Annotated in this window: 47 protein-coding genes and 2 tRNA genes; 33 read left to right on the top strand and 16 right to left on the bottom strand. The window is 67.2% G+C overall.

What is annotated here, in order from left to right; translation table 11 throughout:
* The first annotated feature begins 186 nt into the window (after positions 1–186).
* Positions 187–271, top strand: a tRNA-Leu gene (locus tag R5H29_RS17085).
* A gap of 56 nt (positions 272–327) precedes the next feature.
* Here R5H29_RS17085 and R5H29_RS17080 read toward each other — a convergent pair.
* Entirely contained in the window at positions 328–1,074 is a 747-nt protein-coding gene (locus tag R5H29_RS17080; RefSeq protein WP_087803314.1) for a sulfite exporter TauE/SafE family protein, read from the bottom strand.
* A 99-nt stretch (positions 1,075–1,173) separates the two neighbouring features.
* Here R5H29_RS17080 and R5H29_RS17075 point away from each other — a divergent pair, with 99 nt between their 5' ends.
* On the top strand, positions 1,174–2,073 hold the full coding sequence (locus R5H29_RS17075) for a LysR family transcriptional regulator (RefSeq protein WP_332329526.1): 900 nt from the start codon (positions 1,174–1,176) through the stop codon (positions 2,071–2,073).
* A 50-nt stretch (positions 2,074–2,123) separates the two neighbouring features.
* Positions 2,124–2,208 (top strand) — tRNA-Leu (locus tag R5H29_RS17070).
* Between the two features lie 135 nt (positions 2,209–2,343).
* On the opposite strand, the gene emrB is transcribed toward R5H29_RS17070, so the two are convergent.
* From emrB to emrR, 4 genes are read right to left on the bottom strand one after another with little or no spacing between them, the layout of a single operon-like run.
* Positions 2,344–3,933: a multidrug efflux MFS transporter permease subunit EmrB gene (gene emrB, locus R5H29_RS17065; RefSeq protein WP_332329525.1), complete on the bottom strand. Its 1,590-nt coding sequence runs from the start codon at positions 3,931–3,933 to the stop codon at positions 2,344–2,346.
* 7 nt (positions 3,934–3,940) lie between these two features.
* A complete protein-coding gene (gene emrA / locus R5H29_RS17060) occupies positions 3,941–5,122 on the bottom strand; it encodes a multidrug efflux MFS transporter periplasmic adaptor subunit EmrA (protein ID WP_021204129.1) in 1,182 nt (393 codons plus the stop codon).
* 11 nt (positions 5,123–5,133) lie between these two features.
* A complete protein-coding gene (gene emrC / locus R5H29_RS17055; protein ID WP_019659099.1) occupies positions 5,134–6,627 on the bottom strand; it encodes a multidrug efflux transporter outer membrane subunit EmrC in 1,494 nt (497 codons plus the stop codon).
* Positions 6,624–7,067, bottom strand: coding sequence for a multidrug efflux system transcriptional regulator EmrR (gene emrR / locus R5H29_RS17050; RefSeq protein ID WP_019659100.1), 444 nt, complete (start codon positions 7,065–7,067; stop codon positions 6,624–6,626). Before emrR ends, emrC begins: the two co-directional genes overlap by 4 nt.
* A 172-nt stretch (positions 7,068–7,239) precedes the next feature.
* Here emrR and R5H29_RS17045 point away from each other — a divergent pair, with 172 nt between their 5' ends.
* On the top strand, positions 7,240–8,121 hold the full coding sequence (locus tag R5H29_RS17045) for an AraC family transcriptional regulator (RefSeq protein WP_026346921.1): 882 nt from the start codon (positions 7,240–7,242) through the stop codon (positions 8,119–8,121).
* 59 nt (positions 8,122–8,180) lie between these two features.
* A complete protein-coding gene (gene parC / locus R5H29_RS17040; protein WP_021204132.1) occupies positions 8,181–10,424 on the top strand; it encodes a DNA topoisomerase IV subunit A in 2,244 nt (747 codons plus the stop codon).
* A 330-nt stretch (positions 10,425–10,754) separates the two neighbouring features.
* On the opposite strand, the gene bfr is transcribed toward parC, so the two are convergent.
* Entirely contained in the window at positions 10,755–11,243 is a 489-nt protein-coding gene (gene bfr / locus R5H29_RS17035) for a bacterioferritin (protein ID WP_005408763.1), read from the bottom strand.
* 122 nt (positions 11,244–11,365) lie between these two features.
* On the opposite strand from bfr, the gene R5H29_RS17030 reads away from it, so the two are divergent.
* Positions 11,366–13,693, top strand: coding sequence for a penicillin acylase family protein (locus tag R5H29_RS17030; RefSeq protein ID WP_332329524.1), 2,328 nt, complete (start codon positions 11,366–11,368; stop codon positions 13,691–13,693).
* 123 nt (positions 13,694–13,816) lie between these two features.
* Here the strand turns inward: R5H29_RS17030 and R5H29_RS17025 are convergent, their stop codons facing one another.
* The 7 genes from R5H29_RS17025 to map form a co-directional block, all read right to left on the bottom strand.
* A complete protein-coding gene (locus tag R5H29_RS17025) occupies positions 13,817–15,205 on the bottom strand; it encodes a cation:proton antiporter (RefSeq protein ID WP_407073549.1) in 1,389 nt (462 codons plus the stop codon).
* Between the two features lie 123 nt (positions 15,206–15,328).
* Positions 15,329–17,020, bottom strand: coding sequence for an asparagine synthase B (asnB, locus tag R5H29_RS17020; RefSeq protein ID WP_111097789.1), 1,692 nt, complete (start codon positions 17,018–17,020; stop codon positions 15,329–15,331).
* Between the two features lie 381 nt (positions 17,021–17,401).
* On the bottom strand, positions 17,402–18,529 hold the full coding sequence (gene dapE, locus R5H29_RS17015) for a succinyl-diaminopimelate desuccinylase (protein WP_332329522.1): 1,128 nt from the start codon (positions 18,527–18,529) through the stop codon (positions 17,402–17,404).
* Entirely contained in the window at positions 18,526–18,897 is a 372-nt protein-coding gene (locus R5H29_RS17010) for an arsenate reductase (protein ID WP_021204138.1), read from the bottom strand. Before R5H29_RS17010 ends, dapE begins: the two co-directional genes overlap by 4 nt.
* Before the next feature lie 191 nt (positions 18,898–19,088).
* Complete coding sequence (gene dapD, locus R5H29_RS17005) at positions 19,089–20,150, bottom strand: 2,3,4,5-tetrahydropyridine-2,6-dicarboxylate N-succinyltransferase (RefSeq protein WP_332329521.1); 1,062 nt, start codon at positions 20,148–20,150, stop codon at positions 19,089–19,091.
* The gene (locus tag R5H29_RS17000) at positions 20,150–22,777 is read right to left on the bottom strand and encodes a [protein-PII] uridylyltransferase (RefSeq protein WP_332329520.1); all 2,628 of its coding nucleotides are present in this window, start codon (positions 22,775–22,777) and stop codon (positions 20,150–20,152) included. The genes dapD and R5H29_RS17000 overlap by 1 nt, the downstream gene beginning before the upstream one ends.
* Positions 22,778–22,779: 2 nt before the next feature.
* The gene (gene map / locus R5H29_RS16995; RefSeq protein WP_032955117.1) at positions 22,780–23,565 is read right to left on the bottom strand and encodes a type I methionyl aminopeptidase; all 786 of its coding nucleotides are present in this window, start codon (positions 23,563–23,565) and stop codon (positions 22,780–22,782) included.
* Between the two features lie 242 nt (positions 23,566–23,807).
* Between map and R5H29_RS16990 the strand changes: the two genes are divergently transcribed.
* The 24 genes from R5H29_RS16990 (at position 23,808) to R5H29_RS16875 (ending at position 51,981) form a co-directional block, all read left to right on the top strand.
* Positions 23,808–24,338, top strand: a complete 531-nt coding sequence (locus R5H29_RS16990; RefSeq protein ID WP_019659113.1) for a spore coat U domain-containing protein — start codon at positions 23,808–23,810, stop codon at positions 24,336–24,338.
* Positions 24,338–25,087, top strand: coding sequence for a molecular chaperone (locus tag R5H29_RS16985; protein ID WP_019659114.1), 750 nt, complete (start codon positions 24,338–24,340; stop codon positions 25,085–25,087). The genes R5H29_RS16990 and R5H29_RS16985 overlap by 1 nt, the downstream gene beginning before the upstream one ends.
* Before the next feature lie 7 nt (positions 25,088–25,094).
* Complete coding sequence (locus R5H29_RS16980) at positions 25,095–27,461, top strand: fimbria/pilus outer membrane usher protein (protein ID WP_021204140.1); 2,367 nt, start codon at positions 25,095–25,097, stop codon at positions 27,459–27,461.
* On the top strand, positions 27,458–28,495 hold the full coding sequence (locus tag R5H29_RS16975; RefSeq protein WP_332329519.1) for a spore coat U domain-containing protein: 1,038 nt from the start codon (positions 27,458–27,460) through the stop codon (positions 28,493–28,495). The genes R5H29_RS16980 and R5H29_RS16975 overlap by 4 nt, the downstream gene beginning before the upstream one ends.
* A gap of 125 nt (positions 28,496–28,620) precedes the next feature.
* Positions 28,621–28,863 carry a hypothetical protein gene (locus R5H29_RS16970; protein ID WP_407073548.1) on the top strand — a complete coding sequence of 81 codons (243 nt, stop codon included), beginning with the start codon at positions 28,621–28,623 and terminating at the stop codon, positions 28,861–28,863.
* Positions 28,863–29,558: a molecular chaperone gene (locus R5H29_RS16965; RefSeq protein WP_332329518.1), complete on the top strand. Its 696-nt coding sequence runs from the start codon at positions 28,863–28,865 to the stop codon at positions 29,556–29,558. The genes R5H29_RS16970 and R5H29_RS16965 overlap by 1 nt, the downstream gene beginning before the upstream one ends.
* Positions 29,559–29,778: 220 nt before the next feature.
* On the top strand, positions 29,779–30,585 hold the full coding sequence (rpsB, locus tag R5H29_RS16960) for a 30S ribosomal protein S2 (protein WP_005408748.1): 807 nt from the start codon (positions 29,779–29,781) through the stop codon (positions 30,583–30,585).
* 125 nt (positions 30,586–30,710) lie between these two features.
* Positions 30,711–31,586, top strand: a complete 876-nt coding sequence (gene tsf, locus R5H29_RS16955) for a translation elongation factor Ts (protein WP_019659120.1) — start codon at positions 30,711–30,713, stop codon at positions 31,584–31,586.
* A gap of 261 nt (positions 31,587–31,847) precedes the next feature.
* Complete coding sequence (locus tag R5H29_RS16950; protein ID WP_332329517.1) at positions 31,848–33,386, top strand: GGDEF domain-containing protein; 1,539 nt, start codon at positions 31,848–31,850, stop codon at positions 33,384–33,386.
* Between the two features lie 121 nt (positions 33,387–33,507).
* The gene (pyrH, locus tag R5H29_RS16945) at positions 33,508–34,236 is read left to right on the top strand and encodes a UMP kinase (RefSeq protein ID WP_019659122.1); all 729 of its coding nucleotides are present in this window, start codon (positions 33,508–33,510) and stop codon (positions 34,234–34,236) included.
* A gap of 96 nt (positions 34,237–34,332) precedes the next feature.
* A complete protein-coding gene (gene frr, locus R5H29_RS16940) occupies positions 34,333–34,887 on the top strand; it encodes a ribosome recycling factor (protein WP_019659123.1) in 555 nt (184 codons plus the stop codon).
* Positions 34,888–34,892: 5 nt separating this feature from the next.
* Complete coding sequence (gene uppS, locus R5H29_RS16935; protein ID WP_019659124.1) at positions 34,893–35,660, top strand: polyprenyl diphosphate synthase; 768 nt, start codon at positions 34,893–34,895, stop codon at positions 35,658–35,660.
* A complete protein-coding gene (locus R5H29_RS16930) occupies positions 35,657–36,493 on the top strand; it encodes a phosphatidate cytidylyltransferase (protein ID WP_171952262.1) in 837 nt (278 codons plus the stop codon). The genes uppS and R5H29_RS16930 overlap by 4 nt, the downstream gene beginning before the upstream one ends.
* 2 nt (positions 36,494–36,495) lie before the next feature.
* The gene (locus tag R5H29_RS16925; RefSeq protein WP_332329516.1) at positions 36,496–37,686 is read left to right on the top strand and encodes a 1-deoxy-D-xylulose-5-phosphate reductoisomerase; all 1,191 of its coding nucleotides are present in this window, start codon (positions 36,496–36,498) and stop codon (positions 37,684–37,686) included.
* Between the two features lie 55 nt (positions 37,687–37,741).
* Complete coding sequence (rseP, locus tag R5H29_RS16920) at positions 37,742–39,100, top strand: RIP metalloprotease RseP (RefSeq protein WP_021204146.1); 1,359 nt, start codon at positions 37,742–37,744, stop codon at positions 39,098–39,100.
* Between the two features lie 74 nt (positions 39,101–39,174).
* Positions 39,175–41,538, top strand: a complete 2,364-nt coding sequence (bamA, locus tag R5H29_RS16915; protein ID WP_021204147.1) for an outer membrane protein assembly factor BamA — start codon at positions 39,175–39,177, stop codon at positions 41,536–41,538.
* Between the two features lie 420 nt (positions 41,539–41,958).
* The gene (gene lpxD / locus R5H29_RS16910) at positions 41,959–42,981 is read left to right on the top strand and encodes a UDP-3-O-(3-hydroxymyristoyl)glucosamine N-acyltransferase (RefSeq protein WP_021203673.1); all 1,023 of its coding nucleotides are present in this window, start codon (positions 41,959–41,961) and stop codon (positions 42,979–42,981) included.
* The gene (fabZ, locus tag R5H29_RS16905) at positions 42,978–43,436 is read left to right on the top strand and encodes a 3-hydroxyacyl-ACP dehydratase FabZ (protein ID WP_005415845.1); all 459 of its coding nucleotides are present in this window, start codon (positions 42,978–42,980) and stop codon (positions 43,434–43,436) included. Before lpxD ends, fabZ begins: the two co-directional genes overlap by 4 nt.
* 16 nt (positions 43,437–43,452) lie before the next feature.
* Positions 43,453–44,244, top strand: coding sequence for an acyl-ACP--UDP-N-acetylglucosamine O-acyltransferase (lpxA, locus tag R5H29_RS16900; RefSeq protein ID WP_005415844.1), 792 nt, complete (start codon positions 43,453–43,455; stop codon positions 44,242–44,244).
* Between the two features lie 53 nt (positions 44,245–44,297).
* Entirely contained in the window at positions 44,298–45,500 is a 1,203-nt protein-coding gene (lpxB, locus tag R5H29_RS16895; RefSeq protein WP_227844006.1) for a lipid-A-disaccharide synthase, read from the top strand.
* Positions 45,497–46,156 carry a ribonuclease HII gene (locus R5H29_RS16890; protein ID WP_021203671.1) on the top strand — a complete coding sequence of 220 codons (660 nt, stop codon included), beginning with the start codon at positions 45,497–45,499 and terminating at the stop codon, positions 46,154–46,156. Before lpxB ends, R5H29_RS16890 begins: the two co-directional genes overlap by 4 nt.
* Before the next feature lie 236 nt (positions 46,157–46,392).
* Positions 46,393–49,983: a DNA polymerase III subunit alpha gene (dnaE, locus tag R5H29_RS16885; RefSeq protein ID WP_164145401.1), complete on the top strand. Its 3,591-nt coding sequence runs from the start codon at positions 46,393–46,395 to the stop codon at positions 49,981–49,983.
* A 55-nt stretch (positions 49,984–50,038) separates the two neighbouring features.
* Positions 50,039–50,908, top strand: a complete 870-nt coding sequence (locus R5H29_RS16880) for a hypothetical protein (RefSeq protein ID WP_155029200.1) — start codon at positions 50,039–50,041, stop codon at positions 50,906–50,908.
* A 113-nt stretch (positions 50,909–51,021) separates the two neighbouring features.
* Entirely contained in the window at positions 51,022–51,981 is a 960-nt protein-coding gene (locus R5H29_RS16875; RefSeq protein WP_019659134.1) for an acetyl-CoA carboxylase carboxyltransferase subunit alpha, read from the top strand.
* A gap of 284 nt (positions 51,982–52,265) precedes the next feature.
* On the opposite strand, the gene R5H29_RS16870 is transcribed toward R5H29_RS16875, so the two are convergent.
* Positions 52,266–52,721: a CopD family protein gene (locus R5H29_RS16870; protein ID WP_329841558.1), complete on the bottom strand. Its 456-nt coding sequence runs from the start codon at positions 52,719–52,721 to the stop codon at positions 52,266–52,268.
* 146 nt (positions 52,722–52,867) lie between these two features.
* On the opposite strand from R5H29_RS16870, the gene R5H29_RS16865 reads away from it, so the two are divergent.
* Both R5H29_RS16865 and R5H29_RS16860 read left to right on the top strand, forming a co-directional pair.
* Positions 52,868–53,458 carry a class I SAM-dependent methyltransferase gene (locus tag R5H29_RS16865; RefSeq protein WP_332329515.1) on the top strand — a complete coding sequence of 197 codons (591 nt, stop codon included), beginning with the start codon at positions 52,868–52,870 and terminating at the stop codon, positions 53,456–53,458.
* A 93-nt stretch (positions 53,459–53,551) separates the two neighbouring features.
* Positions 53,552–54,859, top strand: a complete 1,308-nt coding sequence (locus tag R5H29_RS16860; protein WP_155029199.1) for a polyhydroxyalkanoate depolymerase — start codon at positions 53,552–53,554, stop codon at positions 54,857–54,859.
* A gap of 106 nt (positions 54,860–54,965) precedes the next feature.
* Here R5H29_RS16860 and R5H29_RS16855 read toward each other — a convergent pair whose 3' ends face one another.
* Together R5H29_RS16855 and R5H29_RS16850 are read right to left on the bottom strand one after the other, a co-directional pair.
* A complete protein-coding gene (locus tag R5H29_RS16855; protein ID WP_332329514.1) occupies positions 54,966–55,955 on the bottom strand; it encodes a sensor domain-containing protein in 990 nt (329 codons plus the stop codon).
* Positions 55,952–56,317: a PadR family transcriptional regulator gene (locus R5H29_RS16850; RefSeq protein ID WP_004150914.1), complete on the bottom strand. Its 366-nt coding sequence runs from the start codon at positions 56,315–56,317 to the stop codon at positions 55,952–55,954. Before R5H29_RS16850 ends, R5H29_RS16855 begins: the two co-directional genes overlap by 4 nt.
* A gap of 136 nt (positions 56,318–56,453) precedes the next feature.
* On the opposite strand from R5H29_RS16850, the gene R5H29_RS16845 reads away from it, so the two are divergent.
* Complete coding sequence (locus R5H29_RS16845) at positions 56,454–57,356, top strand: peptidylprolyl isomerase (protein ID WP_332329513.1); 903 nt, start codon at positions 56,454–56,456, stop codon at positions 57,354–57,356.
* Positions 57,357–57,671: the final 315 nt, after the last annotated feature.

The raw sequence follows: 57,671 nt of genomic DNA, 5'->3' as shown, positions 1-57,671 counted from the left end.
TTCGGCGGGGATTTTTTTTGCCTGCAATCCAGCAGCGGGGTCGAATTCCTTTCCGAAGAAAGGGCTCCGACCCAAGCGATTGAGATGGGGTCAGAGCCCGCTCCGCACGCGAAACGGGGTCCGACACCGGATCGAGAAAAAGTGTTGACACCCCCATAACAACGCCCCATAATCTCGCTCCTCGACGCCCAGGTGGCGGAATTGGTAGACGCACTAGTTTCAGGTACTAGCGGGTAAAACCGTGGAGGTTCGAGTCCTCTCCTGGGCACCACGTCGAGAATGAGAAAAACCCGCGAGAGCGGGTTTTTTCATGCCCGGAATCCGGCATCAGAGCAGCGGCCGCAACACCAGCTCCAGCCCGAGCAACAGCAGGAAACCCAGGAAGCAGCCCCGGAACACCCGCGCACTGATGCGCTGCCGGATCACCTGCCCCAGCCACATGCCCAGCAATGCCGGCAGCACCGCCAGCGCACTCAGCCCCAGCTGCTGGATGCCGAATGCGCCGTGCAGCACCAGGCCGGCGGTCAGCGAAATCGTTGACACCGTGAACGCCAGCCCCAGCGCCTGCACCAGCTCCTCGCGCTGCAACCCCAGCGACTGCAGGTATGGCACCGCCGGCATCACGAACACGCCGGTGGCGCCGGTCACCACGCCCGACAACGCCCCCACCAGCGGCCCCAGCCAACGCTCGCGCCGCTGCTGCACGCGGAACACCGGCGCAAGCAACGCATAGGCGGCATAGACCACCAATGCCACGCCCAGCGCAACGCGCGACCAAGTGCGATCGACCCGCACCAGCAGCGCCGCCGAGCCCAGCGTCACCACCACCACGGCCAGCATCATCGGCCACAGGCGCCGCACGATGCGGTCCAGTGATGGCCCGGACAACAGCTGCCACGCATTGGTGACGAAGGTGGGAATGAACAGCATCGACGCCGCCGACACCGGCGACAGCGTGCTGCCCAGCAGCCCCATCGCCACCGTCGGCAACCCCATCCCAGTCACACCCTTGACCACACCGGCCAGCACGAACACCACCACCAGCAGCACGTAGAAGTACATCGATTCATTCATGCCTTCATTGGATCGGCCGGCCGCTCGGCGCACAATGCGGTGTTTCCGGCCTTGCCTTCGGCTGATCCGAAGGCGCAGCCGTTGCGATGAGGGCATCACATGCGGATGGATATCGCCGACCTGCGCCTGTTCCTGGCGATTGCCGAGGCGGGCAGCATCACGGCCGGCGCAGCGCAGGCAAACCTGGCACTGGCGTCGGCCAGCGAACGCCTGCGCACGATCGAAGCCGATGCCGGCACCGCGTTGTTGAACCGGCACCCCCGCGGCGTCAGCCTGACCGAAGCCGGCGCCGCCCTGGCCCACCATGCACGATTGATCCTGCAGCAGCAGGCGCAGCTACGCGGTGAACTGCAGGCGTTCGCGCACGGCGCGCGCGGCACACTGCATCTGTATGCCAACACCGCAGCACTGACCAACTACCTGCCTTCGCGGCTGGCACCGTGGCTGGCCGAACGCCCGCGCCTGCACGTGGAACTGCTGGAGCGCACCAGCCCCGAAGTCGTGCGTGCGATCAACGCTGGCCAGGCCGAGGCCGGCATCATCAGTGATGCGGTCGACGCTGCCGGCCTGCAGCAGCACGTGGTCGCCGAAGATCCACTGGTGATGCTGCTGCCCGCAGACCATCGCCTCGCATCGCGGCGCAGCCTGGCCTTCGCCGATGTTGCCGGCGAGACCTTCGTCGCGCTGGCCGACGGCAATGCACTGCAGGCCTACATCGAAGACCAGGCGCGCGACATCGGGCGGCGCCTGGACGTGCGCATCCGCATGAAGACCTTCGAAGGGGTGTGCATCATGGTCGGCCACGACATTGGTATCGGCATCGTGCCGCGGACCATCGCCCGCCAGCACCGGCGCAGCACGCATACCGTTGCCGTACCGCTTGCAGATGCGTGGGCACAGCGCCGCCTGTGCGCCTGTTTCGCCGAGTGGGCGCAGCTGTCACCGGCGATGCGCAGCCTGCTGCACCACCTGGGCGTGCAAGCGCAGAAAATAGTGTGAAATGTTGTTGACACACTCTCTGCCGTGCCGCACAATTCATTTCCTGAGTCGCCCAGGTGGCGGAATTGGTAGACGCACTAGTTTCAGGTACTAGCGGGTAAAACCGTGGAGGTTCGAGTCCTCTCCTGGGCACCACGACTCAAGATGATCAAACCCGCGAAAGCGGGTTTTTTCGTTTCCGGAGGCTGGGTGGCACGCGATGACGTGGATCCACCAGACAGAAACCCCGCCTTACGGCGGGGTTTTGTGCGTTTCAACGCCAATGGTCGATCAATGCCCACCGCCCGCGGACGCCGCACCTGCGCCTGCGCCGAATGGCGGCTTGGCCAGCCACAGGAACGTAATGATCGCCAGGAAGATCCAGCCCAGCAGGAAGAAGATGTCGTTGAAGCCCATCTGCGATGCCTGGTGGTTGATCATGTTGTTCAGTACCGCTGCGCCGTGCTGCAGGTCGCCCTGCCCCATCGCCGTGACCTGGTCCTGCATGCCCGGCTGATAGGCCGAGATATGCTCGGTCAGGTCGGCATGGTGCACCTGGGTGCGCCGCGCCCACAGCCACGTCGTCAGCGACGCCGCGAAGCTGCCGCCCAGCGTACGCAGGAACGTGGCCAGGCCGGAGCCCGCCGCGATCTCGCGCCCATCCAGGTCCGACAGCAGGATCTGCAGCACCGGCATGAAGAACAGCGCGACGCCGATGCCCATGATCAGCTGTACGCCGGCCACATGCATGTAGTCCACCTGCAGGTTGAAGTTCGAGCGCAGGAAACTGGTCATCGACAGCACGATGAAGGCGATCGTGGCCAGCATGCGCATGTCGAAGCGCGATGCATACTTGCCCACGAACGGGGTCATGATCACCGGCAGGATGCCGATTGGCGCCGTTGCCAGGCCCGCCCAGATCGCGGTGTAGCCCATGTCACGCTGCAACCACTGCGGGATCAGCAGCGCCACGCTGAAGAACGCCGCGTAGGCCACCACCATCGCCAGCGTGCCGGCGCGGAAGTTGCGGTGCCGGAACAGCTTCAGGTCGACAATCGGATCCTTGTCGGTCAGCTCCCAGATCAGGAACACCGTCAGCGTCACCACGGCCACGCAGGCCAGCACCACGATCTTCATCGACGCGAACCAGTCCTCGTCGTTGCCCAGGTCGAGCACCAGCTGCAGCGCACCGACGCCGATCACGAGGGTAATCAGGCCGACGTAGTCCATCTTCGGCTTCTCGATCTGCTCCGGCCGCCCCTTCAGCTGGTTGCCCACCACCAAGGCAGCGAAGATGCCCAGCGGCACGTTGATCAGGAAGATCCACTCCCAGCTGTAGTTGTCGGTGATCCAGCCACCGAGGATCGGCCCGCAGATCGGCGCGACCACCGTGATCATCGCCAGCAGCGCCAATGCCTGCCCACGTTTCTCGCGCGGGTAGATCGAAACCAGCAGCGACTGCGTGATCGGGTACATCGGGCCGGCCACGAAGCCCTGCAGTGCACGCGACACGACCAACATGCCCATGCTCTGCGCCAGGCCGCACAGCAGCGAGGTGATGACGAAGGCCAGCGTGGCCCAGACGAACAGCTTGCGTTCGCCGAAGCGGCGGCTGAGCCAGCCGGTCAGCGGCAGCGCGATGGCCGTGCTGACCGCGAACGAGGTGATGACCCAGGTCGCCTGCTGCGAACTGGCGCCGAGATTGCCCGCGATGGTCGGCAGCGAGACGTTGGCGATGGTGGTGTCGAGCACCTGCATGAACGAGGCCATCGCCAGGCCGACAGTGCACAGTGCGACGCTGGGCGGCAGGAACCCGGAGGCCGCACCTGGCGCCGCCGGTGCGCCCGGAGCGCCGGGCGCGGCTGGAGCTTGTGCGGACATGGCGACCTCAGCCCACCTTCGCCTGCTGCTGCGGCAGGTTGCCCTGGATGATCGTGTGGATCACCTCGTCGGCATCATGCAGCTGCTTGGCATACACGTCGGTGTCGAACACCGTGCCCTTGGCCGGAGTGCTCGGCAGCACTTCGCCCTTCTGGTCGCGCAGGCTCACTTCAGCCTTCATCGACAGGCCGATGCGCAGCGGGTGTTCGGCCAGCTGCTTGGCATCGATGGCGATGCGCACCGGCACGCGCTGCACGATCTTGATCCAGTTGCCACTGGCGTTCTGCGCCGGCAGCAGCGAGAACGCCGAGCCGGTGCCCAGGCCCAGGCTCTGGATGCGGCCCTTGTACTTCACGTCGCCGGCGTACAGGTCCGACTTCAGCTCCACTTCCTGGCCCAGGCGCATGTGGCGCAGCTGGGTTTCCTTGAAGTTGGCCTCGACCCACATCTGTTCGGTCGGCACCACGGCCATCAGGGCATTGCCCGGCTGCACGCGCTGGCCGACCTGCACCGAACGACGGGCGACGTAGCCGGAGACCGGCGCGACAATGCCGGCGCGGGCGTTGTTGAGGAAGGCCTGGCGCAGCTGTGCGGCGGCGGCCTGCACGTCCGGCTGGGTGGCGATCACGGTGTCGTCGACCAGCGCGCGGTTGCGCTCGACGGTCTCGCGCGAACCGGCCACGGCCGCTTCGGCCGCGGCCAGCTCGTCGCGGGCGTGGGCCAGTTCTTCGTTGGAGATGGCGCCGGTGGCGGCCAGGTCCTTGCGGCGGGCGTAGTCTTCGCGCACGCGCTTCAGGGTCACCTGGCGGGCGTTCAGGTCCGCCTGCGCGCCTTCCACGCTGCGGTACAGGCCGCGGGTCTGGCGCACGGTCTTGGCCAGGTTGGCTTCGGCCTGCTGCAGCGCCACTGCGGTGTCGGACGGGTCCAGCTGCACCAGCAGCTGGCCGCGCTCCACGCGCATGCCGTCATCGGCATTGATGGCGACCACGGTGCCGGCCACCAGCGGGGTGATCTGCACCTGGTTGCCCTGCACGTAGGCATCGTCGGTCTCTTCGAACCAACGGCCGAACATGAAGTACCACAGCGCCAGAGCGGCAAGCAGCAGCACGACGATCACGAACAGGCCGCGCAGCAGGTTGCCGCGGCGGTTGGGGGCGGCCGGGGCCGCGGTGTCTTGGGTCTGGCTCATGTCGGAGATCTTCAGGAATGCGAGGAATCGGAATGGGAGGCGATCGGTGCGCGGTCGGCGTCAGTGGGCTGGAAACCACCGCCCAGCGCCTTGCTCAGGCGCACCGAGGACTGCACCTGCTGCGACTGCAGGCCGGCCAGCTGCTGCTGCGACTGCAGCAGGGTGGACTGCGCGGTCAGCACGTCCAGGTAGCTGCCGATGCCGGCGCGGTAGCGCTGCTGGGCCAGGTCGAAGGCAGCGCGTGCGGTGTCCACCGCCTGCTGCTGCGACTGCGCCTGCTGTGCCAGCGAGCGCACCGCGTTGACCTGGTCGGCCACATCACGCAGCGCATCGAGCACGGTCTGGTTGTAGTTGGCCACCGCCAGGTCGTACTGCGCATCGGTATTGGCCAGGTTGGCGCGCAGCTTGCCGCCTTCGAAGATCGGCAGGCTCAGCGCAGGGCCGATGTAGGCGAAGGTGGAACTGCTCTTCAGCAGGTCGCTCACATTCGGGGCGACCACGCCGGCCAGCGCGGTCAGGTTGAAGCTCGGGTAGAACTTCGTCTTCGCGACCTTGATCTGCTTGTCGGCCGCTTCAACGCGCCAGCGTGCGGCCACGATGTCGGGGCGACGGCCCAGCAGCTCGCTGGGCAGCACCCCAGGCAGCTGCAGCGCCACCGGGTTCAACGGCTGCGGGCGCTGGATCGACAGGCCACGGTCCGGGCCCTTGCCGACCAGCGCGGCCAGTGCGGTGCGGGCGGCGTCGATACGCTGCTGGGCGGCCTGCACCTGCTGCTGCGCGGCCGGCACGCGGGCCTCGGCCTGGCGCACCTGCAGATCACTGTCGATGCCGGCGCGGCGGCGCTGGCGGGTCAGCTCAAGTGACTTCTGCGAACGGCTCAGCTCTTCCTCGGCCACGTCGTTGAGCTGCCACGCGTAGGCCAGGTCGGCATAGGCCTGGGTGATGCCAGTGGACAGGTTCAGGCGGGCGGCCTGCGCTTCAACGGTGGCGGCGTGCGCACCGTCCACGGCGGCTTCCCAGGCGGCGCGCTTGCCGCCCCACAGGTCCACGCCGTAGCTGAAGTCGAAGGCGACCTGGCTGCTGCCGGCGTAATGGCCACCGATCTCGCTGCCTGCCATCGACTCAGGCAGGCGCAGGCCGGTGTAGCCACCAGACACCGACAGGCTCGGCAGTTCGTCGGCACGCGCAGTGCCGACCTGGGCCTGGGCCTGGCGCAGGCGCGCGTCGGCGGCGTCCAGGCTCGGGTGGCCAGCCAGGCCCTCGGCGACCAGCGCGTCCAGCTGCGCATCGCCCAGCGCCTTCCACCAGTCCTGCGCCGGGAAGCCGGTGGCGCTCAGGTCGGTGTCGGCCAGGGTGCGTTCGCTGTGCAGGCTGTCCACATCCAGCACGTGGCCCTGCGGATTGAGGCCACGACTGCTGGCACAGGCGGCCAGGGCCAGGGCCAGCGCTGACACCAGCAGCGTGCGCCCGGACCGGCGGAAAGTGAAATGCGGGATCGGGTTCATGGGGTCGTCAAGGAATCGCGGATTCGGGTAAGGAGGGACAGCAGCAGCGTGCGCTCGTCGGTTGAGAGATCACGCAGGGCGTAATCCATCACCGCGTCGCCGCGCAGCTTCAGCCGCGCCCACAACGCGCGGCCTTCATCGGTCAGCACGATCTGCAGCGCACGACGGTCCTGGGCATGCGGTTGGCGACGGACGCAGCCCAGTGCCTCCAGCTTGTCCAGCAGCCGGGTCACGGCGCTGGGCACCTGGTCGATGGCCTGGGCCAGTTCGTTGGCGGTGCACGGCGCCATGTTGGAAAGCACCTTCAGCCCGATGTAGTGGGTGAAGCCGATGCCCAGGTCTTCTTCCGCCATGGACGCGTCGAGTTGGCGGACCAGCCCGTCGCGCACCTGGCGCAGCAGCAGGCCGAAGCTGGGGGGAGTGGTTGCAGGACAGATCATGGGGGAGCATTCTCTTCCAAAAAAAATATTTCTCAATGGAAATATTCGATCTGGCATCGAATGCTGTGTTGCAGCAATGGGCTGGATCGGTGAAGGCGCCTACCTTAATGACCTGGTCAGCTGGCCCGGTAGTACAATTCAGCCAATGGATGACACATTTCAGCCAGCGGATATGATGAACAAGGCAGAAATCCCCCCTCCCAAGCGCCTGCTGCGCGACGACGCGCTGGACTGGTTCGAGCGCAACGACGGCCCATCGGTGGTCGCCTACCGCTTCGACAGCCCGCAGGGACTGGTCCGTGAGGTGGACTGGCACCATCACCAGCGCGCGCAACTGATCTACGTGGAGCGTGGCCTGCTGACCACCCGCACCTCGCACGGCACCTGGTCGCTGGCGCCGGGTTCGGCCGGCTGGATGCCGCCGCTGGAGCCGCACACGGTCACCCTCGACGGGCCGCTGCGTGGCTGGGGCATGGCGCTGGCCGCACCCGCCTGTGCCACCCTGCCCGCCGACCCCTGCGTGCTGGGCCTGTCCAAGCTGGCGCAGGCGCTGGCCGAGCGCATCTGCGAATGGCCGCTGGGCTATGACACCACGCCCGAGCGCCAGCACATCATCGAGGTGCTGCTGGACGAGATCCGCACCGCGCCGCGTCAGCGCATGCATCTGCCGATGCCCCACGACCGGCGCCTGCTGAAGATCGCCTCGCAGCTGCTGGCCGACCCGTCCGACGAGCGCAGCCTGGCCGAATGGGCCCACTGGGCCGGCCTGTCGCCGCGCAGCCTGACCCGTCACTTCCGCGACGAGACCACGCTCAGCTTCGCCCAGTGGCGGCAACAGGCCCGCCTGTCCGAGGCGTTGCGCCAGTTGACCGAGGGCCGCAGCGTGGCCGACATCGCCCACGCACTGGGCTTCAGCAGCGCCAGCGCGTTCGTCACCGTGTTCCGCCGTCACTTCGGGTTGCCGCCTGGGCGCTACCTGGCGCGGGCCGGGCATGGCCTGGAAACCGGGCTGGACCCTGCACGCGGCTTGGCATCCCCCGCCGCATCCGGATAATCACAGGATTGCGAGCGGCGACCGCCGTCGCCGCCTCCCGACATAGGTAACAACGCCGCATGACCGAACTTGCCCGTCCCGTGTTCCACGGATTCGAACAACTGCCGCTGCGCGAGTACGCCGAACGCGCCTACCTCGACTACTCGATGTACGTGGTCCTGGACCGCGCCCTGCCGTTCATCGGCGACGGCCTGAAGCCGGTGCAGCGCCGCATCATCTATTCGATGAGCGAGCTGGGCCTGAATGCCGCGTCCAAGCCGAAGAAGTCCGCGCGCACCGTCGGCGACGTCATCGGTAAGTACCACCCGCACGGCGACAGCGCGTGCTACGAAGCGCTGGTGCTGATGGCACAGCCGTTCTCGTACCGCTACCCGCTGATCGAGGGCCAGGGCAACTTCGGCTCCAGCGACGACCCCAAGTCGTTCGCGGCGATGCGTTACACCGAATCCAAGCTGACCCCGATCGCCGAAGTGCTGCTGGGCGAACTGGGCCAGGGCACCACCGACTGGGCACCGAACTTCGACGGCACCCTGCAGGAACCGACCTGGATGCCGGCGCGGCTCCCGCACCTGCTGCTCAACGGCACCACCGGCATCGCCGTGGGCATGGCCACCGACGTGCCGCCGCACAATCTCAACGAGATCGTCAGTGCGCTGCTGCACCTGCTGGACAACCCCGACGCCACCGTGCGCGACCTGTGCGAACACGTGCAGGGCCCGGACTACCCGTCCAGCGCCGAGATCATCACCGCGGCCAATGACCTGCGCAACATCTACGAGACTGGCAACGGCAGCGTGCGTGCACGCGCGACCTTCACCAAGGAAGCCAGCAACATCGTGATCACGGCGCTGCCGTTCCAGGTGTCGCCGTCGAAGGTGATCGAGCAGATCGCCGCGCAGATGCGCGCCAAGAAGCTGCCGTGGCTGGAGGACATCCGTGATGAATCCGACCACGCCAATCCGGTGCGCGTGGTGCTGGTGCCGCGTTCCAACCGCGTCGACGCCGACCAGTTGATGGGCCACCTGTTCGCCACCACGGACCTGGAGCGCAGCTACCGCGTCAACCTCAACGTGATCGGGCTGGACGGCCGTCCGCAGGTGAAGAACCTGAAGATGCTGCTCAGCGAATGGCTGACCTTCCGCAGCAACACCGTCACCCGCCGCCTGCAGCACCGCCTGCAGAAGGTCGAGCGTCGCCTGCACCTGCTGGAAGGCCTGCTGGTCGCCTTCCTCAACCTGGACGAGGTGATCCACATCATCCGTACCGAAGACGAGCCGAAGGCCGCGCTGATCGCGCGCTTCGGCCTGTCCGAGGAACAGGCCGAGTACATCCTGGAAACCAAGCTGAAGCAGCTGGCCCGCCTGGAGGAAATGAAGATCCGCGGCGAGCAGGATGAACTGGCCAAGGAGCGCGAGAAGATCCTCGGCATCCTGGACAGCAAGGCCAAGCTGAAGAAGCTGATCCGCGATGAACTGACCGCCGATGCCAGGAAGTTCGGCGACGCACGCCGTTCGCCGCTGGTGCAGCGCCAGGCGGCGCAGGCCATCGACGAGACCGAGCTGGTGCCGAGCGAACCGATGACCGTGGTGCTGTCGGAGAAGGGCTGGATCCGCGCCGCCAAGGGCCACGACGTCGATGCATCCGCACTGTCGTACCGTGAAGGCGACGGGCTGCAGGGCGCGGTGCGCGCTCGCAGCACCCAGCAGGTCGCGTTCCTCGACAGCGAAGGCCGCGCCTACTCGACGCCGGTGCACACCCTGCCCTCCGCGCGTGGCAATGGCGAACCGCTGACCGGCCGCTTCTCGCCGGCACCGGGCACCAGCTTCGTGACCCTGGCCAGCGCCGAGCCGGACACCCGCTTCGTGCTGGCCTCCAGCCACGGCTATGGCTTCGTCACCCGCTTCGAGAACCTGATCGGCCGCAACAAGGCCGGCAAGGCGATGCTGAACCTGTCGGCCGGCTCGTCGGTGCTGACCCCGTCGGTGGTCGCCAACGTCGCCACCGACCGCATCGTGGCGGTGACCAGTTCGGGCAACCTGTTGGCGATCGCCGCCAACGACCTGCCGGAACTGGACAAGGGCAAGGGCAACAAGATCATCGAGATCCCGAAGGCCAAGCTCGCCACCGAACGCGTGGTCGCCATCGTGGCGATCAGCCCGGGGCAGACCCTGCAGGTGCGCAGCGGCCAGCGCACCATGGGCCTGAAGTTCAACGAGCTCGACGCCTATCTCGGCGCCCGCGCCACCCGCGGCCACCTGCTGCCGCGCGGCTGGCAGAAGGTGGAAGGGCTGTCGGTGGAGTGAGAGCTGGGGCCCTGCCCCTGGCGGGTGTCAACCTTTGTTGACACGCCTCGCCGGGGATCAGACACGAAAAGGCCGGGCATTCCCCGGCTTTTTCGTTGTCGGCTGGCGGGCGGTGGAGCAGCTCGCTGGCGAAGGCTGGCTGGCGATGCTCCGGTGCTGGCGGGCGACAGAACGCCGTGCTTCTGGTAGAGCCGATTGCTGGTCGGCTGCTCTTTGCTCTTGGTAGAGCCGACTGTTAGTCGGCTGCTTTACCGAAAAGCGGCCGACCAGCGGTCGGCTCTACCGGAAGGCAGCCGAGCATTGGCTCGACTCTACAAAAAGCGGTGCCGGTCAGTGCGCCGGGGCGCCGTTGCCGTCGATCTTGCTCAGCTGGTACAGCTCCAGGCCGATGCGCTTGATCAGGCCCAGCTGCTGCTCCAGCCACCAGGCGTGGTCTTCCTCGGTGTCCTTCAGCTGCGCCAGCAGGATGTCGCGGCTCACGTAATCGCCCTTCTCCTCGCATAGCTTCATGCCGGCGGCGAGATTGTTCCGAACCGCGTATTCAGTGTCGAGATCCTTCTGCAGCATCTCCTCCACGGTCTTGCCCGGCTCGGTGGCATGCGGGCGCATGTCCGGGTCGCCCCCCAGGAACAGGATCCGGCGGAGCAGCGCATCGGCATGCTGGGTTTCCTCTTCCATCTCGTGGTTCAGGCGTTCGTACAGCGCGAACAGGCCCTGGTCCTCGTAGCGGCGGGAATGGATGAAGTACTGGTCGCGGGCAGCGAGCTCGCCGCGCAGCAGTTCTTTCAGGCAGGCGATGACGTCCGGGTTGCCTTTCATGGGGTCTCCTGTGAATCGATGCGGCATAGGGTGCCGCATTTCAAAGTACGGTGATCTAATCGGAATCAGTCGCAGTTGCGCCTGCGGCTACAATCGGCCCACGAGTTCGGAAAGGACGTGCGATGCGACGTACATGGCGTTGGGTGCTGGGCGTGTTGATCGCCATCGTGCTGGTCACCGCACTGGTCCTGTGGCTGCTGCTGCGCGGCAGCCTGGCCGATCTGGACGGCGAGCATGCGCTGCCGGGGCTGGCCAAGCCGGTCACCATCGAGCGCGATGCGCTGGGCGTGGTCACCATCACTGCGGGCAGCCAGGCCGACGCGATGCGCGCATTGGGCCGCGTGCATGCGCAGGAACGTTACTTCGAGATGGACCTGATGCGCCGCAGCGCCGCCGGTGAGCTGTCGGCGCTGTTCGGACCGAAGGCCATCGACGCCGACAAACGCATGCGCGTGCATCGGCTGCGCGCGCGCACCGAGGCGAACATGCAGGCTGCGCTGGGCGACAACATCGAAGCGGTGAGCGCCTATGTCGGTGGGGTCAATCAGGGCCTGGCCGATCTCTCCGTGCGCCCGTGGGCCTACCTGCTGCTGCGGCAATCGCCACAACCCTGGCAGGCCAGCGACAGCGTGCTGGCCGGGCTGGCCATGTATGCCGACCTGCAGGATCCGGGCAATCAGACCGAGCTTGCGCTGAGCCGCATCCGCGCCGTGGTGCCGCCAGCGCTCTACGCGCTGATTGCCCACGACGGTACCGAATGGGATGCACCGCTGTTCGGCGAACCGAGCGGCAATGCTGCCCTGCCCGACGCCAGCCAGCTCGACCTGCGCACATTGAAGGGAAAGTCGGGCACCGAGCAGGAAGAAGCCGACGTCGTCGGCAGCAACAACTTCGCGGTGGCCGGGGCGCTTACCGCCGACGGCCGCGCGATCGTCGCCGACGACATGCACCTGGGCCTGCGTGCCCCCGGCCTGTGGTTCCGCGTGCGCCTGCGCTACCCCGATCCACAGGCTGCCGGCGGCCAGGTCGATGTCACCGGCTTCTCGCTGCCCGGCCTGCCGGCGGTGATCGTCGGCAGCAACGGGCACGTGGCCTGGGGCTTCACCAACAGCTACATCGACACCGCCGATTACCGCTCGGAACCGGCCAATGCCGAGGTGACCGTGCATGAAGAGCGGATTGCGGTGGCCGGCCAGGCCGACGTGCTGTTCCCGGTACGCGAAACCGCCTGGGGCCCGATCCTGCACGCCCATGCCGATGGCAGCGGTGACGCGCTGCGTTGGGTCGCCCACCTGCCCGGCGCGGTGCGGCTGGACTTCGGTGACCTGGCCCGCGCTGGCGATCTGGACGCTGCACTGAAGTTCGCCGACCACGCCGGCATTCCCGCGCAGAACCTGGTGGTCGGCGACCGCAGCGGACGCATCGCATGGCGGCTGATCGGCGCCCGCCCGGATCGCGGTCCGGGCTGCGCGCCGGCCGGCTTCAGTGCCGGCAACAACCAAACCTGTGCGCCGTGGCCGATCCGCAGCGATGCTTCACCGGCATTGATCGATCCTCCCAACCACCGCCTGTGGACCGCCAACGGCCGCGTCCTCGACGGCGAGGCACTGGCCAGCGTCGGCAACGGTGGCTATGACCTGGGAGCACGGGCGCGGCAGATCCGTGACCTGCTGGCGATCCAGGAGCGCTTCGACGAGCACGACCTGCTGGCGATCCAGCTCGACGATCGCGCGGTGTTCCTGCAGCGCTGGTGGGCCCTGCTGCACGACGTCATCGAGCGCAGTGACGACCCTGCACTGAAGCGTTTGAAGGAGGCCAGCCATCAATGGGACGGCCGTGCCTCGGCCAGCTCGGTCAGCTACCGGGTGGTGCGCGAGTTCCGTACGCAGGTGATGACAACACTGTCCGATGCACTGCTGGCACCGGCCAATGCGCAGCTGGGCGATGACTATCTGGAGCCGCGCCTGGCGCAGCTGGAAGGCGTGGCCTGGCCGATGCTGCAGCAGCGTCCGGCCAATCTGCTGCCACCGGCCTTCGACAGCTGGGATGCGCTGCTGATCGACGCCGCACGCCGCACCGAGAGCGAGCTGGCCAGGCAGGGCCCACTGGCCAAGCGCAGCTGGGGCGAACGGAATACGGCGGCGATCTGCCACCCCATCGCACGGGCGCTGCCGGGCATCGCCAAACACTGGCTGTGCATGCCGGCCGACCGCCTGCCCGGCGACCGCGACATGCCGCGCGTGCAGACGCCGGGCTTCGGTGCTTCCGAACGCATGGTGGTTTCGCCCGGGCACGAGGCCGACGGCATCGTGCATATGCCCGGCGGCCAGAGCGGGCACCCGCTGTCGCCGTACTGGGGCGCCGGCCACGAAGACTGGGTGCATGGGCGGCCGACGCCGTTCCTGCCCGGCAAGGCGCAGCACACGATGACGCTGGTGCCAGCGCGCTGACGGCGGCACCCACATGCCCAAGGGTGCGCTGCACGCTGTAGAGCCGAGCCCATGCTCGGCTGCTTCTGGCGCCGAGTCGAGCATGGACTCGGCTCCACAGAATGTCGGCGCGGCGCTACCGGGTCAGCCCCTGCGCCGCTCGATCAGGTTCAGCAGCGGCCCGGTCATCGCCGTGGTCACCAGCGCCATGATCACCAGCACTGCAAACAGGCGGTCGCCGAGCAGGCCCAGCTCGTAGCCCAGGTTGAGCACGATCAGCTCCATCAGGCCCCGGGTGTTCATCAGCGCGCCCAACCGCCACGCCTCGCGCGTGGGCATGCCGGCACTGCGTGCGGCACTGAAGGTGCCCAGCAGCTTGCCGGCCGTGGCCACTGCGATCACCACACCACACAGCACGATGTCGCTGGCCTGCAGCGCGTCGGCGCGCATGCGAAGGCCGGTCATGGCGAAGAACAGCGGCAGCAGCAGGGTCACCGCGAACGGTTCGACGCGGGCCATCAACAGGCCGCGCAGCTGCGCGTTGGACGACACCGCCACGCCCGCAGCGAACGCACCGAACAGCGCGTGGATGCCCAGCATTTCGGTGATCAGGGCACTACCCAGCGACAGCAGCAGGATGCCGAGCAGCCAGCGCCCCTCACGGCCCGGCGCAATCTCCTGGCGAGCGAACCACGGCTTCACCAGCCCCAGCATCAGCACCACGAAGGCGACCACGCACAGCAGATTGAGACTGGCCGGCAGCCAGCCGCTGGCCTGTGCCGCCGCCACGATCAGTGCCAGCAGGCACCATGCGGTGGCATCGCCCAAAGCCGCGCAGGCGATGGCGGTCTGGCCCAGCGGCGTCTGCGTGATGCCACGGTCGGCGAGGATGCGCAGCAGCACCGGGAACGCGGTGATGCTCATCGATATGCCAACGAAAAGCGCGAATGCGGTGAAGCCCACGCCCTGCGGGCCGTGCTGCGGGTACAGCCAGATCGCCAACGCGACGCCGAGCACGAACGGCACCGCGATGCCGGCATGGCTGACCGTGAAGGCGAAACGCCGGCGGCCGCGCAGTGCCGCCAGGTCCAGTTCGGCACCGGCCACCAGCAGAAACATCAGCACGCCCAGCTGGCTGAGCATGCCCAGAGGGCCCAGCGAACTGGCCGGGAACAGCGCACCCTGCAGCTGCGGCAGCAGGCTGCCGAGCACCAGCGGCCCCATCATCAGGCCGGCGGCCATCTCGCCGATCACCGCCGGCTGCCCCAGCCGCTTCAGCAGCGCACCGGCGCCCTTGGCTACCAGCAACAGCACCAGCAGCTGCAGCAGGAACAGGCCCAGCGGTGACGCCAGATGCCGTGCCCAGCTGCCTTCGGCAGCGACCGTGGTACGCGCAACCGCCTCGGGGGCGGCCGGCCCGGCATAGCGCGCCAGCAGCACGCCGGCCAGCAACGGCACCCCAGCCCAGGCCAGGTAGCGCCATCCCCACTTCGTCGGCGACGGGTGCCCCCCGCGCTGTGCGTCCATGAACATTCCCCAATGCGCAGGGGGCGATCATACAAAAAGGGGACGGAGGGGATTAAGTCGTTTGTGCCCGCCGGGCATGGCCCGGCGCTACCATCGCTCGGTAGCACCGGGCCGTGCCCGGCGGAAGCATTACGCCAGTGCCTGCTCGTGCACGCCGGCGATCGCGCGGCCCGACGGATCTGCAGCCGCGGCGAAGCTGGCGTCCCAGGCAATGGCCGCGGGCGACGAACAGGCGATGGACTTGCCACCCGGCACGGTCTCTGCGGCTGCGCGGCTGGGGAAGAACTGCTCGAACAGGTGGCGGTAGTAGTACGCCTCCTTGGTCTGCGGCGGGTTGTGCGGGAAGCGCTTGTCGGCCGCAGCCAGTACACGGTCGCTCACCTGCGCCTCGGCATGTGCCTTCAGCCCGTCGATCCAGCCGTAGCCGACGCCATCGCTGAACTGTTCCTTCTGCCGCCACAGGATGCTGTCCGGCAGGTAGCCGTCGAACGCCTCGCGCAGCACCGCCTTTTCGATGCGGCGACCGCCAAAGCCGGCGCCCACCATCTTGTGCGCGGCATCGAAGCGCATCGCCACGTCGAGGAATTCGCGGTCGAGGAACGGCACGCGTGGCTCCACGCCCCAGGCCATCATCGACTTGTTGGCACGCAGGCAGTCGTAGTTGTGCAGCGCGTCGAGCTTGCGCACCAGCTCCTCGTGGAATTCACGCGCATCCGGCGCCTTGTGGAAATACAGGTAGCCACCAAAGATCTCGTCGCTGCCCTCGCCGGAGAGCACCATCTTCACCCCCATCGCCTTGATCCGCCGCGCCAGCAGGAACATCGGCGTCGAGGCGCGGATGGTGGTGACGTCGTAGGTTTCGATGTGGCGGATCACTTCCGGCAACGCATCGAGGCCTTCCTCGAAGGTGTACTCGAAGCCGTGATGCACGGTACCCAGCGCTTCGGCAGCAATGGCAGCGGCAGCCAGATCCGGCGAGCCCCTCAAGCCGATCGCGAACGAATGCAGGCGCGGCCACCAGGCTTCGGTCTGCCCGCCATCCTCGATGCGGCGACGTGCATAGCGCGCAGCCACCGCCGCCACCAGCGACGAGTCCAGGCCACCGGACAGCAGCACGCCGTATGGCACGTCGCTCATCAACTGGCGTTCCACCGCATGCTCGAAGGCCTGGCGCAGTTCGGCCAGATCGGCCTGGCGCCCCTGCACGTCAGCGTAGGCGCGCCACGACTGCTGGTAGTAGCGCACCAGCTCGCCACTGGCGCTGTCGAAATAGTGGCCCGGCGGGAACTGCGCGACATCGGCACAGGTATCGACCAGCGCCTTCATTTCCGAGGCCACGCGCAGGCGGCCCTGGGCATCGTGGCCCCAGTACAACGGCACCACGCCGATCGGATCGCGCGCCACCAGCACTCGGCCGGCATCACGGTCCCACAGCGCGAAGGCGAAGATGCCGTTGAGCTGCTCCAGCCACTGCGCCGGCGATCCGCCTTGGCGGTAAAGCGCGTTGATCACCTCGCAGTCCGAACCCGTCTGGAAGTCGTAGGCGGTGGTCAGCGTGGCCTTCAACTGCTGGTGGTTGTAGATCTCGCCGTTCACCGCCAGCGCCAGCTGGCCATCGGCCGACAGCAGCGGCTGCGAGCCACCGGCCGGGTCGACGATGGCCAGCCGCTCGTGGACCAGCAGCGCACCTTCGTCAAGATACACGCCGCTCCAGTCCGGGCCGCGGTGGCGCTGGCGCTGCGACAGTTCCAGCGCATGGCGGCGCAGAGCCGGAAGATCGTCACCGGCCTGCAGGCCGAAGATTCCGAATATCGAACACATGGGGGGGGAGCTCCTGTTGGGGGAATTTCACGGTTGGGAGGGTGTTCGACCGGCCATCCAGGCCCGGGTGGGGCTGCGCCCGGGCACAAAAAAACCCGCATCGACCGATGCGGGTTTTCTGGTGTCCGGGCGTGTGTTGCTGTCTATCTACCCAGGGCGCAGTCCCGCATCGGCCGCGCACGATTATTCGCGCGCAGATTATTGCGGTTGTTGTTATTGACGGCGGTGGCCAGGCGGATCGACATGGCATCGACCCTACCCCGGATTCCGGCGCTGCGCAACCGTTGCATTGGCAACCAGGTGAAGGTGTGCCGACCAACGGTCGGCACCCAGCAGTCGGCACTCACAGGGGGAGCGCCGGGCCGTGCCCGGCGCCATGCCTCACGCCAGCAGCCGTTCCACCAGGCGCTGGTAAAGCCCCGGCAACGCTTCCAGATCATCCACGCGCACGTTCTCATCCACCTGGTGGATGCTGGCGTTGACTGGCCCCACTTCGATGCACTGCGCACCCAGCGGCGCGATGAAGCGTGCATCGGAGGTGCCGCCACCGGTGCTTTCCTCAGGGGCACGACCGATGTGCTCGGCCAGCACCGCGCGTGCGGTGGCGCGCAGCGTGCCTTCCGGGGTGTAGAACGGCTCGCCGCTGCGATGCCACTTCAGCGCGTACTGCAGGCCGTGCCGGTCCAGCAGCGCGGTGATCTCCGTTTCCAGCTTCGGTGCATCCCAGTGCGGGTTGTAGCGGATGTTGAAATCGACCTCCAGCTCCCCGGGAATCACGTTGTTGGCGCCGGTGCCGGCACGGATGTTGGAGATCTGCAGGCTGGTCGGCGGGAAACTCTCGTACCCCTCGTCCCAGCGTCGCGCCGTCAGCTCGGCCAGGGCCGGCGCCGCCAGGTGGATCGGGTTGCGTGCCTTCTCCGGATACGCCACGTGACCCTGCACGCCCTGCACGCGCAGCTTGGCCGACAGGCTGCCGCGACGCCCGACGCGCAGCAGGTCGCCCAGCGCCGCTGTCGATGATGGCTCGCCGGTAATGCACCAGTCGATGCGCTGGCCGCGCTCGGCGAACAGGCGCGCGACGTGGCGCACGCCATCGATCGCGTCGCCTTCCTCGTCGCTGGTCAGCAGCACCGCCAGCGTGCCGGGGTGATCGGGATGCGCGGCGACGAACTGCTCGGCGGCCACCACGAACGCGGCCACGCTGCCCTTCATGTCGGCGGCGCCACGGCCATACAGCACGCCATCGCGGATCTGCGGCGTGAACGGATCGCTGGTCCAGGCCTCGCGCGGGCCGGTGGGCACCACGTCGGTATGGCCCAGCAGCACCAGCACCGGCGCACCCTGGCCGTGGGTCGCCCACAGGTTGTCGACCTCACCCAGACGCAGCTGGTCACAGTGGAACCCTGCCTGCTTCAACCGCGCCGCCAGCAGTGCCTGGCAGCCGGCGTCTTCCGGGGTAACCGAGGGGCGCGCGATCAGCTCGCAGGCCAGGTCGAGGACGGCACTCATGACTGGCCCACGCCGAAGCGGGCCTTGAAGCCGTTGTCACTGAAACCCTGGCTGGCCTTGCCGTCGGCCGTGACCACCAGCGGGCGCTTGATCAGCTGCGGGTACTCGCGCAGCAGCAGCTTCCATTCGGCCTCGGAGTCCGCGGCCTTGCGGTTGTCCGGCAGCTGCCGCCAGGTGGTGGAGGACTTGTTCACCATCGCCGCCAGCCCCCCCAGCTGCGCGGCCCATTCCAGCAGCGTTTCCGGGCTGGGCTTGTTGTCGCGGTAGTCGACGAAGGTGTACGGCACGCCGAAGCGGTCCAGCCACTTGGTCGCCTTCTTGCAGGTATCGCAGTTCTTCAAACCGTAGACAGTGGTGCTCATGGCCATCTGTGATGCTGGAAAACAGAGCGGCAGAATCTCACAACAGGCGTTCGGGCACGACCCTGAACGGCACGGCACGGTGGGTCGCCTGCCACAGCGCGGCGCACGCGGCAGGCGCGGCAGCATCCGCCCGAACAGGACGTCGGAGGGATGCCGGTAGCTCGCGTACTGCGCCGGATCCTCCGGCGCAGTCACCTTCAGTCGGCCAGGCCGCGCAGCAGGTCGTTGACGCTGGTCTTGCTGCGGGTCCTGGCATCGACCTGCTTGACGATCACCGCGCAGTACAGCGAATGGGTACCGTCCTTGCTCGGCAGCGAGCCGGACACCACCACGCTGTACGGCGGGATGTAGCCGTAGCTGATCTCACCGGTGGCGCGGTTGTAGATGCGGGTGCTCTGGCTGAGGAACACGCCCATGCCGATCACGCTGTGGTGGCCGACCACCACACCCTCAACCACTTCCGAGCGGGCACCGATGAAGCAATGGTCCTCGATGATGGTCGGGCTGGCCTGCAGCGGCTCCAGCACGCCGCCGATGCCGGCACCGCCGGACAGATGACAGTGTTGGCCGATCTGCGCGCAGGAACCGACCGTGGCCCAGGTGTCCACCATGGTGCCTTCGCCGACATAGGCGCCGATGTTGGTGAAGCTCGGCATCAGCACCACATCCTTGCCGAAATACGTGCCACGGCGAGCAATCGCGCCCGGCACCACGCGCACGCCGCCTCGGCGGAACTTCGCTTCGTCATAGCCGGCGAAGCGCGATTCGACCTTGTCCCAGAACGGTGCCGGGTGTGCATCGACCACCGCCATGTCGTTGACACGGAAATACAGCAGCACCGCCTTCTTCAGCCACTCGTTGACCTTCCAGCCGCCCTGGCCGTCCGGCTCGGCGACGCGGAATTCACCGCTCTCCAGGCCGTCGATCACACGGTTGACCAGCGGCCTGGTCGAGCCTTCCAGTTCGTGCAGGGTCAGCGTGGCGCGGCGTTCGAAGGCACTTTCGATGCCGAACTTCAGTTCTTCCACGCCCGGCGCGGCCGGCTTGCGCAGCGACTTGCGGGCGATGGTTTCGGCGCGTGCGGCTTCTGCGCTCTTGGCCGGGGCCTTCTTCGGTGCCGCCACCTTCTTCGCCGGCGCCTTCACCACCGCGGCTTTCTTCGGCGCGGCAGCCTTCTTCGCGGCCGGCACGGCGGCAGTTTTCTTGGCCGCTGCGCTCTTGGCGGTGGCAGCAGTCTTCTTAACAGGCTTGGTGGCCATCAGGCGGGGTCTCCGGCGTTTCGATCAGGGTCCAGGCAGGCCAGCATCGCGTCATGCAGCTGCTGCCGGGCAGGTTCAGTCAGGGGGAGGTCGTGTTCGTCACTGATCACGAAGGTGTCTTCGGCGCGTTCGCCGAATGTCGCAATGCGCGCATCATGCACGCGCAGGCCCTGGTTGCGCAGCACGAACGCCACATCGGCCAGCAGGCCGGGGCGGTCGGGGGCGACCAGGGCAAAACGGGTTGCGCCCGGTTCATCGCGGAATTCGATGCGCGGCGCAAAACGGAAATGACGCAGCTGCCGCGGCACCACCCGGCGTGACGGCCGAAGCCGCGCAAGGTCGCCACTCAGGGCCTCGCGCAGCGCCGCTTCCAGATTGGCACTGTTGCCATCGGCAAACGTGTCGGCCGGGTTCACTTCGAAGGTATCGAAGATGGTGTCGGCCGGGCCGTCCAGCACGCGTGCACGGTGGATCCCGTAGCCCTTGCGGTCCAGGGTCATCACGATCGCGGCGAACAGGCCGTCGCGGTCGGGCGAGTGCACGAACACTTCCAGCGCGGGGTCGTCGACACTGATCCGGCGGACCTTGACCAGGGTCTGGCCCTGCTTCACCGGCACCAGCGCAGCGGCCTGCCAGGCCAGCTGCTCGGGGCGCAGGCGGATGAAGCCCTCATCGGGCATCACCGCGAACTGGCGGTCGATGGTGGCATCGTCGTAACCCTGCTCGCGCACCAGTGCGCGCACGCTGTCACGCGCCTCGGCCACACGCTCGGCGGCGGGCACCGGATGCTCCAGCCCTTCGCGCAACGCGCGCCGGGTGGCGAAGTAAAGGTCGGCCAGCAGGCGATCCTTCCAGGCGTTCCACAGTTTCGGGCTGGTGCCGGCAATATCGGCACAGGTCAGCAGATACAGGTAGTCCAGACGGTCGCGGCTGCCGACCAGGGTGGCGAAGCGATGGATCACCACCGGGTCGGCAATGTCCTGCTTCTGCGCGGTCACCGACATGCGCAGGTGCTGTTCGACCAGCCAGGCGACCAGTTCGGTATCGGTGCCACTGAGCGCATGTGCCTGGCAGAACGCGCGCGCGTCCACCGCACCCAGCTCGGAGTGGTCGCCGCCGCGGCCCTTGGCAATGTCATGGAACAGGCCGGCCAGCAGCAGCAGCTCCGGCTTGCGCAGGCGCGGCCACACTTCGTGCGCGATCGAGAAGCGCTCGTCGGCACGGCTGCTGGCGAACAGGCCGATGTTGCGCAGGACCATCAGCGTGTGCTGGTCGACGGTGTAGACATGGAACAGGTCGAACTGCATGCGCCCGCTGACTTGGGCGAACGCGGGAATCCACTGGCCAAGCACGCCCAGCCGCGCCATGCGCGAAAGCGTGTCGACCGGGCGCTGGCCACGCAGCAGGGCAAGGAAGTGCTCGCGTGCGTCGGCGTCGGCCTGGTCATAGGCCGGCAGCAGCGGCAGCGACTCGGCCAGCGCACGCGCGGTCAGCGAGTGCAGGCCGCGCACCTGCGGGTTGTTGGCCCAGCTGGAAAACAGCGCGAACACTTGGCCAATGTCGCCCTGCGGCCAGTCGGCCTCGTTGGCGGCCAGGTAGCCACGACGCAGGGAAAAGCCCACGGTCAGCGGCTCCGGCTGCGCCTCGCCGTCGAACTGCTCCTCGAAGCGCTGCAGCAGGCGGTCGCTGATCCGCCGCACCACCAGCGCGGCGCGGTAGAAGCCCTGCATCATTTTCTCGACACCGAGGCTCTCGGCGTCGTCTTCGAAGCCCAGGCGCGCGGCGAGGGTCTTCTGGTAATCGAAACGCAGGCGCTCTTCCGGGCGACGTGCTACCAGGTGCAGGCCAAACCTCAGTCGCGCCAGCACGGCACGTTCGCGCTTGAGCGCCGCGGCTTCGTCGGCACCCAGATGGCCGAGCCCGACCAGGGCTTCCAGGTCGCGCACGCCGAACGCGCGCAGTGCCATCCAGCCCAGCGTGTTGAGATCGCGCAGGCCACCGGGGCCATCCTTCAGGTCCGGCTCCAGGTTGTCGGCGGTATCACCGAAGCGCTGGTGACGGTTGCGCAGCTCTTCCAGCTTGGCCAGGAAGAAAGTGCGTGCCGGCCACAGTTCGCGATCGTCGATGGCCTCGCGCAGCGCGCGGCGGGCGGCGTCATCGGCCAGGATCGGACGCGCCTCGATCAGCGCGGTCAGCACGGTCTGGTCAGCCGCCGCCTCGCGGCACTGCAATGCAGAACGCACCGCATGGCTGACCGCCAACCCCCAGTCCCACAGCAGCGCGAACAGCCGCGCCAGGGCCGCTTCGTGCGCCAGTTGCGCCGGCGGATCGCCGAACACCAGCAGGTCGATGTCCGATCGCGGGAACAGTTCACCGCGGCCATAGCCGCCCACCGCGAACAGCGACAGGCCGCTGCCGGCCGGCAGGCAACGCTGCCACGCCAGGCGGATCAAGTGGTCGGCAGCGCGCGCACGCAACGCCAGCAGGCGCTCGATGTTGTCGCCCTGGTCGAAGCGGCGGTACAGGCGTGCGTCGGCCTGCTGCAGCGCCTGCCGCGCCGCAGCGGCCCAGTCCGGGTCGTTGAGCGACGCGGCCGGCGTGTCCAGCAGCGAACTCGCCGGCAGCATCGTCAGGAAACCTGCGACTCGCCCGGCGACAGGGTCAGCACGTCGACGCCGGTCTCGGTGACCGCGACCATGTGCTCCCACTGCGCCGACAGCTTGCGGTCCTTGGTCACCACGGTCCAGCCATCCGGCAGCACCTTGTTGTAGCGGGTGCCCTCGTTGATCATCGGTTCGATGGTGAAGGTCATGCCCGGCTGCAGCACCAGGCCCTGGCCCGGGCGGCCGTAATGCACCACCTGCGGCTCATCGTGGTAGACCTTGCCGATGCCGTGGCCGCAGTACTCGCGCACCACGCTGAAACGCTCGCCTTCGGCATAGCTCTGGATGGCATGGCCAATGTCGCCCAGGGTGGCGCCCGGACGCACGGCGCGGATGCCGCGCCACATGGCTTCGTAGGTGGTTTCCACCAGGCGGCGGGCCATCACCGACGGCGTGCCGACGAAGTACATGCGACTGGTGTCGCCGTGCCAACCGTCCTTGATGACGGTGACATCGATATTGATGATGTCGCCATCCTTGAGCACCTTCCCTTCACTGGGGATGCCGTGGCAGATGACATTGTTGACCGAGGTGCACACGGTCTTCGGGAAGCCGCGGTAGCCGACGTTGGCCGGAATGGCGCCCTGCACGTTGACGATGTGGTCGTGGCAGATGCGGTCCAGCTCCTCGGTGGTGACACCGGGCTTGACGTGGGGGGTGACGATGTCCAGCACTTCGCTGGCCAAGCGGCCGGCGATGCGCATCATCTCGATTTCCTGCGGGGTTTTCAGATTCACGCTCATGGCACCCATTATCGCCGATCCGGCCGCAATCTGAACGAACGCCACCCAACTGGCATTCCGGGCCATGCACCGGGCCATGCACGCTTTCGGCAAGGAAAATGAAAGCGTGATGCCCTCCACCCTTTCGCCCGCCTGTTTATCACGGATTACAGACACTTACGCCACCTAAGCTGGGGTCACCGTCGCCGAAGCGGTGCCGATCGTGCCGCCTTCGCCTTGTTCAACGGACCTTCGGGTCAGGGAGGTTGTCCATGCGATCCGCGCTTCGTTCTCCGCTTGCCTGGGCCTTCGCCGGCCTCCTGCTGTCCAGCCCGGCCCTGGCCGCAGATACCACCACCTTCAACGTCACGCTGGTGGTCACCAAGGCCTGCACCATCACGGCCGCGGCCGCTACCAACGTCGACTTCGGCACGGCGGCGTCGACCACCGCCACGCCCACCCTCGGCCAGGGCACGGTCACCGCGCAGTGTTCGGCGCTGACGCCGTACACGATCGCGCTGAATGCGGGCGCCAACGCGGGCACCGCCAACGACGTCACCACGCGGCGCATGAAGAACACCAATGCCGCCGTGACCGCCAACAACTATGTCGGCTACCAGCTCTACCAGGATGCCGCGCATACCCTGGTCTGGGGATCCACAACCGGCACCAATACCCAGGCCGGCATCGGCACCGGCCTGGCCGTGCCGTACGTCGTCTACGGCCAGATCCTGAACCTGAGCACCAACAACCCGGCCACCGGCAGCTACCTGGATACGGTTACCGCCACGATCACCTATTGATGGAGCACGCCCGCATGGCCGGACCCCGCCCGTGGCGCGCCACCGGCGTGGCGCTGCTCGCCCTGTGCCTGCTGGCCACCGCCACCGCCGGCGCCACCAGCCTGCAGGTCGCGCCGACCAGCCTGCAGCTGGAGGCGCGCCAGCGTGCGGCTGAGCTATGGCTGACCAACAGCGGCACCGCGCCGGTGAAGCTGCAGGTGCGCGTGTTCCGCTGGGTGCAGCAGGACGGCCAGGAACGGCTGCTGCCCACCGATGAGCTGATGGCCACACCGCCCATGCAGGAACTGGCTGCGGGCCAGCAGCAACTGGTGCGGGTGATGCGTCCGGACAACGAGCCACCGCCTGCACAACGGCACTACCGATTGATCGTGGACCAGATCCCGGACCTGGCCACGCGTGCCGAGGGCATGCAGTTCGTCCTGCGCTATTCGATCCCCGTGTTCGTGCAGCCTTCGGCCGGCGCCCTCGCCCCACAGTTGCAGGCCCGCCTGGTGACACTGGCGGATGGCCGCAATGGCGTGGAGGTGGCCAATACGGGTGACAGCTACGCGCAGATCGCCGATCTTGCGCTGGGCAGCGCCACGCGTCCGCGCATCGTCCATCCCGGATTGCTGGGCTACGTGCTGCCGGGCCAGGTGATGCGCTGGCCGATCGAGCGCGTGGCGATCGACCGCGACAACGACCAGATCACGGCCAAGCTCAATGGCGAGTCGGAACAGACGCCACTGTCGCCCCCACCGGCTCGCTGAGGCCTTGATGGGCGCGTTGCTGGCTGCCCTGGCTCCCGCGGCGACCGAGGCCGCCGATGCGTCCGGCGCGGCCGTTGATGTCTCCGGCGTGTCGGCCGATGCCACCCTGCCGCCCCCGACCCCATTGACCGCCAGCCAGACGCTGTACCTGGATGTGTCGCTCAACAGCACGCCACGCGGCCTGCTGCCGTTCATCGAGAACCGCGGCCGGCTTCAGGCCAGCCCCGAGGTGTTGCGCCAGCTCGGCTTCAATGCCAGCGGCGAGGTACCGGTCTACCTGGACCAGATCAGTGGCGCGGTGGTGCGCTACGACGCGCACATGCAGACCCTGGCGCTGGATGTGCCGCTGGACCAGCTGACCCTGCCGACCACGGTGCTCAGTCGGCCGCAGGCGCGTGCGCCGACTGGCACTGCCTCGCCGGGCGTGCTGCTCAACTACGACGTATACGGCAGCCGGGTGGACACGCTCGGCAACCTCAGCCTGAGCTCGGAGCTGCGCGTGTTCGGCATCGGCAACGGGACTTTTGAGAACACCGCCATCAGCCGCCGCTACCAGCAACCCGGTGATCGCCGTTGGCGCGGCGAAAGCGTGCGCCTGGACACCCGCTGGAGCCTGGACTTCCCCGACAGCGCAACGACGCTGGAGGTCGGCGACTTCTACAGCGGCTTCGTCGACTGGACCCGGCCAGTGCGCCTGGGTGGCGTGCAGATCGGTCGCAACTACGGGCTGCAGCCCTATCGCGTACTGACGCCCACGCCGAGCTTCCTCGGCCAGGCCGTGGTGCCCTCCACGGTCGAGCTGTACGTGGATGGCCTGCGCCAGTACAGCGGACAGGTCCCGGTCGGTCCCTTCCAGCTGGCGGCACAGCCTGGTATCAGCGGCACCGGCAATGCGCAGGTGGTGGTAACCGATGCGTTCGGCCGCATGCAGACACTGGATTTCAGTTTCTATGGCACCCAGCAACTGCTGGCCAAGGGCCTTTCGGACTGGTCGGTCGGCGTCGGCCAGCTGCGCGAGGACTTCGGCCAGCGCTCCTTCGGCTACGACGATCGCTCGGTGGCCAGTGCCAGCTGGCGCGGCGGCATCAGCGATGCCTTCACTGGCGAGGCGCATGCCGAAGGCGGCGGCGGCCTGGCCCAGGCCGGCATCGGCGGCTGGTGGCTGCTCGGCGCTGCCGGCGTGTTCAATGCGGCCTATGCACGCAGTGATTACCACGGCCTGCGGGGCGGGCAATGGGCGCTGGGCTACAGCTGGAACAACCGCCGCTTCAACGTCAATCTGCGCAGCGTGCGCAGCCACGGCGACTACCGCGACCTGGGCGCACTGCAGGGCAACCTGCCACCGAGCATCAGCGAGCAGGCCACCCTCGGCCTGGACCTGCTGCGGCTGGGCACGCTCAGCGCAAGCTACCTGCGCCTGCGCTACCCCGACGGCGACGACAACCGCTACGCCAGCCTGTTCTGGTCGCGCAGCTGGAGCCAGCGCTGGTCGGCCTACCTGTCGATGAACCAGAACCTGGACCAGAGCGACGACCGCAGCATCTACCTGTCGCTGACCGCCAGTCTGGGCAACAACCGCCAGGCCAGCCTCTCGAGCCAACGCAACGGCGACAGCCAGAGCTGGGTCGCGGACGTGACCCAGCCGGTGCCCGGCGATGGCAGTGCCGGCGGCGTCGGCTGGCGCGCACAGCTGCGCCATGGCGAGGACGGCAATGGCGGCCTGGCCGAGGTCGGCATCCTCAACGATACCGGCCGCTATTCGTTCGGCGCCTCGCGCCAGGGCGGGCTGAACTATGCCTACGCCAGCGCCAGCGGCAGCGTGGTGTGGATGGGTGGCCACACCTTCGCCACGCGCGAAGTGTCGGACGCGTTCGCGGTGATCAGCACCAGTGGCGTCGGCGGCGTGCCGGTGCGGCTGGAAAACCGCCTGATCGGCGTCACCGATGATCGCGGCCTGCTGCTGGTCAGCCCGTTGCTGTCCTGGCAGCGCAACCGGGTCTCGATCGACACCCTGGACCTGCCCGAGGACATGCGTGCCGACCGCATCGAGAATTGGGTGACCCCGCGCCAGCGCGCCGGCACCCGGATTGCCTTCGAGCTGCGCTCGCGACCGTCGCTGAGCCTGACCCTGCTGGCAATGGACGGGCAGCCGCTGGAGGTGGGCAGCGAGGTGCAGCTGCCCGATGGCCGCCAGGCCACGGTCGGCTATGACGGCCTGCTGTACCTGGAAGACGTTGCCGCCGGCAGCGTGCTGTACGTCACCACCAGCCGCGGCCCCTGCCGGGTGAAGGTCCCCGACCCGCCCAGGGTGGTGGCGACCGGCGCGCGGCCGAAACCGGCGCCGCTGCAGTGCATTCCGGAGGTGGCGCCATGAGGACATTGCTGCTCGGCCTGCTGCTGTTCGCTGGCCTGCTGGCGGCAGCACCGGCCCGCGCCGTCGCGGTCTGCACCGCGGTCGCCAATCCAACGCTGCCGTTCGGCAACATCAACAGCAATGCGCCTGGCCCGAGCACGGCCAACCTCAACATCACGGTGACATGCACCACCGCCGCGCTGAGCGCGCTGGCCACAACCGGTGTGCGCGTCTGCGTCGGCATCGGCGCAGGCAGTGGTGGCGGCAGCAGTTCAAGCTGGCGGACGATGAAGACCAGCAGCAGCGACAGCATGAACTTCCAGCTCTACAACTCCTCGGACTTCAGCCAGGTGACGGGGTTGGTCCCGCGCGGCACGCCCCCGGCACAGGAACTGACCATGACCTACAGCGTGCCGCTGGTCGCCGGCGGCAGCGGTGCGCAGTCCGCGCAGCTGTTCGGGCAGATTCCGGCCAACCAGATCCTGGCCTCCGGCGCCTACAGCAGCACCTTCAGCGGCGCCGACGTGGTGTTGACCTGGGCCTGGAACGAGGTCCTGCTCGGCAATGCCACAGTGCCCGCCACCTGCAACGGCGGCGCCACCGGCACCAACAGCGCAAGCGCAGCCTTCAGTTTCACCGCCACCGCCAATGTGCTGCCGCAGTGCGGCAGCTACGTCACCACCGACATGAACTTCGGCAACGTCACCGGCGGCATTCCCGCCAACATCGACCGGACCGCCACGCTGACACTGACCTGCCTGAAGAACACCGCCTTCCAGGTCGGACTCAACAACGGCCGGAACAACCCTGCCGCGACCAGCATCCGGCGCATGGCCACCACCATCGGCGGCAGTACCTACTACCTTCCCTACGAGCTGTACCGGGACTCGGCTCGGAGCCTGCGCTGGGGCAATACGTTGACTGTCGACACGGCCAGCGGCACCGGCACCGGCAGCGCACAGCAGCTGACCATCTACGGCCGGGTGCCGCCGGTCACCGGCCAGCCCCCGGCTGGTACCTACAACGACCTGGTGACGGTGACGATTACCTATTGACCGGCGTGCCGACCAACGGTCGGCACCCACCGGACGAAGGCCGTGCCGAGCGCCGGCTCGGCGCTACAGTTCCGGCACATCCCGCCGATACCGCGCAGCAGGTCTTTCAGCATGGTGGATGGCAGGTGGTTCGCACATTTTCGATCGCGGCGATGCTGGTCGCCAGTACGCCGGCCTTGGCCGAACCCAGCAGCTCCCTGCAGATCCGGCTGACCGTGGTCGACTCCTGCAGCGACGACACCGGTGGCGCGCGCTCTACGGCGCCGCACCAGCGCAGCGATACACCCCAGCTGCCATCCCAGGTGCGCGAGCTCGCACCACCGGCGACGGACGAGAACGCAACACCCGCCGTGACCCTCATCTACTGATGCGCGCGCTGCTGATCCTGCTTGCACTGCTCGCGCAGCCGGCTGCGGCGCTTGAGGTGTTGCCTACCACCCTGCAGCTGCCGGCCGAAGGCGGCCGCGCCGAGCTGTGGCTACGCAATCCCGGGCCCGGCCGCTGGCAGGGCCACGTGCAGGTGCTGGCCTGGGATCAGCAGCTGGACGCCGAACGACTGCAGCCCAGCGACCAGATCCGGGTCAGCCCGGCGCGGCTGGATCTCGCCCCGGGCGGTACGCAGCGCGTCTGGCTGCTGCCACGCGATCCGGCCGCGGCAATGGGTGAACAGGCCTACAGGATCGTGCTGACGCCGGCGCTGGCAGGGCTGCCGCGCTACTCGCTACCGCTGTTCCGGGGCGCCGCGGCGCCAGTGCTGCACGCCCGCCTGCAGGGTCGGATCGAGGCCCTGGGGTCGCAGCCTACGTTGCGACTCAGCAACTGCGGTACGCTGCACGGCCGCCTGCACGACCTGCGTTTCATCGCGGCGGACGGCCAATCGACAGTGCTGGTGGGCGGGCTGGCCGGCTACATCCTCGCCGGCCATGAACGACGCTGGCCCCTGCCCGCCCGCGCGGACAGTTACGCAGGTGGCCGCTTCCGGGCACGCCTGCAGGACGGCCGCGAGGTCGATCTGGCCGCATCTGACCCCGCAATTGCAGCGAGCGCCCGCAGCGGGCTATAATCGTCGGGATTCCTGCCGCCTGCGTGCGCGGGAACCCGTCCACACCGGACGTCACCGGTGAATCCACACCTGCTGCCCCCATCCGTGCCGGGGTGCTCCGCAAGGAGTTCGGCCACGGAGGCAACAGGGAAGCCCAACCCCGGAACCGATCGCGCTTCCACGCGTCCCGCATACCTATTCCCGCGGGCGGAATCGCTGGTTCCATATCAGGAGTATTGCAATGCCTCAGGTCACCATGCGTCAGATGCTGGAAGCCGGCGTCCACTTCGGCCACCAGACCCGCTACTGGAACCCCAAGATGGCTCCGTACATCTTCGGCGCCCGCGGCAAGATCCACATCATCAACCTGGAAAAGACCGTCCCGCTGTTCAATGACGCGATGAACTTCATCTCGTCGGTTGCCCAGAAGCGCGGCACCGTCCTGTTCCTGGGCACCAAGCGCAGCGCCCGCGAAACCATCAAGGAAGAAGCCGAGCGTTGCGGCATGCCGTTCATGAACCAGCGCTGGCTGGGCGGCACCCTGACCAACTTCCGTACCGTCAAGCAGTCGGTTGCCCGCCTGAAGGAACTGGAAGCCGGTGAAACCGACGGCACCTTCGAGAAGCTGGTCAAGCACGAAGTGCTGGGCCTGCGTCGCGAGCGCGACAAGCTGGAAGCCTCGCTGGGCGGCATCAAGGACATGAACCGCCTGCCGGACGCGATCTTCGTGATCGACATCGGCCACGAAGACATCGCGATCAAGGAAGCCAAGAAGCTGGGCATCCCGGTCATCGCCGTGGTCGACACCAACTACAACCCGGAACTGGTTGATTACGCCATCCCGGGCAACGACGACGCCATCCGCGCTGTGCAGCTGTACGCCCGCGCCGCTGCCGACGCCGTGCTGGAAGGCAAGGCTGCTGCTCCGCACGCCGCTTCGGTGCGTGAGGAAGAGTTCGCTGAAGCCGCTGCCGAAGGCGAAGAGAAGCCGGCCCGCCGCGCTCCGGCCAAGAAGGCTGCCAAGAAGGGCGACGACGCCCAGGCCTGATCCAGGCCACAGGGTGGACGCCCGGCGTCCACCCTCCTGCACGCAGCCCTTGGCGCGTGACAGGACCGTGTCACACGGGCCGGCCACCATGCCGGCCCAACCCCTTTCTTTCGTGAGGTAATCCCGTGGAAATCACTGCTTCCCTGGTCAAGGAACTGCGCGAGCGCACCGGCGCCGGCATGATGGAATGCAAGAAGGCGCTTACCGAAGCCAACGGCGACATCAACGCCGCTGCTGAAGCCATGCGCAAGTCCGGCGCTGCCAAGGCCGACAAGAAGGCTGACCGCGTGGCCGCCGAAGGCCGCCTGGGCCTGGCCCAGGATGGCGGCAAGGCCGTGCTGGTCGAAGTCAACTCGGAAACCGACTTCGTCGCCAACGACGACAACTTCAAGACCTTCGTCAACGCCGTCGCCGCTGCCGCCCTGGCATCGGGCGCCAACGACGTGGAAGCCGTGAAGGCTGCCACGCTGGCCGATGGCCGCACCGTTGAAGAAGCCCGCGCCACCGCCGTGCAGACCCTGGGTGAGAACATCCAGATCCGCCGCATGGTCAAGGTCGACACCACCGGCAACATCGGCGCCTACGTCCACACCAACGGCAAGGTCGGCGTGCTGGTTGACCTGATCGGCGGCGACGTCGAGCTGGCCCGCGGCCTGGCCATGCACGTGGCCGCGCTGAAGCCGCCGCACAACAAGGCTGCGGACGTTCCGGCCGACTTCGTCGAAAAGGAAAAGGAAATCGAGCTGGCCAAGATGTCCGAGAAGGACAAGGCCAAGCCGGCCGAGATCCTGGAAAAGATCATCAGCGGCAAGATCAACAAGATCGTCAGCGACGTGACCCTGTACGGCCAGACCTACGTGCTGGGCGACACCACCGTCGAGCAGGTGGTCAAGGCCGCTGGCGCCGATGTGGCTGGCTTCAAGCTGCTGATCGTCGGCGAAGGCATCGAGAAGGTGGTGGAAGACTACGCCGCCGAAGTTGCCAAGGCGATGCAGGTCTGATTCCAGCCCTCCGGCTGTGAAGCGACCAGAAGGAGCCGCGGGAAACCGCGGCTCTTTTTTTGTACCCACTGCATCGGTGGGTGGGCACCGTTGGTGCGCGCACTGACGCCAGGCACAGCCCGATATCAGGGCTCTTTGCGTTGCGCGCGAATCAAGCCGATACTCGGCGCAGGGAATCCACAGTCGCGTAGCAGGAAGGAAAATCGCGGACTGTGATGCATTCCTAGGTATTCTTGTCCTAATGGAATTGAACGACCCGACATGCCTCCCGAGCTGACAGCTGCCCTGGCGCTCTGCCGCAACCTGCCCTCGCCGCCCGGTATTGCCCTGCGCATCATCGAGCTGGCACAGGACCCGGAAGCGGATATCGCCACCGCCGCCGACATCATCGCCATCGACATGGCGCTGAGCGCTCGCATGCTGCGCATCGCCAATTCGCCGCTGTACGCCAGCCGCCGCCGCATCGAGAACCTTGGCCAGGCACTGACCATGCTCGGCCTTAACGCCACAATCAGCCTTGCCCTGGGTTTCACCGTCACCCAGGGCCTGACCGGCGGCGCAGGCGCCGACCACGACCTGCGCCAGCGCGCGTGGAAGCGCAGCATTCTCAGTGCACTGGCCGCCAGCCAGCTGGGCCAGGCCCGCGGCCTGCGCCGGCTGGAGGAACTGATGCTGGCCGGGCTGCTGCAGGACCTGGGCGTGCTGTGCCTGGCCCAGGCCGAATCGGAGCGTTACCTGCCGCTGCTGCGCGAAGCCCGTGACAACACGGACCTGGTCGCCCGCGAACGCGACGCGCTCGGCTGCAGCCACGCCGATGTCGGCGCCTGGGTGGCCGAGCAATGGGGCCTGCCACGCTATCTGGTTGAGAGCATCAGCCACAGCGAGGACGACGACGCCGCCGATTCGCCGTTCCAGGCCTGCGTGCAGCTGTCCGGCGCCGTTGCCGACATCTGGCTGGACGATGACGCCGATGCCGCCCGCGAGCGCGCCCTGCACCAGGTGCATGAGCGGCTGGAACTCGACAGCGCCCGTTTCGACCAGGTGCTGACCCGCATCAGCGAGGCCCTGCCGGATATCGCCAGCCTGTTCGAGGCCGGCCTGAACTCGCCCTCGCGGGTCCGCGAGCTGATCGACCACGCGCAGGAGCTGGCCACCCTGCGCAACCTGCGCGAGCTGCAGGATGCCGAGCAGGCACGCCGCCGCGCCGACGAATTCGAGGCGCGGGCCAAGCGCCTGGCTGACCAGGCCCACCGCGACGCCCTGACCGGCGTGCTCAACCGGCGCCAGCTGGAGGCGGTGCTCGAGCAGGAGTTCCTGCGCGCCGGGCGTCAGGGCTGGCCGCTGTCGGTGGCCTTCATCGACCTGGATGACTTCAAGAAGATCAACGACGCCCACGGCCACCTGACCGGCGACGAGGTGCTGCGCGCCTTTGCCGGCAAGCTGCAGGGCCAGCTGCGCCATAGCGATACCGTGGCCCGCTTCGGCGGCGAGGAATTCGTCGCGCTGCTGCCCAATACCAGTGAGCCCGTGGCCCTTGACGTAATCCGGCGCGTACTGGCCAACATCGTCGCCACGCCGATGGCCGAACTGGAGGGAGGGCCGCTGTTCGTCACCTTCTCCGCCGGCGTGGCTACCCAGGGCGGCTACGAGCGCTTTGCCGACGTGCAGGACCTGCTGCGCGCCGCCGACGACGTGCTGTACCGCTCGAAGAACCTGGGCCGTAACCGGGTGATCGCCCGCTCCCCCGGTGCGCTCGGCCACGACGAGCTTTCAGCCACCGCCGGCGCCGAGCTGGGCTGAACGGGACGCCCTGCATGACCGGGGCGGATGGCAGGATTTCGCGCCGCAGTGCACAAAACACTTTGGCCCTACGCCGCATGCGCGTAGAATCCCCCGCGATTTCCACGCACCCGAGGTCCCCATGTCCAAGCTCGCCTATCGCCGCATCCTCCTGAAACTGTCCGGGGAGGCGCTGATGGGAGATGAGGACTACGGCATCGACCCGAAGGTCATCAACCGCCTGGCCCGTGAGGTCATCGAAGCCCAGCAGGCCGGTGCCGAAGTGGCACTGGTGATCGGCGGCGGCAACATCTTCCGCGGCGCCGGCCTGGCCGCTGGCGGCATGGACCGGGTCACCGGCGACCAGATGGGCATGCTGGCCACGGTCATCAACGCCCTGGCCATGCAGGACGCCCTCGAGAAACTGGGCGCCAAGGCCCGCGTGATGAGCGCGATCAAGATCAACGACGTGTGCGAGGACTACATCCGCCGCCGCGCCATCCGCCATCTGGAAAAGGGCCGCCTGGTGATTTTCGCCGCTGGCGTCGGCAGCCCGTTCTTCACCACCGACTCCGGCGCCGCGCTGCGCGCGATCGAGATCGGCGCCGACCTGCTGCTGAAGGCCACCAAGGTCGATGGCGTGTACGACAAGGACCCGAACAAGCACAGCGACGCGGTCCGCTTCGACAGCCTGAGCTACGACGAAGTCATCCGCCGCGGCCTGGAAGTGATGGATACGGCGGCCTTCGCGCTGGCCCGCGACAGCGACCTGCCGATGCGCGTGTTCGACATGGGCCAGCCGGGTGAGCTGCTGAAGATCCTCAGCGGCGCGAACATCGGCACCCTGGTCCAGGGCCGCGACCCGGCCTGAGCCTGAGCGCCAGGCGAGCTCCGGGCCGATTCAGGCCCGGCAGCGTCCCGTATTCGCCTATAATCGCCCGATTCCAGTTACACCCAGGACCCGGCGATGCTCAACGACATCAAGAACAACGCGCAGACGCGCATGGCCAAGAGCATCGACGCTCTGAAGCACACCCTCACCTCGATCCGCACCGGCCGCGCCACCCCGGCCCTGCTGGACCGTGTCACGGTCAGCGCCTATGGCAACGCCAGCACCCCACTGAACCAGGTCGCGTCGATCTCCAACGCCGACGCGCACTCGCTGCTGGTCACGCCGTTCGACAAGGGCATGATCAAGGAGATCGAAAAGGGTCTCTACAACGCCGAATTCACCCCGAACACGCTGGGCACTGCGATCCGCATCAACATGCCGCCGCCGACCGAAGAGCGCCGCAAGGAGCTGGTCAAGCAGGTGCAGAAGGAAGGCGAAGGCGCGAAGATCGCGATCCGCAACATCCGCCAGGACGCGAACAAGGAAATCGCCAAGCTTGTCAAGGACAAGGCGATCAGCGAAGACGAGAAGAAGCGCGGTGAAGACGACATCCAGAAGTTGACCGACACCAACATCAAGGACGTCGACAAGGTCGTTGCCGACAAGGAAAAAGAACTGCTGTCGGTCTGAAGTCGATGCCTTCAGTCCCACCTCCGTTGCCGGCCGCCCTGCCCCGCCACATCGCCATCATCATGGATGGCAATGGGCGCTGGGCACAGCAGCGCCGTCGTCCGCGCGTGATCGGCCACCGGGCCGGCGCGCGCGCGGTCAACCGCACCATCGAGCGCTGCCTTGAACTGGGCATACCGGCGCTGACCCTGTTCGCGTTTTCCAGCGAGAATTGGGGCCGGCCGCAGGAAGAAGTCGATGCCCTGATGAAGCTGTTCCTCGGCGCGCTCGACCGTGAAGTGGACGAGCTGCATCGGCGTGGCGTGCGCGTTCGCTTCATCGGCGAACGCGAGCGCTTCGGTGCAGGGCTGGTCAGCCGCATGCAGCTGGCCGAGCAGCGCACCGCCGACAACACCACCCTGACCCTGTCGATCGCCGCCAGCTACGGCGGCCGCCAGGACATCGCCCGCGCCGCGCGCGCCCTGGCCGTCGAAGTGGCGGCCGGTCGCCTTCTGCCCGAGCAGATCGATGAATCGCTGCTGGGCAGCCAGGTGGCCCTGGCCGACCTGCCACCGCCGGACCTGTTCATCCGCACCGGTGGCGACACCCGCATCAGCAACTTCCTGCTGTGGCAGCTGGCCTATACCGAGCTGTGGTTCACCGATGCCCTGTGGCCGGACTTCGATGCCGGGCAGCTGCAGCAGGCGCTGGACGCCTATGGCAGACGTGAGCGTCGTTTCGGCCTGACCAGCGCCCAGATCGCCGCACTGGCCACCGAGACTTCCAGCCCATGACCAAGATCCGAGTCCTTGCCGCGCTGATCATGGCGCCGGTCGCCATTGCCGCGATCCTGCTGCTGCCGACCCAGTGGCTGGCAGCGGCGGCCGCTGCGGTGCTGCTGATCGGCCTGTGGGAATGGCTGAAGCTGGCCGGCATCGAAGACACCCTGGCGCGTACCGTGCTGCTGGTACTGAACCTGCTGCTGATGGTGCTGCTGGTCTGGGCCGATGGCAGCACGCTGGTGCTGTTCCAGATCACCACCCTGGCCGGCGTGGCCTGGTGGCTGGCCGCGCTGGTCTGGTTGCGCTTCTTCAACTTCGGTGCGCAGCCGTCGGCACCCTCGCGCATCGTGAAGATGCTGGCCGGTACGCTGGCCATCGTTCCGGCCTGGGCTGCGCTGGTGCTGATCCATGCCGGCGGCGATCCGCCGGGCAGGCAGGGCCACCTGTGGCTGCTGGCTGCGCTGGCACTGGTCTGGGCGGCCGATTCGGGCGCCTATTTCGCCGGTCGTCACTTCGGCAAGCACAAGCTGGCCCCACGGATCAGCCCCAACAAGACCTGGGAAGGCCTGCTCGGCGGCCTGCTGGCCGGTGTCGCCGTGGCCCTCGGCCTGGGCTGGCTGGCCGGCATCGACGCCGGGCACCTGCCAGGCCTGCTGATCACCTCGGTGGTGGCCGTGTTCGCCTCGGTGCTGGGTGACCTGTTCGAAAGCCTGATCAAGCGCCACGCCGGCGCCAAGGACTCCGGAAACCTGATTCCAGGCCATGGTGGTGTGCTCGATCGTGTCGACGGTGTCCTGGCTGCCGTGCCGGTGTTCGCACTCGGCAAGGAAATCTTCGGATTCTGACCATGAATGCTGTCGCAGACCTGCGCCGGGTCGCCGTGTTCGGCGCCACCGGCTCGATCGGTGCTTCCACGCTGGACGTGATCGCCCGCCACCCGCACCGCTACCAGGCCACGGTGCTCGCTGCCGGCCGCCAGGTGCAGGCGCTGCTGGCACTGTGCCGCCAGCACAGGCCAGCGCACGCGGTCATCGCCGACGAAGCGCTGTTCACCGAACTGCGCGACGGCCTCCGCGATGCCGGGCTGTCCACCGAGGCGCATGCCGGCCATGCCGCGCTGGACCAGTTGGCCGCCAGTGACGCCTGCGACACCGTGGTCGCCGCGATCGTTGGCGCGGCCGGGCTGTCTTCCACCCTGGCCGCAGCCGCCGCGGGCAAGCGCATCCTGCTGGCCAACAAGGAATCACTGGTACTGGCCGGTGAGCTGCTGACCCGCACCGCTGAACGCGCGGGCGCCGAGATCATCCCGATCGACAGCGAACACAGCGCAATCTTCCAGTGCCTGCGCTCACGCGATGCCAGCGTTGATGGCGCCGGCGTGCGCCGGATCCTGCTGACCGCCTCCGGCGGCCCATTCCGTGGCCGCAGCCGCGACGAACTGGCCCAGGTCACCCCGGCCCAGGCGGTTGCCCACCCGAAATGGTCGATGGGGCCGAAGATCTCGGTCGATTCGGCGACGTTGATGAACAAGGGCCTGGAAGTCATCGAGGCCCACCACCTGTTCGGCGTACCCGGCGAACGCATCGAGGTACTGGTGCACCCGCAGAGCCTGGTCCATTCGCTGGTCGAGTTCGTTGACGGTTCGACCCTGGCACAGATGGGCCTGCCGGACATGCGCACCACCCTCGCCGTTGGCCTGGGCTGGCCGCAACGCATCGAATCGGGCGTGGCCGGGCTGGATCTGCTGGCCCAGGGCCGGCTGGATTTCGAGGCCCCGGACACGGACGCGTTCCCCTGTCTGGCGCTGGCCTGGCAGGCCATGCAGGCCGGCGGCACCGCACCGGCGGTGCTGAACGCCGCCAATGAAGAGGCGGTTTCAGCGTTTCTTCAGGGCCGGATCGGTTTCCTGACCATCCCGAAGCTGGTTGCTAACGCTCTTTCAACACTGCCGACCCAGCCAGCCGATACACTGGAGGTCCTGTTGTGCGCCGACCAGCAGGCACGCCAGCTCACCCTGAACGCCATCGACGCCGCCTGAACGACTGCCTCGCCCAGCATGACGCCGCCGCCCCTGCCCGCCATTGTGAGCCTGCATGACTGACTTCATCGGATCGGTCTGGTGGATGATTGTCAGCCTCGGGCTGCTGGTCACGTTCCACGAGTTCGGGCATTACTGGGTCGGGCGCCTGTGCGGGGTCAAGATCCTGCGCTTCTCGGTCGGCTTCGGCCGGCCGCTGTGGTCGCGACGGGACAGGCACGGCACCGAGTTCGCCATTGCCGCCATCCCGCTCGGCGGCTACGTGAAGTTCCTCGACGAACGCGAGGTTGAAGTCCACCCCCACGAGCGCGGCCAGGCCTTCAACCACAAGAGCGTCTGGCAGCGCATTGCCATCGTTGCCGCCGGCCCGATCGCCAACCTGCTGCTGTGCATCCTGCTGCTGTGGGCGATGTTCGTGATCGGCAAGCAGGATTATTCGCCGACGATCGGCCGTGTCAGCGGCATCGCTGCCAGTGCCGGGCTGGCCAGCGGTGACCGCGTGCTGCGCGTGGACGAGCGCCCGGTCGTTACCCTCGGTGAAGCCAGCATGGCGCTGACCGCGGCCGCGATGGACCGCCGCGACGTGAGGCTGGAGGTGCTGGATACGGCTGACCAGGTACGCATGCGCACTCTGCCGCTGTCGCAGCTGCCGGCAGGTTTCGATGAGCGGCGGGTGCCGATCCTGGCCGGCCTGTACTGGCAGTCGTGGCTGCAGCCGGCGCTGGTCGACTCGCTGACGCCGGATTCGGTGGTGGCCGGGCAGCTGCAGCCGGGGGACCTGATCGTGGCCATTGATGGCCAGCGCATCGATGGTGCCGATCAGGTCATCGGCGAGATCCAGACGCTGGGCCGCGCCGGCGGCCCTGGCATGATCGAGGTCCTGCGCGGCGGTGAACGCCTGGCGCTGGAAGTCACCCCGCGCCAGGGCAAGGATTCCAGGGGTGAACCGACCTGGCAGATCGGCGTGCAGTTCCCGACTTCGTTCAGCCCTCCCTACGACACCCTGCTTCGCTATGGCCCGCTCGACGCGGTCACCGTGGCTGTGCGCGAAACCGGCCGCCTGGCGGCAGATTCGCTGGGCATGATGGGCCGAATCGTCACCGGCAAGGCCTCGCTGCAGAACGTGTCCGGGCCAGTCACCATCGCCCGGGTGGCCAATGTCTCGGCCAAGCGCGGCCTCGACTGGTTCCTGCAGTTCCTTGCCCTGCTGTCGCTCAGCCTGTGCATCATCAACCTGCTGCCGATCCCGATCTTGGACGGCGGCCACCTGCTGTATTACCTTATCGAGTTGGTCAAGGGCAGCCCGCTGAGCGAGCGTGCCATCGCCGCCGGCCAGTACATCGGCCTGGCGTTGCTGGCCGGGCTGATGGGGTTGGCGTTCTACAACGACATCCTCGGCCTGGTCCCGCGATGAACTTTTCCACGTTGTTGCCGTCTACAGCGTCGGCATCCCGCACCAATGAAATCGACCTTCCTACCGGACGTGACATGACGCGACTCCCCAATCGCCGCCTGCTGGCCCTCGCCCTTGCCGCCGTCACCGGCGCCCCCGCCCTGGCCCAGGCAGCCGAGCCCTTCACTGTCAGCGACATCCGCGTCGACGGCCTGCAGCGCATCAGCTCGGGCACGGTGTTCACCTACCTGCCGGTGGAACGTGGCGAGACGGTCACCGACAGCAAGGTCGGCGAGACGATCCGCGCCCTGTACAAGACCGGCTTCTTCGAGGATGTGCAGCTGGACCGACAGGGCAGCATCCTGGTAGTGACCGTCAAGGAACGCCCGGCGATCAACAAGCTGACCGTGACCGGCAACAAGGACATCAAGTCCGAGCAGCTGCTCAAGGGCCTGTCCGACATCGGCCTGACCGAGGGCGGCACCTTTGATCGGCTGAGCCTGGACCGCGTGACCCAGGAACTTCGCCGCCAGTACAACGACCGCGGCAAGTACAACGTCGAGATCACCCCCACGGTGAGCCCGCTGGACCGCAACCGCGTGGACATCGCCATCGCCATCAAGGAAGGCAAGGCGGCCAAGATCCGCCACGTCAACCTGGTGGGCACCGAAAAGTTCGAGAGCAAGGACATCCTGGAAACCTGGGAGTCCAAGGAGCACAACTGGGCGTCCTGGTACCGCCGTGACGACCAGTACTCCAAGGAAAAGCTGTCCGGCGACCTGGAAAAGCTCAATTCCTGGTACCTGGACCGCGGCTATGTCGACTTCAGCATCGATTCGACCCAGGTGTCGATCAGCCCCGACAAGCGCGACATGTTCCTCACCGCCGGCGTGACCGAAGGTGCGCAGTACAAGATCTCCGAGATCAAGGTCAGCGGCGACACCATCCTCCCGCAGGAGGACGTCGAGCGCATGGTGATCCAGAAGTCCGGCGATACGTTCTCGCGTGCGCTGCTGGAGTTCAGCTCGGACACCATCACCAATTCGCTGTCCAACATCGGCTACGCGTTCGCCAAGGTGAACCCGATCCCGACCACCAACCGCGCCGAGCAGACCGTGGCGATCAACATGCAGGTCGTGCCCGGCCCGCGCGTGTCGGTGCGTCGCATCCTGTTCCGCGGGAACACGCGTACGTCCGACGAAGTGATGCGTCGCGAAATGCGCCAGTTCGAGAACAGCTGGTACTCGCAGGCCGCGATCGATCGTTCCAAGATCCGCCTGCAGCGCTTGGGCTACTTCGAATCGGTGGACGTCGAGACCCCGGCCGTCAGCGGCAGCAACGACCAGGTCGACGTCGTCTACAACGTCAAGGAAACCACCTCGGGCAGCTTCGTGTTCGGCCTGGGTTACTCGCAGTCCTACGGCATGACCACGTCGGTGCAGCTGTCGCAGAACAACTTCCTCGGCGGCGGCAACCGCGTGTCGGTCGAAGCCTCGCGCAGCAGCTACCTGCAGCGTTACGGCTTCAGCTACACCAACCCGTACTTCACCGATGACGGCGTCTCGCTGGGCTACAACCTGTCCTGGCGCGAACTGGACTACTCCGACTTCAACACCGCGCAGTACAACAGCACCAACGGTGCCGCGCAGGTGGTGTTCGGCGTGCCGCTGACCGAGACCGATACCGTCTCGCTGATGTTCGGCATCGACAGCAACCAGATCACCACTTACCAGGGCTCGACCCCGCAGTCGATCATCGACTACATCAATGCAGTCGGTAAGCGCACCTTCCACGCATGGCGCACCGAGCTGGGCTGGGCGCGCGACTCGCGCAACGACTACTTCATGCCCACGCGCGGTACCTACCAGCGCATCGGCCTGGAAACCACGCTGCCGGGTTCGACCATCGAGTACTACAAGCTGAACTACCAGATCAGCAAGTACTGGCCGATCATGCCGTCGCTGGTGATCAACACCCGTGCCGAAATCGGCTACGGCGATGCCTACGGCAACGACTACACCCGTACGCTGACCAATCCGGATGGCACCACCCGCACCGTCACCGCCAGCGGCCTGCCGTTCTTCGAGAACTTCTACGCCGGTGGTACCAACTCGGTGCGCGGCTTCGAGGACAACACACTCGGCCCGCGCGAAGTCACCACCGGTTATCCGGAAGGCCAGCCGCTGGGTGGTTCGCTGAAGACCGTTGGGTCGGTGGAGGCCTACTTCCCGCGCCTGTTCGACAGCCCGTCGGCGCGTGTGTCGGCCTTCGTCGACTTCGGTAACGTGTACACCGGCGTGGACAACTTCAAGGCCAACGAGCTGCGCGTGTCCACCGGTGTGGCCCTGCTGTGGCGCGCCCCGGTCGGCCCGATCTCGATCAGCTACGCCTTCCCGCTGAAGAAGGAAGACGATGACAAGATCGAGCGCCTGCAATTCACGTTCGGTGGGCAGTTCTGACGAACCGCGAGGCGGTTCGCCAGAACTGCCCCCGCATTCCACCTATCCCCCGCGCCGCTGGCGCGCCCCCCTTAACAAAGGGGGGCTCTCCACCAGACGGGGTGCGAAGCGCCGGGCATTTCCCGGCGTTTTCGTTTGGCCTGGATGCCGGAAGCGCCCGCTCTGCTTTTGATCTTTTCTGTTTTTCCGTGGCTGGCACTCGCGCCAAGCCGTCGGAGGTCGGACGGGGCGGGGCTGCGGGGGTGTGAGCCGCATGGATGCGCCGACCAAGGCTACATGGACGTACTTGCGCCGCCCCCCGCAGTCCCGCCCCGTCCGACCCAGCCCATGACACTGGCTCTGCCGGCCGCGAGGGGCCCTGCCGTTGGCTGCATATGCCCCCCGCATGACCGCAATGGCGTCACACGTTAAACTCCCGCCGTGAATACTCCCACCTACACCGCCCAGCAACTCGCCGAGCAGTTCGGCCTGCAGGTCCATGGCGACCCCGCCACCGCCATCCATGGCGTGGCCACCCTCGCCCATGCCGGTCCTGGCCAGCTGACCTTCCTTGCCAACCCGCGCTACCGCGCCCAGCTGGCCGACAGCCAGGCCTCGCTGGTGGTGCTGCGTGCCGAAGACGCCGAGTCCGCTCCCGGCGCCGCGCTCGTCGCCAAGGACCCGTACACCACCTTCGCCAAGATCGCCGCGCTGTTCGACATCGCGCCGACCCGTCCGCCGGGCATCCACCCCAGCGCGGTGATCGACCCCAGTGCCCAGGTTGCGGCCAGCGCGCACATCGGTCCGTTCGTCTCGGTCGGTGCGCGCAGCGTGGTCGGCGAGAACTGCATCATCGGCGCCGGCAGCGTGATCGGCGAGGACTGCAGCCTGGATTCCGGCTGTGAGCTGATCGCCCGGGTCACCCTGGTCACCCGGGTCCGGCTGGGCAAGCGCGTGCGCGTGCATCCCGGTGCCGTGCTCGGCGCCGACGGCTTTGGCCTGGCGATGGACGCCGGGAAGTGGATCAAGGTGCCGCAGCTCGGCGGCGTGCGCATCGGCGACGATTGCGAAATCGGCGCCAACACCTGCGTCGACCGTGGCGCGCTGGAAGACACCGTGCTGGACGAAGACGTACGCCTGGACAACCTGGTGCAGATCGCGCACAACGTGCAGATCGGTGCGCATTCGGCCATCGCCGGTTGCACCGGCATCGCCGGCAGCGCCAAGATCGGCCGCTATTGCCTGCTCGGCGGCCACGTCGGCGTTGTCGGCCACCTGGAGATCTGCGACAAGGTCGTGATCACCGGCAAGTCGGTGGTCCGCAATTCCATCCATGAGCCGGGCGAGTACTCATCCGGCACCCCGTTGACCGACAACCGTACGTGGCGCAAGAACGCCGCGCGTTTCAAGCAGCTGGACGCATTGGCTCGCCGCGTCCTGGCTGCTGGCAAGGAGAAAGAATGAACGATTCGCTGCAGCTTCCGATCGACGTCTGCCAGATCCAGGAACTGCTTCCACACCGCTACCCGTTCCTGCTGGTGGACCGGGTGCTTGAACTCGACGTCGAGGCCAAGCGGATCCTGGCGCAGAAGAACGTCAGCATCAACGAGCCGTTCTTCCAGGGCCACTTCCCGGGCCGCCCGATCATGCCCGGCGTACTGATCATCGAAGCGCTGGCGCAGGCCGGCGGCGTGATGACCCAGCTCACGCTTGGCCGCGATGCGCAGTCCAAGCTGTTCTACATGGTCAAGGTGGAAAACGCCCGCTTCAACAAGCAGGTCGTCCCCGGCGACGTGCTGATGCTGGACGTGCAGATGAAGCGCCTGATCCGCAACATGGGCTGGTACTACGGCGAAGCCAAGGTCAACGGCGAAGTCGTCGCGTCGGCCGAGGTCATGTGTGCCGGCGCCAAGGGCTGATCCACTGGAGGCAGCAATGACTGACAACGCACCGCGGATCCACCCCACCGCCGTCATCGACCCGGCCGCACGCCTGGCCGACGATGTCCAGGTGGGCGCCTTCACCCTGATCGGCCCCGACGTTGAAATCGGTGCCGGTACGGTGGTGGGCCCCCATTGCAGCATCCACGGCCCGACCCGGATCGGCCGCGACAACCGCTTCGTCGGCCATGCCGCGATCGGTGGCGAGCCGCAGGACAAGAAGTTCGGCGGCGAGCGCACCGAACTGGTGATCGGCGACCGCAACGTGTTCCGCGAGTTCGTCACCCTGAACCGTGGCACCGGCGGCGGCGGCGGCATCACCACCATCGGCAACGACAACTGGATGCTGGCCTACACGCACGTGGCGCACGACTGCCATGTCGGCAATTTCTGCGTGTTCTCCAACAACACCACCCTGGCCGGCCATGTGACCGTGGGCGACTACGTGATCATCAGCGGCTTCGCCGGTGCCCACCAGTTCTGCCGGATCGGCGCGCATGCCTTCCTCGGCATGGGCGCGCTGACCAATGGTGACGTACCGCCGTTCACCATGGTCGGTACTGATTCGCTGGGACGCCCGCGCGGCATCAACAGCGAAGGCCTGAAGCGACGTGGCTTCGACGCTGACCGCATTTCGGCCATCAAGCGTGCCTACCGCACGCTGTACGTGGCGGGCCTGCCCCTGGCAGAGGCCAAGGTGCAGCTGACCGAGCAGGCGCGTGACAGCGACGACGTAAAGGCGATGCTGGACTTCATCGAGCACGCCGAGAGGCCCCTGCTGCGATGAGCAGCACGACCGGCCAGGCGCCGGCCGGCGCCGCAGTGATCCCGCTGGCCTCGATGACCGGCAGCGTCCCGGCGCAACGGGTGCTCAGCGAGCGCCCGTTGCGGATCGCGCTGGTGGCCGGCGAGGCCTCCGGCGATCTGCTCGGTGCGGGCCTGGTCCGCGAACTGAAAGCGCGCTTCCCGAATGCCGAGTTCGCCGGCATCGGTGGCGACGCCATGCGCAGCGCGGGCTGCCAGACCTGGCACGATGCCAGCGAGCTGGCGGTGATGGGCCTGACCGAAGTGCTGCGCCACCTGCCGCGCCTGCTTAAGCTGCGTTCGGCGTTCCGCCAGCGTGCGCTTGACTGGCAGCCGGACGTGTTCATCGGCATCGACGCCCCCGACTTCAACCTGGGTATCGAGCGTTGGCTGAAGCAGCGTGGCGTGAGCACCGTGCATTACGTCAGTCCCTCGGTCTGGGCCTGGCGCGAAAAGCGCGCCGAGAAGATCGGCAGCAGCGCCGACCTGGTGCTGTGCCTGTTCCCGATGGAGCCACCGATCTATGCCAGGCACGGCATCGACGCGCGCTTCGTCGGCCACCCGATGGCCGATGACATTCCGCTGCAGGGCAATCGCGAGGAAGCACGCGCCGCGCTCGGACTGCCGGCCTCGGCCAAGGTGCTGGCAGTGTTGCCGGGCAGCCGCCTGGGCGAGATCTCGCGCCTGGGCGAACCGTTCTTCGAAGCCGCCTGGCAGGTCTCCGAACGCATTCCGGGCCTGCATGTGGTGGTGCCTGCCGCCAACCCGGCCTGCAGGGAACTGATCGAGGAACAGCTGTCGCGCTCGGCGCTGCCGGTGGCCTATTCGCATGTGCTGGATGGCCAGGCGCGCAACGCGATGATCGCCGCCGACGTGGTGGTGCTGGCCTCCGGTACCGCGACCCTGGAGGCCATGCTGGTGAAGCGGCCGATGGTGGTCGGTTACCGCGTCAACGAACTGACCTATCGACTGGTGAAGGCGCTCGGCCTGATCAAGGTCGACCGCTTCGCCCTGCCCAACATCCTGGCCGGGCAGGACCTGGCACCGGAACTGATGCAGCACGACTGCACGCCGGACAAGCTGGCCGCGGCCATCCAGCAGTGGTTCGACCACCCGCAGCGGGTGACCGATCTGCAGGATGCCTACGTGCGCCTGCACGAGCGGCTGCGCCGCAACGCCTCGGCGCGTGCCGCCGACGCCGTTGGCGAACTGCTGATGCGCGACCAGGCACAGGCATGAGCCGCCGTCACGCCGCCGCAGCCAGCCTGACCCTGTTCGACGGTGCGCCCGTGGTCGAGCCGGAGCGCCTGGTCGCTGGCGTCGACGAGGCAGGCCGTGGCCCACTGGCCGGGCCGGTCGCGGTGGCAGCGGTGGTGTTCGACCCGTCGCGACCACGGATCAACGGCCTGGATGACTCCAAGCAGCTGACCGCGGCCCGCCGCGAGCAGCTGCATGACCGCATCATCGAGCGCGCCCTGGCCTGGCATGTGGTGCTGGTGGACGTGGACACCATCGACCGCCTGAACATCTACCAGGCCACCCTGCAGGGCATGCGTGACGTCGTTGCAGCGGTCGCCCATGTGGCCGGCTTCGCGCGCATCGACGGCAACGTGGTGCCCAAGGGCCTGGCACTGCCGGCGCAGGCGCTGGTCGGCGGCGATGGCATCGACCGCGCGATCATGGCCGCCTCGATCCTGGCCAAGGTCTCGCGCGACCGCTACATGCAGGAGGTGCATGCCCGCCATCCGAAGTACGGCTTCGAACAGCACAAGGGCTACGGCACCCCGGCCCACCTGGCCGCCCTGCGCGAGCACGGCCCCTGCATGGAGCACCGCCGCAGTTTCGCTCCGGTGCGTGAGTGTCTGGACCTGACGCAGGCGGCGGCCATCGCCTGAGCCAGCTGGAGTTGTAGTGCCGAGCCCATGCTCGGCTGCTGTGGGCAGCCGAGCATGGGCTCGGCTCTAAGAAGGCGGCCTCCCGCACGCCTGAATCCGGCGCCACGCCGTGCCCCTGTCAAGCCTTGTGGCAACCCCCTGCCCTCGCTACCCTGACCGGGCATTCCAGCGCTTCCCGACCCCGGCGACGAACCTCCGTCAGCACCCGGGGCCCGCGCGCTCCAACCTGGTCCGGCATGTCCAACTCCCGCTTCGTACATCTCCACGTCCACACCGAGTTCTCGCTGGCGGACTCCACCATCCGTGTGCCGGCCAAGCCGGACCAGGCGGACCCGAAGAAGGCCAAGCAGGCCAACCTGCTGTCGCGCTCGGTCGAGCTCGGCCTGCCGGCGCTGGCGGTGACCGACCTCAACAACCTGTTCGCCCTGGTCAAGTTCTACAAGGCCGCCGAAGGCGTGGGCATCAAGCCGATCGCCGGTGCCGACGTGCTGATCGCCGAGGAAGGCCAGGACCCGTGGCGGATGACCCTGCTGTGCCGTGATCGCGAAGGCTACCTGAGCCTGTCGCGGCTGCTGACCCGCGCCTGGATGGAAGGCCATCGCCCCGAAGGCGGCGTAGCCATCCACCCGGACTGGCTGAAGGCCGGCAACGCCAACCTGTTCGCGCTGGCCGGCCGGCAGAGCCTGGCCGGACGCCTGGCGCTGGACGGCAAGCATGAGCTGGCCGAGCAGCAGCTGGCCGACTGGCAACGGGTGTTCGGCGATGGCCTGCACCTGGAGCTGACCCGCACCGGCCGCGAGGGCGAGGAAACCTTCAACCAGTTCGCGCTGATGGCTGCGGGCCAGCGTGGCCTGCCGGTGGTGGCCAGCAATGACGTGCGCTTCCTGTCGCCGTCCGATTTCAGCGCGCATGAGGCGCGCGTGTGCATTTCCACCGGCCGCGTGCTGGACGATCCCAAGCGTCCGCGCGAGTACAGCGACCAGCAGTACCTGAAGTCGGCCGAGGAGATGTGCGCGCTGTTCGCCGACATCCCCGACGCGATCGACAACACGCTGGCGCTGGCCGAGCGCTGCAACATCGAGATGCGGCTGGGCACCTACTTCCTGCCCAACTACCCGGTGCCCGACGACGAAACGCTGGATACCTGGATCCAGAAGATGTCGCGCGAGGGCCTGGAAGAGCGCCTGGAGAAGAATCCGCTGGCGCCGGGCAAGACCCGTGAGGAGTACTTCGAGCGCCTGGAGTTCGAGCTCAACACCATCATCAAGATGGGCTTCCCCGGCTACTTCCTGATCGTGGCCGACTTCATCCAATGGGGCAAGAACCAGGGCATTCCGATCGGCCCCGGCCGCGGCTCGGGTGCCGGTTCACTGGTGGCGTGGGCGCTGAAGATCACCGACCTGGATCCGCTGCCGTACAACCTGCTGTTCGAGCGCTTCCTCAATCCGGAACGCGTGTCGATGCCCGACTTCGACATCGACTTCTGCATGGACCGCCGCGACGAGGTGATCGACTACGTCGCGCGCAAGTATGGGCGCGAGCGCGTCAGCCAGATCATCACCTACGGCACCATGGCCGCCAAGGCGGTGGTGCGCGACTCCGGCCGCGTGCTCGGGTTCCCGTACGGCCTGGTCGACGGCGTTTCCAAGTTGATCCCGAACATCCTGGGTATCCACCTGAAGGATGCGCTGGGCAGGGGCAAGGAAGGCCCGAGCTCGGAAATGGCGTCGCCGGAACTGATCCAGCGCTACGAGACAGAGGACGATGTCCGCGACCTGATCGACCTGGCGCTGCAGCTGGAAGACCTGACCCGCAACGCCGGCAAGCACGCCGGCGGCGTGGTGATCGGGCCCGAGCCGCTGAGCGAGTTCTGCCCGCTGTATGCGGAACACGACGAAAATGGGCTCGGCAAGAACCCGGTCACCCAGTTCGACAAGAACGACGTGGAAGAAGTGGGCCTGGTGAAGTTCGACTTCCTCGGCCTGCGCACGCTGACCATCATCGACTGGGCGGTGAAGGCGATCAACAAGCGCCACGAACGCGCGGGCATTCCGCCGGTCGACATTGCCGCGATCCCGCTCGACGATGCGCCCACCTACAAGGACATCTTCGCCAACGGCAACACCGGCGCGGTGTTCCAGTTCGAATCCTCGGGCATGCGCCGCCTGCTGAAGGACGCGCGCCCCGACCGTTTCGAAGACCTGATCGCGCTGGTGTCGCTGTACCGCCCTGGCCCGATGGACCTGATTCCTTCGTTCAACGCGCGCAAGCACGGCCAGGAAGAAATCATCTATCCCGATCCGCGCACCGAAGCGATCCTGAAGGACACCTACGGCATCATGGTGTACCAGGAGCAGGTGATGCAGATGGCGCAGATCGTCGGCGGCTACTCGCTGGGCGGCGCCGACCTGCTGCGCCGCGCGATGGGCAAGAAGGTGCCGGCGGAAATGGCCAAGCACCGTGAGATCTTCCGCGAAGGTGCGGCCAAGGGCGGCGTCGATGGCCCCAAGGCCGACGAGATCTTCGACCTGATGGAGAAGTTCGCCGGCTATGGCTTCAACAAGTCACACGCCGCTGCATACGCACTGGTCAGCTACCAGACCGCGTGGCTGAAGCGCCATTATCCGGCCGAATTCATGGCGGCCACGCTGTCTTCGGACCTGGACAACACCGACAAGGTGGTCGGCTTCCTCGACGAGGTGCGCAACCTCGGCCTGACCGTGCTGCCGCCGAAGGTGAACCAGTCGGCCTTCATGTTCGAAGCGGTCACCCCGGACACGATCCAGTACGGCCTGGGCGCGATCAAGGGCGTGGGCCAGGGCGCCTGCGAAGCGGTGGTCGAGGAACGACTGAAGGGCGGCCCGTTCAAGGATCTGCTGGACTTCTGCACCCGCGTCGGCTCGGCCAAGCTCAACCGGCGCACGCTGGAAGCGATGATCAACTGCGGCGCGCTCGATGAGCTCGGCCGCAACCGTGCCTCGCTGATGCTGCAGTTGCCGGAAGTGATCAAGGCCACTGATCAGATGGCACGCGAGCGTGCGTCCGGACAGAACTCGCTGTTTGGCGGGCCCGACCCGAGCACCGTTTCGATCCAGCTGGACCTGCCAGAAGCCGAAGAATGGCCGTTGCTGCAGCGCCTCAACGGCGAGCGCGACACGCTGGGCTTCTACCTCAGCGGCCACCCGTTCGATCCCTGGCGCGACGATGTGCGCGATCTGGTAGGCAACGACCTGGGTTCGGTGGAGAAAATCTGGAGCGCCAACAGCGGTGGCGGCGGTGGCGGCGAGAAGCGCTGGCGCCCGGAGGTGCAGACCGTGCTGGCAGGCCAGGTGGTCGGCGTGCGCCGCAAGGGCGAAAGCCAGATCTTCATCCAGCTGGAGGATGGCCGCGGCCGCGTCGAGTGCAGTGCGTTCTCTGATGCAATGGCCGAGTTCGGCCACCTGATGACCAAGGACCGCATCCTGGTGGTCAAGGGCGGCCTGCGCGAGGACGAGTTCAACGGTGGCTACGCGCTGCGCATCCGCCAGTGCTGGGACTTCGACGAAGTCTGCGCCAACTACGCCACGCGGCTGTCGCTGCGCCTGGACCTGCGCCAGCAGCGCCCGGTCTGGGAGCGCATCAATGCCCTGCTCGACCGCCATCGCCCGGGGCGCACGCCGCTGCGCCTGGACCTGCTGCTGAAGGGCCCGCACGGCGGTGTCGCCGGCATGCTCGATGTCTCCGGGCAGAGCGCGGTACGCATCGATTCCAAGCTGATGGAGGCGCTGCGCGCCGACCCGGCCGTACGCACGCTGAAGGTGCGCTACAGCCCGCCGTGGGCCAGCTGAGGCTGGCTCCTTCGTGTTCCTGTTTTCCCGTTCCAACCATCAAGGACGATCGCCCATGAAGACCCTGCTGTTTCCGTTCGTTGCCGCACTGGCACTGGCCGCCTGCTCGCCGTCGAAGATCGAGTTCCAGATCGACAACCCGACCGACGCGCCGCTGGCGCTGAGCATCGACGGCCAGGACGTGCCAGTGGCCGCGCACGGCTCGCGCCCGATCTCGCTCGCCATTGGCGAACATCGCCTGCACACAGACGCGCTTGGCGACGTGCGCTTCATCGTCTACGTCGACGGTCGTGGCGGCCTGATCAACCCGACCCTGAGCGAGTACGTGATTGCTCGCGAGGTCTATGTCACCGACGAGAGCAAGCTGAAGAATTTCGGCGTCGGCAACAACGGGATCGAACTGGGCGGGGTCAGCTTCGAAGGTCCCTTCGAGAAGCGCCACGACCTGTTCATCGACAAGACCTGGACCTACGGCGTGCGCGAGCCGTTCCCGAAGGAAAAGGTGGTGGCCCATGTCGATTCCAGCGGCGGCCAGATCGTGGCCAAGGTGTTCACGGCCCCGGACTTCATCACCTACGTCGAAGAAGGCATGGGCGAACCCGGTGCATTCAAGCGCCAACAGCCGGCCGGCTACGTCGCGCCGGCATTCAGCCTGGAGCCGGCCCCGGCCAGCCTGCCGGCCCTTGACCCCGCCTTCGAGGCGCACGCCGCGCCGCTGCGCGAGGTCTATGCGCGCTGGCTGAAGGCCACCACCGCCGATGAACAGAAGGCCCTGCGCAAGCAGGACTTCGACGCGCAGATGGCCTTTACCTCGGCCACCGCCACCCTGGGCAGCGGCCTGGGCCGGGAGGCCAACGAGGCCTACAACGACTTCGTTTCCCAGCGCAGCCAGTTGATGGGCCGCAGCGCCCTGGTGGTGCCCTGAGCTGACTGGCGCCGCCTGCCCGGCTGCGTTACCGTCGCCTTCCAGACGAAGGCGTACGGGTGGTTTGCACGCATTCGGCTAGAATTGCCCCCTTCTTTACACGACGGCTTCCGATGAATCCGAACTACCTCGACTTCGAGCAACCCATCGCCGACCTGGAAGCCAAGATCCAGGAACTGCGCAACGCCAGTGCCGGGCCGGCGGTCAATGTCGAGGCGGAAGTGCACGCGCTGCAGGACAAGCTGCGCATGCGCACCGCGCAGATCTTCCGCAACCTGACCTCGTGGCAGGTGCTGCAGCTGGCCCGGCACCCATCGCGTCCGTACACCGCCGACTACATCCGCGTCATGTTCGATGAGTTCCAGGAGCTGGCCGGTGACCGCGCCTTCGCTGACGACAAGGCGATCATGGGCGGCCTGGCCCGCATCAATGGCCGCGCGGTAATGGTGATCGGCCACCAGAAGGGCCGCGACACCAAGGAAAAGATCAAGCGCAACTTCGGCATGCCCAAGCCGGAGGGCTACCGCAAGGCACTGCGCCTGATGAAGATGGCAGAGCGCTTCGGCCTGCCGGTGCTGACCCTGATCGACACCGCCGGCGCCTGGCCGGGCATCGACGCCGAGTCGCGCGGCCAGTCCGAAGCGATCGCGCGCAACCTGATCGAGATGGCCGAGCTGAAGGTGCCGATCATCTGCACCGTGATCGGTGAAGGCGGCTCCGGCGGTGCGTTGGCACTGGGTGTGGGCGACCGCACCGTGATGCTGGAATACGCGGTGTACTCGACCATCACGCCGGAAGGCTGCGCCTCGATCCTGTGGAAGGACGCGGGCAAGGCCAAGGAAGCGGCCGAACAACTGGGCCTGACTGCCCCGCGCCTGAAGAGCCTGGGCCTGGTCGACAAGGTCGTGCGCGAGCCGACCGGTGGCGCCCACCGCAACCCGACCCAGATGGCCAAGCGCCTGAAGGCCGTGCTGCTGAACGAGCTGGACGCGCTGGACAAGCTGTCCACCGAACAGCTGCTGGAACAGCGCTACACGCGCCTGCGCAGTTACGGCACGTACGAGGCAGCCTGATTCATCGGCTTGTTAATTTCTTGCTCTTGCAAGAAAGTAACCAAAGAACACGCCGCCGAACGCGAACCGGTGCTGTGCACCGGTTCCCTGCGCTTCTCGGTGAATCAGGGGACGGCGCCGAACTCGCTGCGCTCAGACATCGGCGCCTCTTCGCCCCTGTTTCACCTGCGATGCTCGGCTCGCTCATGGCGGACCTGGACATCAAAAGCCACAGCTGCACCCAGTAGATCCACGCCATGCGTGGATGCATCTGTGCGATGCGCCGCGCGCGCAGCGCGCCCCGTTCAGAACGGCTTGGCCAGCACCAGCCACACGATCGGAATGAACGCCAGCAGCGGGATCTCGTTGATCCAGCGCAGCGCGCGCGACGACGGCAGCGCCCTGCCCTTGGCCGCGCCCTTGAGCAGGCGACCGGTCCAGCCGAAATAGACCAGCAGCAGCACCACCAGCCCCAGCTTGGCGTGCAGCCAGCCGGCAGCTCCCGGAGCCACCATGGTCGGGAAATCGGGGATGACCTTGTAGCCCAGCCACAGCACCAGGCCGAGCAGGAACGCCAGGCCGAACATCGAGTGGCCGAAGCGGTACAGGCGCAGGCCCATCAGCTGCAGGCGCTCGCTCACCGCCGGCTGGCCCGCGGTCTCGGCCAGGTTCACCAGGATGCGCGGCAGGTAGAACACCGTGGCCATCCACGCCACCACGAACACGATGTGGAAGGTCTTGACCCAGTAGTAGCTCTGCATGCGCTCGCTCCGGCGGCTGGCGTAGGTTGGCGGCCATTCTCGCATGCCGTGGCGAAGCTGCCGCAGGCACGCCCGCCGCGACACATCGACGCATGGCGCGCCGCAACACCGTACGATAGGCGCCTTCCCCGATCGCGCACCGCCCCATGGACAAGACCTACGACGCCGCCTACTTCCAACGCTGGTACCGCCGTGCCGACATCGGCGGCAGCGCCCGCCTGGCGCGCAAGGTTGCGTTGGCCGTGGCCAGCGCCGAGTACTACCTGGAGCGGCCGATCCGCAGCGTGCTGGATATCGGCTGCGGTGAAGGCGCCTGGCGCGCGCCGCTGCTGAAGCTGCGTCCGAAGGTCGAATATCTCGGCTTCGACAGCAGCGAGTACGCTGTGCGCCGCTACGGCAGGACCCGCAACCTGCACCTGGCCGCCTTCGGTGATTTCGCCTGGCTGCGGCCCTGCGCCCCGGTCGACCTGCTGGTGTGCTCGGACGTTATGCACTACGTGCCCGACCGTGAACTGCGCGCCGGCCTGGCCGGGGTGGCCGAGCTGACCGGTGGCGTGGCCTTCCTGGAGACCTTCGCCGCCGAGGATGAATTCGACGGCGACCACGAGGGCTTCCACGCCCGCCCGGCGCGCTGGTACCGCCGCGCGCTGGCCCGGCACGGCCTGCAGCCGGTGGGGTCGCACTGCTGGCTCGGCCCCGCCCTGGCAGGCGATGCCGCCGCGCTGGAACGGATGTGAATCCGGATTCATTATTTTCAGGCAACTTAACCTGCGGGACACCCGGATGGGATATGCTGCGCGGCAACATATGACCATACATATTCGGTCGTCATGCTCTATCAACTGCACGAACTGACCCGCAACCTGCTTGCCCCCTGGGTGCACCAGGCCCAGGCCAACGCCAAGTTCTTCGCCAACCCGGGCCACTGGTGGTCGCAGATGCCGGGTGCCGATCGCCTGGCGGCGGTCAACGAGTTGTTCCATCGCATCGGCAAGGATTACGAGAAGCCCGAGTGGGGCATCAACGAAATCGAGGTCGAAGGCGAGCGCGTGCCGATCGTCGTGCACGAGGAAGTAAGCAAGCCGTTCTGCAAGCTGCTGCGCTTCAAGCGCCACAGCAATGAAGCCGACCAGCTGCACACCATGCTCAACCAGCCGTTCGTGCTGGTGGTCGCACCGCTGTCCGGCCACCATGCCACGCTGCTGCGCGATACCGTGCGCACGCTGCTGCGCGACCACCGCGTGTACGTCACCGACTGGGTTGACGCGCGCATGGTACCGGCCAGCGAAGGCGAGTTCGGCCTGGACGACTACATCGCCTATATCCAGGAGTTCATCCGCCACTTGGGTGTCGAGCGCCTGCACGTGGTCAGCGTGTGCCAGCCCACCGTGCCGGTGCTGGCCGCGGTTTCACTGATGGCCAGCCGTGGCGAGCCGACGCCGCGCACGCTGGTGATGATGGGCGGCCCGATCGATGCGCGCTGCAGCCCGACCGCAGTGAACAACCTGGCCACGCAGAACCCGCTGTCGTGGTTCGAGAACAACGTCATCCACACCGTGCCGGCCAGTTACCCCGGCGCCGGCCGCCGCGTGTATCCGGGCTTCCTGCAGCACGCCGGCTTCCTGTCGATGAACCCGAGCCGCCACTTCAGCTCGCACTGGGATTTCTACACCGACCTGGTCAAGGGCGACCTGGAAGACGCCGACGCGCACCGTCGCTTCTACGACGAGTACAACGCGGTGCTGGACATGCCGGCCAAGTACTACCTGGACACCATCCGCGTGGTGTTCCAGGACTTCCTGCTGCCGCGTGGCGAGTGGGTGGTCAATGGCGAGAAGGTCGACCCGTCGGCGATCCGCGATACCGCGCTGCTGAGCATCGAGGGCGAACTGGACGACATCGCCGGCCTCGGCCAGACCGAAGCCGCGCAGGCGCTGTGCACCGGCATTGCTGCTGACCGCCGCGAGCATTTCATCGTCGAAGGCGCCGGCCACTACGGCATCTTCAGTGGCCGTCGCTGGCGCGAAGTGGTGTACCCGAAGGTACGCGACTTCTTCGCCGCGCATGCCGAAACCCCGGCGGCGAAGGCTACGAAGAAGAAGAGCAACGTCACCCCGTTGCGGCGAAAGGCGGGGTAACCAGGCCCTGGTAGATGCCAACCTTGGTTGGCGCTCTACCATGGATCCCGGCATCTGATCGATCGTGCCAACCAAGGTTGGCACCTACCGAAGCCTGGGCTCCCGCTTACAACCGCACCAGCAGGTTCTTGGCGATCAGACCATGCAGTTTGCCGACGCCGCGTGCCAGATGCATGGTCAACAACAGCAGCAGTACGCCCGTGGCGGCGATCACGATGCCCACCAGCGGCGAAGCGGCCATCGGCAACACGTTCACGCCGTCGACGTACACGCCCGGAATGTCACCGCTGAACAGTGCGGCCACCGGTGCCCAGATGAACCCCAGTGACAGCGACAGCAACGTCACCGCGATGGTGAAGTAGATGACGCCCAGCGGCAGCATCAGCACGAAGTACAGCAGGGTCAGCCAGGTACGGCCATCGGTGAACATGTCGCCGATGCGCTGCAGCCAGGTGCGGCTGCGGTCGGTGTAACGCGGGCGGCGCGGCATGCGCTCGCCCAGCAGTGCTTCCACCAACCGCCCTTCCAGCAGCGCCAGCCCGCGCACCGAGCCGAAGAACAGCACGGTCAGCGGAATGCCGATGATCAGGATCAGCAGGCCCAGCGACAATGACAGGCCGGTCACCACCCAGGTGAAGAAGAAGATGCCGGTGGCCAGCGACAACAGCATGTAGAACAGCGCACCGTAGGTGTGCGGATCGGTCACCACGCCGAAGAAGCGCGCCAGCAGCGAACGCTGCACCGGCGCCTGCGGCGGTGAGGCCGGCTCGACGCCACTGGCTTCGGCCGCTGCACGCAGCACCGGCGCGGTATCCGCACGCGGCGTGCGCAGCGCGCGGTTCACCGTCACTTCGGTCTCGCGGTAGATCTCGGCCACTTCGTCCGGGGCGCCATAGCTGCCGGCCACGTCGGCGATGACCTCGGCTTCGCTGCGGCCGGGCTGCGCCGCCAGCTCCGAGCGCAGGTATTCCTCGGCGTCGTACAACGCGTCCTGCACCATCGCCGGATCGGCACCTTCCAGCGCCGCGCGCAGCTGCGCCAGATACTGCGGGATGGTGGTCGGCAGGGCTCGGCCTGCCAGGCTCGGGTCGTTCATTGCGGTACCCCCTCCAACACGGAATCGACGGAATCACGGGTGGCCTGCCAGGCTTGGCGCCACTGCGCCAGCACCTCGCGGCCACGTTCATTGATGCGGTAGTAGCGCCGGGGCGGACCACTGCTGGATGGCTCCACATGGCTTTCCAGCAGCCCGGCGCCCTCCAGGTTGCGCAGCACCGGGTACAGCGCGCTCTGCTTGCCGCTCAGCACGCCCTCACCCACCCGTTCCAGCTCCTTGGCGATCAGGTAGCCGTACAGCGGCTCGCCGGCCCGGGCCAGCACCGCCAGCAGGGCCAGCGACACCGTTCCGGCGCTGAGCTCCTTCTGGAACTTCTTCAGGTGGACATCGTCCTCGGACATGACCGGCCCTCCACTACGTTGAAGTCCACAGTAGTGCGAAGTTCGGTATAGCGAATGTGTCGTTAGTCACTCTGCCGGTTGGCGTGACCGAATTGCTCGCGCAGAATCGAAGCCTCGTTCATGTTCCGGGGTTCCCATGCCGCACCGCCGTCGCCTTGCCCTGACCGCCCTCGCCCTCGCCTGCCTGCTGCCCGCCATGGCCAGCGCGGCCTCGCCTTACCGCAGCCCGCAGCAGATCTTGGACGCCTCGCCGGCCAGCGACTGGCGCACGCCGGACCCGGCCAACCTGCTGTACATGGACCTGCCGGCCGGGCGCGTGATCATCGAGCTGGCGCCGCAGTTCGCCCCGCGCCATGTCGCCAACATCCAGACCTTCGCCCACGAGCACTTCTGGGACGGCACCAGCATCTACCGCTCTCACGACAACTTCGTGGTGCAGTTCGGCGATGCCGACGCCGATGACGCGGCCAAGGCCAAGCCGTTCGGCAGCGCCGCGCGCAAGCTGCCGGCTGAATTCGAGCGCGCCAGCGCTGGCCTGAAGGTCAGCGTGCTGCCGGATCGCGATGGCTGGGCCGCGCAGACCGGTTTCGTCGACGGCTTCCCGGTCGGCCAGGACCCGCAGGCCGGCAAGGCCTGGCTGGCACATTGCTACGGCATGCTGGGCGCCGGCCGCAGCAACGAAGAGGACAGCAGCATCGGTGCCGAACTCTACGTGGTGACCGGCCAGTCACCGCGTCAGCTCGACCGCAACATCACCCTGGTCGGCCGCGTGCTGAAGGGCATGGAACTGCTCAGCGCGACCCCACGCGGACCGGCGCCGATGGGTTTCTACACCGACCCGAAGCTGCGCACGCCGATCGTGTCGATCCGCCGTGCCAGCGACGTGCCGGCGGCCGAGCGCACACCGATCCAGGTACTGCGTACCGACTCGAAGACCTTCGCCGATACGGTGGAGGCGCGGCGCAATCGCGTGGATGATTTCTACAAGCGCCCGGCGGGGCATATCGATCTCTGCAATATTCCGGTGCCGGTGCGCTGATGGTTTCCTGCGCGTGACGCGTGCTGAAGGTGCTTCACTGTTCATGGGCGTTACTTTTCTTTTCGCGCGAAAAGAAAAGTAACCAAAAGAAACGCGCCGCCAGGTCGCGAGCCGCCGTGCTTCGCACGTCGGTCCCCTGCGCTTCTCGGTGAATCAGGGGACGGCGCCGAACTCGCTATGCTCAGACATCGGCGCCTCTTCGCCCCTGATTCCCCTGCGATGCTCGGCTCGCTCAAGGCGGACCCACTTCAAAGGCCCCAGCTGCATCCAGGAGATCCACCCCCAGCGTGGATGCTCTTGGTGTTGATCTTGTCC

This window comes from Stenotrophomonas sp. A3_2 (assembly GCF_036624925.1).
In the GTDB taxonomy this organism is placed as follows: Bacteria; Pseudomonadota; Gammaproteobacteria; order Xanthomonadales; family Xanthomonadaceae; genus Stenotrophomonas; species Stenotrophomonas hibiscicola.
Note: the sequence above shows the minus strand (reverse complement) of the source record. Positions and strands in the feature narration are given on the sequence as shown.

Excerpts from the sequence above, each read along its gene's own strand:
- R5H29_RS16880 (WP_155029200.1), top strand. The coding sequence starts at position 50,039 with ATGAAGACCCTGCTGTTTCCGTTCGTTGCCGCACTGGCACTGGCCGCC.
- R5H29_RS16930 (WP_171952262.1), top strand. The coding sequence starts at position 35,657 with ATGACCAAGATCCGAGTCCTTGCCGCGCTGATCATGGCGCCGGTCGCC.
- rseP (WP_021204146.1), top strand. The coding sequence starts at position 37,742 with ATGACTGACTTCATCGGATCGGTCTGGTGGATGATTGTCAGCCTCGGG.
- R5H29_RS16845 (WP_332329513.1), top strand. The coding sequence starts at position 56,454 with ATGCCGCACCGCCGTCGCCTTGCCCTGACCGCCCTCGCCCTCGCCTGC.
- R5H29_RS16870 (WP_329841558.1), bottom strand. The coding sequence starts at position 52,721 with ATGCAGAGCTACTACTGGGTCAAGACCTTCCACATCGTGTTCGTGGTG.
- map (WP_032955117.1), bottom strand. The coding sequence starts at position 23,565 with ATGGGTGCCATGAGCGTGAATCTGAAAACCCCGCAGGAAATCGAGATG.
- frr (WP_019659123.1), top strand. The coding sequence starts at position 34,333 with ATGCTCAACGACATCAAGAACAACGCGCAGACGCGCATGGCCAAGAGC.
- R5H29_RS17030 (WP_332329524.1), top strand. The coding sequence starts at position 11,366 with ATGCGACGTACATGGCGTTGGGTGCTGGGCGTGTTGATCGCCATCGTG.
- R5H29_RS16855 (WP_332329514.1), bottom strand. The coding sequence starts at position 55,955 with ATGAACGACCCGAGCCTGGCAGGCCGAGCCCTGCCGACCACCATCCCG.
- emrB (WP_332329525.1), bottom strand. The coding sequence starts at position 3,933 with ATGTCCGCACAAGCTCCAGCCGCGCCCGGCGCTCCGGGCGCACCGGCG.
- dnaE (WP_164145401.1), top strand. The coding sequence starts at position 46,393 with ATGTCCAACTCCCGCTTCGTACATCTCCACGTCCACACCGAGTTCTCG.
- R5H29_RS17000 (WP_332329520.1), bottom strand. The coding sequence starts at position 22,777 with ATGCTGCCGGCGAGTTCGCTGCTGGACACGCCGGCCGCGTCGCTCAAC.
- R5H29_RS16985 (WP_019659114.1), top strand. The coding sequence starts at position 24,338 with ATGGAGCACGCCCGCATGGCCGGACCCCGCCCGTGGCGCGCCACCGGC.
- pyrH (WP_019659122.1), top strand. The coding sequence starts at position 33,508 with ATGTCCAAGCTCGCCTATCGCCGCATCCTCCTGAAACTGTCCGGGGAG.
- emrR (WP_019659100.1), bottom strand. The coding sequence starts at position 7,067 with ATGATCTGTCCTGCAACCACTCCCCCCAGCTTCGGCCTGCTGCTGCGC.
- R5H29_RS16965 (WP_332329518.1), top strand. The coding sequence starts at position 28,863 with ATGCGCGCGCTGCTGATCCTGCTTGCACTGCTCGCGCAGCCGGCTGCG.
- R5H29_RS16875 (WP_019659134.1), top strand. The coding sequence starts at position 51,022 with ATGAATCCGAACTACCTCGACTTCGAGCAACCCATCGCCGACCTGGAA.
- R5H29_RS17080 (WP_087803314.1), bottom strand. The coding sequence starts at position 1,074 with ATGAATGAATCGATGTACTTCTACGTGCTGCTGGTGGTGGTGTTCGTG.
- R5H29_RS16980 (WP_021204140.1), top strand. The coding sequence starts at position 25,095 with ATGGGCGCGTTGCTGGCTGCCCTGGCTCCCGCGGCGACCGAGGCCGCC.
- R5H29_RS16950 (WP_332329517.1), top strand. The coding sequence starts at position 31,848 with ATGCCTCCCGAGCTGACAGCTGCCCTGGCGCTCTGCCGCAACCTGCCC.
- R5H29_RS17075 (WP_332329526.1), top strand. The coding sequence starts at position 1,174 with ATGCGGATGGATATCGCCGACCTGCGCCTGTTCCTGGCGATTGCCGAG.
- R5H29_RS17025 (WP_407073549.1), bottom strand. The coding sequence starts at position 15,205 with ATGTTCATGGACGCACAGCGCGGGGGGCACCCGTCGCCGACGAAGTGG.
- emrA (WP_021204129.1), bottom strand. The coding sequence starts at position 5,122 with ATGAGCCAGACCCAAGACACCGCGGCCCCGGCCGCCCCCAACCGCCGC.
- R5H29_RS17010 (WP_021204138.1), bottom strand. The coding sequence starts at position 18,897 with ATGGCCATGAGCACCACTGTCTACGGTTTGAAGAACTGCGATACCTGC.
- R5H29_RS17045 (WP_026346921.1), top strand. The coding sequence starts at position 7,240 with ATGATGAACAAGGCAGAAATCCCCCCTCCCAAGCGCCTGCTGCGCGAC.
- R5H29_RS16925 (WP_332329516.1), top strand. The coding sequence starts at position 36,496 with ATGAATGCTGTCGCAGACCTGCGCCGGGTCGCCGTGTTCGGCGCCACC.
- R5H29_RS16850 (WP_004150914.1), bottom strand. The coding sequence starts at position 56,317 with ATGTCCGAGGACGATGTCCACCTGAAGAAGTTCCAGAAGGAGCTCAGC.
- bamA (WP_021204147.1), top strand. The coding sequence starts at position 39,175 with ATGACGCGACTCCCCAATCGCCGCCTGCTGGCCCTCGCCCTTGCCGCC.
- R5H29_RS16860 (WP_155029199.1), top strand. The coding sequence starts at position 53,552 with ATGCTCTATCAACTGCACGAACTGACCCGCAACCTGCTTGCCCCCTGG.
- bfr (WP_005408763.1), bottom strand. The coding sequence starts at position 11,243 with ATGAAAGGCAACCCGGACGTCATCGCCTGCCTGAAAGAACTGCTGCGC.
- emrC (WP_019659099.1), bottom strand. The coding sequence starts at position 6,627 with ATGAACCCGATCCCGCATTTCACTTTCCGCCGGTCCGGGCGCACGCTG.
- dapD (WP_332329521.1), bottom strand. The coding sequence starts at position 20,150 with ATGGCCACCAAGCCTGTTAAGAAGACTGCTGCCACCGCCAAGAGCGCA.
- rpsB (WP_005408748.1), top strand. The coding sequence starts at position 29,779 with ATGCCTCAGGTCACCATGCGTCAGATGCTGGAAGCCGGCGTCCACTTC.
- asnB (WP_111097789.1), bottom strand. The coding sequence starts at position 17,020 with ATGTGTTCGATATTCGGAATCTTCGGCCTGCAGGCCGGTGACGATCTT.
- R5H29_RS16865 (WP_332329515.1), top strand. The coding sequence starts at position 52,868 with ATGGACAAGACCTACGACGCCGCCTACTTCCAACGCTGGTACCGCCGT.
- parC (WP_021204132.1), top strand. The coding sequence starts at position 8,181 with ATGACCGAACTTGCCCGTCCCGTGTTCCACGGATTCGAACAACTGCCG.
- lpxB (WP_227844006.1), top strand. The coding sequence starts at position 44,298 with ATGACCGGCAGCGTCCCGGCGCAACGGGTGCTCAGCGAGCGCCCGTTG.
- R5H29_RS16975 (WP_332329519.1), top strand. The coding sequence starts at position 27,458 with ATGAGGACATTGCTGCTCGGCCTGCTGCTGTTCGCTGGCCTGCTGGCG.
- fabZ (WP_005415845.1), top strand. The coding sequence starts at position 42,978 with ATGAACGATTCGCTGCAGCTTCCGATCGACGTCTGCCAGATCCAGGAA.
- R5H29_RS16990 (WP_019659113.1), top strand. The coding sequence starts at position 23,808 with ATGCGATCCGCGCTTCGTTCTCCGCTTGCCTGGGCCTTCGCCGGCCTC.
- uppS (WP_019659124.1), top strand. The coding sequence starts at position 34,893 with ATGCCTTCAGTCCCACCTCCGTTGCCGGCCGCCCTGCCCCGCCACATC.
- dapE (WP_332329522.1), bottom strand. The coding sequence starts at position 18,529 with ATGAGTGCCGTCCTCGACCTGGCCTGCGAGCTGATCGCGCGCCCCTCG.
- R5H29_RS16890 (WP_021203671.1), top strand. The coding sequence starts at position 45,497 with ATGAGCCGCCGTCACGCCGCCGCAGCCAGCCTGACCCTGTTCGACGGT.
- lpxA (WP_005415844.1), top strand. The coding sequence starts at position 43,453 with ATGACTGACAACGCACCGCGGATCCACCCCACCGCCGTCATCGACCCG.